Source organism: Shewanella denitrificans OS217 (assembly GCF_000013765.1).
Lineage (GTDB): Bacteria > Pseudomonadota > Gammaproteobacteria > Enterobacterales > Shewanellaceae > Shewanella > Shewanella denitrificans.
Genome location: NC_007954.1, coordinates 2248256 through 2305926, shown reverse-complemented (window position 1 = coordinate 2305926; position 57671 = coordinate 2248256). Strand labels below are relative to the sequence as shown.

General features: G+C 46.5%; 38 protein-coding genes (2 of these 38 running past the window's edge). 36 read left to right on the top strand and 2 right to left on the bottom strand.

Going from position 1 to position 57671, the window contains the following annotated elements; translation table 11 throughout:
* Nucleotides 1–498: the end of a 3-phosphoserine/phosphohydroxythreonine transaminase gene (gene serC, locus SDEN_RS10160; RefSeq protein ID WP_011496386.1), read on the top strand. It extends 594 nt beyond the left edge of the window; only the last 498 of its 1092 coding nucleotides appear in the window; its start codon lies beyond the left edge, outside the window; it ends in the stop codon at nucleotides 496–498.
* A 77-nt stretch (nucleotides 499–575) separates the two neighbouring features.
* Here serC and SDEN_RS10155 read toward each other — a convergent pair whose 3' ends face one another.
* The gene (locus SDEN_RS10155; protein ID WP_011496385.1) at nucleotides 576–1952 is read right to left on the bottom strand and encodes an L-serine ammonia-lyase; all 1377 of its coding nucleotides are present in this window, start codon (nucleotides 1950–1952) and stop codon (nucleotides 576–578) included.
* A gap of 354 nt (nucleotides 1953–2306) precedes the next feature.
* Here SDEN_RS10155 and nagZ point away from each other — a divergent pair, with 354 nt between their 5' ends.
* From nagZ to SDEN_RS09990, 34 genes are all read left to right on the top strand, one after another.
* Entirely contained in the window at nucleotides 2307–3320 is a 1014-nt protein-coding gene (gene nagZ, locus SDEN_RS10150; protein WP_011496384.1) for a beta-N-acetylhexosaminidase, read from the top strand.
* A gap of 146 nt (nucleotides 3321–3466) precedes the next feature.
* The gene (locus tag SDEN_RS10145) at nucleotides 3467–3973 is read left to right on the top strand and encodes a hypothetical protein (protein ID WP_011496383.1); all 507 of its coding nucleotides are present in this window, start codon (nucleotides 3467–3469) and stop codon (nucleotides 3971–3973) included.
* A 242-nt stretch (nucleotides 3974–4215) separates the two neighbouring features.
* A complete protein-coding gene (locus tag SDEN_RS10140) occupies nucleotides 4216–5406 on the top strand; it encodes a thiolase family protein (protein ID WP_011496382.1) in 1191 nt (396 codons plus the stop codon).
* A gap of 209 nt (nucleotides 5407–5615) precedes the next feature.
* Nucleotides 5616–7121 carry a CoA-acylating methylmalonate-semialdehyde dehydrogenase gene (locus SDEN_RS10135; protein WP_011496381.1) on the top strand — a complete coding sequence of 502 codons (1506 nt, stop codon included), beginning with the start codon at nucleotides 5616–5618 and terminating at the stop codon, nucleotides 7119–7121.
* A gap of 127 nt (nucleotides 7122–7248) precedes the next feature.
* Nucleotides 7249–8406, top strand: a complete 1158-nt coding sequence (locus tag SDEN_RS10130; protein ID WP_011496380.1) for an acyl-CoA dehydrogenase family protein — start codon at nucleotides 7249–7251, stop codon at nucleotides 8404–8406.
* A gap of 91 nt (nucleotides 8407–8497) precedes the next feature.
* Nucleotides 8498–9280, top strand: a complete 783-nt coding sequence (locus SDEN_RS10125; RefSeq protein WP_011496379.1) for an enoyl-CoA hydratase — start codon at nucleotides 8498–8500, stop codon at nucleotides 9278–9280.
* On the top strand, nucleotides 9265–10404 hold the full coding sequence (locus tag SDEN_RS10120; protein ID WP_041405759.1) for an enoyl-CoA hydratase/isomerase family protein: 1140 nt from the start codon (nucleotides 9265–9267) through the stop codon (nucleotides 10402–10404). The genes SDEN_RS10125 and SDEN_RS10120 overlap by 16 nt, the downstream gene beginning before the upstream one ends.
* A gap of 76 nt (nucleotides 10405–10480) precedes the next feature.
* Nucleotides 10481–11389, top strand: a complete 909-nt coding sequence (gene mmsB / locus SDEN_RS10115; RefSeq protein ID WP_041406216.1) for a 3-hydroxyisobutyrate dehydrogenase — start codon at nucleotides 10481–10483, stop codon at nucleotides 11387–11389.
* A 42-nt stretch (nucleotides 11390–11431) separates the two neighbouring features.
* Nucleotides 11432–12190, top strand: coding sequence for an SDR family oxidoreductase (locus tag SDEN_RS10110; protein ID WP_011496376.1), 759 nt, complete (start codon nucleotides 11432–11434; stop codon nucleotides 12188–12190).
* Nucleotides 12191–12395: 205 nt separating this feature from the next.
* On the top strand, nucleotides 12396–12587 hold the full coding sequence (locus SDEN_RS10105) for a hypothetical protein (RefSeq protein WP_049763093.1): 192 nt from the start codon (nucleotides 12396–12398) through the stop codon (nucleotides 12585–12587).
* Nucleotides 12588–12845: 258 nt separating this feature from the next.
* Nucleotides 12846–14411 (top strand): NADP-dependent phosphogluconate dehydrogenase, encoded by a 1566-nt coding sequence (gene gndA / locus SDEN_RS10100; protein WP_011496374.1) that lies wholly within the window; start codon nucleotides 12846–12848, stop codon nucleotides 14409–14411.
* 427 nt (nucleotides 14412–14838) lie between these two features.
* Complete coding sequence (locus SDEN_RS10095) at nucleotides 14839–15189, top strand: hypothetical protein (RefSeq protein WP_011496373.1); 351 nt, start codon at nucleotides 14839–14841, stop codon at nucleotides 15187–15189.
* 205 nt (nucleotides 15190–15394) lie between these two features.
* Nucleotides 15395–15703 (top strand): hypothetical protein, encoded by a 309-nt coding sequence (locus SDEN_RS20685; RefSeq protein WP_041405758.1) that lies wholly within the window; start codon nucleotides 15395–15397, stop codon nucleotides 15701–15703.
* A gap of 174 nt (nucleotides 15704–15877) precedes the next feature.
* Complete coding sequence (locus SDEN_RS10085; protein ID WP_011496372.1) at nucleotides 15878–16096, top strand: DUF4287 domain-containing protein; 219 nt, start codon at nucleotides 15878–15880, stop codon at nucleotides 16094–16096.
* Between the two features lie 43 nt (nucleotides 16097–16139).
* Entirely contained in the window at nucleotides 16140–16490 is a 351-nt protein-coding gene (locus SDEN_RS10080) for a VOC family protein (RefSeq protein ID WP_011496371.1), read from the top strand.
* Nucleotides 16491–16649: 159 nt separating this feature from the next.
* A complete protein-coding gene (locus SDEN_RS10075; protein ID WP_041405757.1) occupies nucleotides 16650–17456 on the top strand; it encodes a helix-turn-helix domain-containing protein in 807 nt (268 codons plus the stop codon).
* Nucleotides 17457–17499: 43 nt separating this feature from the next.
* Nucleotides 17500–17820 carry a glyoxalase gene (locus tag SDEN_RS10070; RefSeq protein ID WP_011496369.1) on the top strand — a complete coding sequence of 107 codons (321 nt, stop codon included), beginning with the start codon at nucleotides 17500–17502 and terminating at the stop codon, nucleotides 17818–17820.
* Between the two features lie 202 nt (nucleotides 17821–18022).
* Nucleotides 18023–18145 carry a hypothetical protein gene (locus SDEN_RS20945; RefSeq protein ID WP_269571439.1) on the top strand — a complete coding sequence of 41 codons (123 nt, stop codon included), beginning with the start codon at nucleotides 18023–18025 and terminating at the stop codon, nucleotides 18143–18145.
* A 180-nt stretch (nucleotides 18146–18325) separates the two neighbouring features.
* The gene (locus SDEN_RS10065) at nucleotides 18326–18751 is read left to right on the top strand and encodes a DUF1643 domain-containing protein (protein ID WP_198134588.1); all 426 of its coding nucleotides are present in this window, start codon (nucleotides 18326–18328) and stop codon (nucleotides 18749–18751) included.
* 390 nt (nucleotides 18752–19141) lie between these two features.
* Nucleotides 19142–20029 (top strand): IS982-like element ISSde7 family transposase, encoded by an 888-nt coding sequence (locus tag SDEN_RS10060; RefSeq protein ID WP_011496367.1) that lies wholly within the window; start codon nucleotides 19142–19144, stop codon nucleotides 20027–20029.
* Between the two features lie 519 nt (nucleotides 20030–20548).
* Nucleotides 20549–21694 (top strand): tetratricopeptide repeat protein, encoded by a 1146-nt coding sequence (locus SDEN_RS10055; protein WP_011496366.1) that lies wholly within the window; start codon nucleotides 20549–20551, stop codon nucleotides 21692–21694.
* Between the two features lie 108 nt (nucleotides 21695–21802).
* Complete coding sequence (locus SDEN_RS19810; RefSeq protein WP_011496365.1) at nucleotides 21803–23551, top strand: LamG-like jellyroll fold domain-containing protein; 1749 nt, start codon at nucleotides 21803–21805, stop codon at nucleotides 23549–23551.
* Nucleotides 23551–25029: a LamG-like jellyroll fold domain-containing protein gene (locus SDEN_RS19805; protein ID WP_011496364.1), complete on the top strand. Its 1479-nt coding sequence runs from the start codon at nucleotides 23551–23553 to the stop codon at nucleotides 25027–25029. Before SDEN_RS19810 ends, SDEN_RS19805 begins: the two co-directional genes overlap by 1 nt.
* A complete protein-coding gene (locus SDEN_RS19800) occupies nucleotides 25026–26426 on the top strand; it encodes a LamG-like jellyroll fold domain-containing protein (RefSeq protein ID WP_011496363.1) in 1401 nt (466 codons plus the stop codon). The genes SDEN_RS19805 and SDEN_RS19800 overlap by 4 nt, the downstream gene beginning before the upstream one ends.
* A gap of 84 nt (nucleotides 26427–26510) precedes the next feature.
* Nucleotides 26511–42080: a DUF6861 domain-containing protein gene (locus SDEN_RS10035; RefSeq protein ID WP_011496362.1), complete on the top strand. Its 15570-nt coding sequence runs from the start codon at nucleotides 26511–26513 to the stop codon at nucleotides 42078–42080.
* Nucleotides 42073–42678, top strand: coding sequence for a hypothetical protein (locus tag SDEN_RS10030; protein WP_041405756.1), 606 nt, complete (start codon nucleotides 42073–42075; stop codon nucleotides 42676–42678). The genes SDEN_RS10035 and SDEN_RS10030 overlap by 8 nt, the downstream gene beginning before the upstream one ends.
* Nucleotides 42679–42815: 137 nt before the next feature.
* Entirely contained in the window at nucleotides 42816–43793 is a 978-nt protein-coding gene (locus tag SDEN_RS10025; protein ID WP_011496360.1) for a hypothetical protein, read from the top strand.
* 195 nt (nucleotides 43794–43988) lie between these two features.
* A complete protein-coding gene (locus tag SDEN_RS10020) occupies nucleotides 43989–45344 on the top strand; it encodes a hypothetical protein (protein ID WP_041405755.1) in 1356 nt (451 codons plus the stop codon).
* Nucleotides 45335–46042, top strand: a complete 708-nt coding sequence (locus tag SDEN_RS10015; protein WP_011496358.1) for a hypothetical protein — start codon at nucleotides 45335–45337, stop codon at nucleotides 46040–46042. Before SDEN_RS10020 ends, SDEN_RS10015 begins: the two co-directional genes overlap by 10 nt.
* A gap of 700 nt (nucleotides 46043–46742) precedes the next feature.
* Nucleotides 46743–49604 (top strand): PAS domain S-box protein, encoded by a 2862-nt coding sequence (locus SDEN_RS10010; protein WP_083759649.1) that lies wholly within the window; start codon nucleotides 46743–46745, stop codon nucleotides 49602–49604.
* 59 nt (nucleotides 49605–49663) lie between these two features.
* Nucleotides 49664–50575, top strand: a complete 912-nt coding sequence (locus SDEN_RS10005) for a response regulator (RefSeq protein ID WP_011496356.1) — start codon at nucleotides 49664–49666, stop codon at nucleotides 50573–50575.
* A gap of 2 nt (nucleotides 50576–50577) precedes the next feature.
* The gene (locus tag SDEN_RS10000; protein ID WP_011496355.1) at nucleotides 50578–51402 is read left to right on the top strand and encodes a Crp/Fnr family transcriptional regulator; all 825 of its coding nucleotides are present in this window, start codon (nucleotides 50578–50580) and stop codon (nucleotides 51400–51402) included.
* Nucleotides 51403–51618: 216 nt separating this feature from the next.
* Nucleotides 51619–53067, top strand: coding sequence for an ice-binding family protein (locus tag SDEN_RS09995; RefSeq protein ID WP_011496354.1), 1449 nt, complete (start codon nucleotides 51619–51621; stop codon nucleotides 53065–53067).
* 455 nt (nucleotides 53068–53522) lie between these two features.
* Nucleotides 53523–55310 (top strand): ice-binding family protein, encoded by a 1788-nt coding sequence (locus tag SDEN_RS09990; protein ID WP_011496353.1) that lies wholly within the window; start codon nucleotides 53523–53525, stop codon nucleotides 55308–55310.
* Between the two features lie 195 nt (nucleotides 55311–55505).
* On the opposite strand, the gene pabB is transcribed toward SDEN_RS09990, so the two are convergent.
* Complete coding sequence (pabB, locus tag SDEN_RS09985; protein ID WP_011496352.1) at nucleotides 55506–57035, bottom strand: aminodeoxychorismate synthase component I; 1530 nt, start codon at nucleotides 57033–57035, stop codon at nucleotides 55506–55508.
* 154 nt (nucleotides 57036–57189) lie between these two features.
* Between pabB and SDEN_RS09980 the strand changes: the two genes are divergently transcribed.
* Nucleotides 57190–57671 carry the 5' portion of a fumarate hydratase gene (locus SDEN_RS09980; protein ID WP_011496351.1) on the top strand. 1081 nt of this gene lie beyond the right edge of the window, so the window shows 482 of its 1563 coding nt (coding positions 1–482); it begins with the start codon at nucleotides 57190–57192; the stop codon falls past the right edge of the window.

The following is a 57671-nucleotide window of genomic DNA, read 5'->3' as shown; positions in this document are numbered from 1 at the left end:
AAGAACATTGGCCCTTCGGGGTTATCCATAGTAATCGTTCGTGATGACATGCTAAAGCTTGCGAGCTTGCCGCAATCCTCAGTGATGGACTATCGCATAGCCGCCGAAAATGGATCTATGTTTAACACCCCGCCAACCTTTGCCTGGTACTTGGCCGCAGAAGTGTTTAACTGGCTAAAAGGGCTTGGGGGCGTCGAAGTGATTGCCCAAGTTAATCAGCAAAAAGCTCAGCTGCTATACGCATGTATTGATGATAATTCTTTTTATCGTAATGGGGTCGCTAAGCAGAACCGCTCCCAGATGAACGTTACGTTTCAACTCGCCGATGACTCCCTTGACAGTAGATTCCTAGCAGAAGCTGAACGCGCAGGTCTTGTTGCCCTAAAAGGTCACAGGATAGTGGGCGGCATGCGGGCGAGTCTTTACAACGCCATGCCACTGGAAGGGGTACAAGCCTTAGTCACATTTATGAGTGAGTTTGCCACTAAACACAGTTAATGGCTTCTGGTTGAAATAATAAAAAGAGACCTTTCGGTCTCTTTTTATTTGTCCAGGTATTCAAACCGCTATGAGGGTTAACATTCGACTATGTTTACCGCGAGGCCACCTTTGGCGGTTTCCTTATATTTACTGCGCATGTCTTTACCTGTGTCCATCATGGTTTTGATGACTTTATCTAAAGACACTTTGTGATTTCCGTCACCGCGAAGGGCCATGCGTGAGGCGTTAATGGCCTTAATTGCGCCCATGGCATTACGCTCGATGCAGGGCACTTGCACTAGGCCGCCAACGGGATCGCAAGTTAAGCCTAGGTTATGTTCCATACCAATTTCTGCGGCGTTTTCCACATGCTCAACCGTGCCGCCCATGATTTCAGTCAAGGCGCCGGCCGCCATGGAGCAAGCGACACCCACTTCACCCTGACAACCCACTTCGGCGCCAGAAATCGAGGCATTTTTCTTGTATAAAATGCCAATAGCAGCGGCTGTGAGTAAATAGCGGCTGCACACGTCGATATCCACTTCTTGCACGAACATATCGTAATAGCATAATACTGCGGGGATAATGCCGGCAGCGCCATTGGTGGGTGCAGTGACCACACGATCGCCCGCCGCATTTTGCTCATTCACAGACAGGGCAAACAAGTCGACCCAATCCATGGCCGTTAATGGGTCGATATTATTACGCCCCTCGGCTTTTAGGCGGCGATAAAGGGCTGGGGCGCGGCGGCGAAGTTTAAGGCCGCCGGGTAAAATACCTTCTTTTTGGTAACCCCGTTCAACACAGGCCTTCATGGTTTGCCAAATATGCCATAAGCCATTTTTAACGTCATCTTCCTTGGCGATGCTAAGCTCATTGGCCATCATTAATGATGAAATACTGAGGCCATTGTCAGAACACATATCTAACAGCTGCGCCGCACTATTAAACTCATAGGGGGCACACTCTATAGGCGTGGCGGGGGATGCATTACGCTCTGCGATTTCATCTTCATCTAAGATAAAGCCGCCGCCCACCGAATAGTAAGTGCGCTGATAAATAATTTCACCGCCGGCCAAGGCATATAAGGTCATGGCGTTAGCGTGAGCTGGCAGGCTTTTGCGGCGATGGAAAGTAATCCCATTTTCACGGGTGAACTTAATATATCGGCCGCTGGCCAATTTAAGCAGTTGATCTTCTGAGGCGCGAATTAATATTTCGTCGATGCCATTGGTGTCTACGGTTTCAGGGTTTTCGCCCATCAAGCCTAAAATGACGGCCTTGCCTGTACCATGGCCTTTGCCTGTCTGGCCTAGGGATCCAAAGAGTTCGGCTTGCAGCTCATCGGTTTGTTCCAATAAGCCAAGGCGCTCTATACGCTCAATAAAGAACTTACCCGCTTTCATCGGGCCTACTGTGTGTGAGCTTGAAGGGCCAATGCCTATCTTGAACATGTCAAATACACTGATCATTTTGTCGTCGCCTTGTGCTTAAGTCTTATCATTATAGTCGGTAAATATCATAGCAATATCATCAATATTACTGAGCAACTGCCGTCTGGTTTGTTCGCTATAAAAGGGGTATTCTGTGGCCAATTTACCGAGCTAGTCATAGTCATCTAATCTGCTATCGCGCTAGTATCCCATATTTTTATTTCATCAGTTCATTAGTTTTTCTTATGGATTGAACTTCAGATTAGCTTAATTTACATTAGTGCCATGCAATGGTTATTAATGAACTGTTTTTTAAAGTAAAAGTTCTATTATTTTGCCACTATTTTGTTGAGAAGAATTAGGTCTTTTCAACTGCAAACACTGAGGTTATGAATGAGTTATTTGATGATGGATTTGCAAGGGCTAAGTGTTAGCGAGCATGAGTCAAACTTATTAGCCCACCCGATGGTAGGCGGTATTATTCTGTTTACTCGTAATTTTGCTAATAAAGCGCAGCTTATCGAGTTAGTGCAGCAAGTCCGTGCCATTCGGCCAGAACTGCTTATCGCTGTCGATCATGAAGGCGGCAGGGTGCAGCGTTTTCGAGACGGCTTTAGTGCCATTCCTGCCATGGGGGATATTCTACCCAGCGCTAAAGGCGATATGAGTTTAGCGAAACGCTGGGCTAAAGAAGCAGGTTTCTTAATGGCCATAGAGCTACTGGAATGCGATATCGACTTAAGTTTTGCCCCAGTGTTAGATGTTAACGGCATTAGCCAAGTCATAGGAAAACGCAGCTTCAGTCCAGCCCCTGAGGAAATATCTATATTAGCTAGCGAATTTATTCATGGCATGAATCAAGCGGGTATGGCCGGCGTGGGTAAACATTTTCCAGGTCACGGCAGTGTCGCCGCTGACTCACACATTGCCATGCCAGTAGATAATCGCACTAAGGATGAAATATTTTCACATGATATGCGGCCGTTCTCTCAACTTATTAACGCTGGAATGCTGGCGGGTGTGATGCCCGCCCATGTGGTCTATGCCCAGGTTGACCCTAACCCTGCAGGCTTCTCATCATACTGGTTACAACAGGTGCTTCGCGGCGAGCTTAATTTCAACGGGGTGATTTTCTCCGATGATTTAGGCATGAAAGGTGCCCATTTTGCCGGTGATTATCTGGGCCGCGCTAGCGCTGCATTAAATGCAGGCTGCGACATGATCTTGGTCTGTAACGATCCCGCTGGGGTTGAAGTGCTATTGAATACATTTGTTTGGCCAGAGGACGCCCCTAAGGCCAATGCCAGCAGCCTGTTACTCAATAATTCGCAGCGCCAGTTAGCCATTGCAGATAAGCAGCGTATCGCGTCGGCTAAGGTGATGATGGCCAGCATAGCCCTCGACTGATAACACTCACACTCTTTTTTGCAGTAATTAATTTCCTTGGCTGGTTTTTAATCTATGATTTATCACTCTTAACTACTGTTCTCTAGCAATGAGAAACTGAGTATTAAAAACGCTAAGCAATGAGTGACTAACACAAGGACTTTAACATGGAAAATTTGCTGCCAAAAGATAGGCAAAAAATGAAGTGGGTAACAAGATCAAAGGCAATGCTATCCCGCCTATTAATGCTCAGTTGTTTTTTGAGTATTTCAAGCTTTGCTCATGCTGACACCAGTCAAGCTTCATCAGGCGCTAAGGACATGGCGGGGGCTAAAGGCACCTTTTCATTTAAGCCCAGTGATTGGCAACAAGATAAGAAGACTTGGTGGAAGGACACAGACGGTATTGCGCCAGGTGTGGCTGGGTGTCATTTAGGCACCAATGAACAAGGTGAGCCCAATGGACGTATGTTCGGCGAAGCCTGTCTCGAGAATGGCTTATTAGTGGAGTCCAACCCAGGGGCTGATATCGTTCACGCCCATGGCAATGACACAGGTCATCCAGATACCTTCGATTGTAACGCTTGGTGCGTGGCAGAAGGAAAGCAAGCGGGACAATGCGAAATCGCCCCCGCGCCCCCTTGTGAGCAGTCTGCCATGTGCGTATGTCAATAATGGCAAGCCCATTGAGTAAATATCCCCCTCAATAGTGCCAAAGAAGCGCCCTTAAGTGGCGCTTTTTTATTGGCTTAATCTTTGTGTAAATCTTCAGTGACAATAATTATCTTGAGTTTGCCTAAAGTTTGACTATTTGCACTTGCTTTACGTTAGCGTAAACGTCAGAGTGGTGTTATAGACTAATTTTGAGTCACAGTGTGGATCCCCCAAGGATCTATTCAGCTAAACGCGGAGAAATTATGAGTTCAGTCCAATCAAACCAAGATATCGTTATTGTTGCAGCTAAGCGCACCCCTATGGGCGGCTTTCAAGGCGCCTTAAGCGGCGTGGCATCTCCTGTATTAGCGGCCACTGCCATTAAAGACTTATTGGAACAAACAGGGATTGCCGCCAGTGCTGTTAACGAAGTACTGATGGGCTGTGTGTTGCCAGCTGGCCTTGGCCAAGCGCCTGCGCGTCAAGCAACCTTAGGTGCAGGCTTACCTTTAAGTGTCGGCGCCACCACAGTGAACAAGGTCTGTGGTTCAGGCATGAAAACTGTGATGTTAGCCCACGATTTAATCAAGGCCGGTAGCAGTGAAGTGGTGATTGCAGGTGGCATGGAAAGCATGAGTCAAGCACCATACTTGCTTGATAAAGCCCGCTCTGGCATGCGCATGGGCCACGGCAAAGTCATGGACCACATGTTTTTAGATGGCTTAGAAGATGCCTACACAGGCGGCGCTATGGGCACATTCGCCCAAAAAACCGCCGATGACTTTAACCTGAGCCGTGAGCAAATGGATGGTTTTGCCCTAAGTTCATTAGAAAAAGCCAATGCCGCCATCAATTCAGGTGCCTTTAAAGCGGAAATTACCCCAGTAACCGTGAGCGATCGCCGCGGTGATATCACCATAGATACCGATGAACAGCCAGGTAACGCACGTCCAGAAAAAATCCCGACACTGCGCCCAGCCTTCACCAAAGACGGCACTATTACCGCCGCTAATTCGAGCTCAATTTCAGATGGCGCCGCGGCGTTAATGTTAATGACAAGGGAGAAAGCCAGCAGTTTAGGTCTTGAGGTGATGGCGACCATTAAAGGCCACAGTACTCACGCCCAAGAGCCGTCGTTATTTACCACAGCGCCCGTGGGGGCCATGAACAAGTTGCTGGATAAAGTGAACTGGAACAAGGATGAAGTGGATTTATTTGAAATCAACGAAGCCTTTGCCATGGTGACCATGTTAGCCATTTCTGAACTGGGTTTAGATGCCAACAAGGTTAACGTCAATGGCGGCGCCTGCGCCTTAGGTCACCCTATTGGCTGCTCAGGCTCGCGCCTGTTGGTTACCTTGATTTATGCATTGAAAGCCCGCGGCCTTAAGCGCGGCGTGGCATCATTATGCATAGGTGGCGGTGAAGCCACGGCCATGGCCATTGAAGTTTAATGCTGGGGCAATCTTGCCTCACGCAAAGCAAAACAGGTTAAGCGAAACAGATTAAGCAATACATAGAAAACAAGACAAGTACACGGGTAGGGCGAGTGACAAATGTTTAGCCACTCACAATAAAAAAGTTCACCCGTGCTAACCCTCAATATTCGTCGTGGCGCTATGCCCTGCGAATGAAAGACGCTGACAAGTTCAAGGATATGCACATGACAACAGCACAAATCACACAAGTTAAGCATTACATCAATGGCGAGTTCACCACAGGCTCAGGCACCTCAGTTATCCCTGTGACTAACCCGGCCAACAACTCGGTTATCGCTCATATCAATAGCGCTACCACAGAAGAAGTGGAAATGGCCATTAGCAGCGCCAAAGAAGCCTTTAAAACCTGGAAAGAAGTGCCAGTGTCTGAGCGTGCCCGTGTCATGTTGCGCTACCAGCATTTGTTAAAAGAACACCATGACGAGCTCGCGACCATATTGGCACACGAGACAGGTAAAACCTTCGAAGATGCTAAAGGCGATGTGTGGCGCGGCATAGAAGTGGCGGAGCATGCATGCAATATTGCCTCACTGATGATGGGAGAAACCGTTGAAAACGTGGCGCGCAATATCGATACCTACAGCTACACCCAACCATTAGGTGTGTGCGCCGGTATTACCCCGTTTAACTTCCCAGCCATGATCCCATTATGGATGTTCCCGTTATCAATCGCATGCGGTAACACCTTCATTCTTAAGCCGTCAGAGCAAGATCCCATGACGCCCCAGCGCTTAGTTGAGCTGTTTGTCGAAGCGGGCGCACCTAAGGGCGTGCTACAGCTTATTCACGGTGACAAAACGGCTGTCGATATTCTATTGCGCGACCCTGCAATCAAGGCCATTTCATTCGTGGGCTCAGTAGGCGTGGGTCAATACATTTACAAGACAGGTACAGATAATTTAAAGCGTGTTCAAGCCTTCGCTGGTGCAAAAAACCATTGCGTTATCATGCCAGATGCCAGCAAGCAGCACGTGATCAACAACCTAGTGGGCGCTTCAGTAGGCGCCGCCGGTCAACGCTGTATGGCGATTTCGGTTGCCGTCTTTGTTGGCGCCGCTAAAGAGTGGATCCCAGAACTTAAAGAAGCCATAGCCAAAGTGCGTCCGGGTCTGTGGAACGATGAAAATGCCGCTTACGGCCCTGTAATAAGCCCGGCTGCAAAACAGCGAGTGCTTAACTTGATTGCTCAAGGTAAAGCCGAAGGTGCAGAATGTTTACTCGATGGCAGCGACTTCACCGTTGAAGGCTATGAGTCAGGCAACTGGATTGGCCCAACCATGTTCGATAAAGTCACCACAGACATGAGCATTTACAAGGAAGAGATATTTGGCCCAGTACTGTGCTGTATGGAAGCCGAAAGCTTGGATGACGCCATCGAGTTAGTCAATAACAGCCCTTACGGTAACGGCACCTCAATCTTTACCGCCAGTGGCGGCGCTGCGCGTAAGTATCAGCATGAAATTGAAGTCGGCCAAGTGGGCATAAACGTGCCTATTCCTGTGCCATTACCTTTCTTCTCATTCACAGGTTGGAAGGGCAGTTTCTTCGGCGATCAACATGCCTACGGTAAGCAAGGCGTGCGTTTCTACACTGAAACTAAGACCATCACCTCACGTTGGTTTGAAACCGATGCGGTCACGGGTCCGAACATGAGCATCAACCTTAAGTAATCACAGTGTCATCTTGCGGCCCTAGACTCATTATTGTGTCTAGGGCTTTGCAATTATCTAGGCCTCACTGGCCATCAATGAATACCAAATGACCCAAGAGTCAGGTTATCCATTAAGGAGTCCACCGATGGATTTTAATTTTAATGACGATCAGCGCCAATTTGCCGAACTTGCCAGACAATTTGCCACTGATGAATTAGCCCCGTTTGCAGCAAAATGGGATGAAGAACATCATTTCCCCAAAGATGTTATCCAAAAAGCCGGCGAGTTAGGTTTTTGCTCACTCTATTCCCCAGAATCTGAAGGCGGCATGGGCCTGTCTCGTCTTGATTCATCGATTATATTTGAAGAATTATCAAAAGGTTGCACCGCAACCACCGCCATGCTGACCATACATAATATGGCCACCTGGATGATCACCACTTGGGGCACACCGGCCCTGCGTAAGACGTGGTCTGAAGGCTTAACCACAGGTCAGCTGTTGGCCTCTTATTGCTTAACTGAGCCAGGTGCTGGCAGTGATGCCGCCTCTTTACAAACCAAAGCAGTGCGTGATGGCGAGCATTATGTGCTTAATGGCTCAAAAGTGTTTATCTCAGGCGCTGGCGCCACCGAAATGTTGGTGGTGATGTGCCGTACAGGTGAAGCGGGCGCTAAAGGCATTTCTGCCATTGCAGTGCCTGCCGACCTTGATGGCATCATCTACGGCAAGGCCGAAGATAAAATGGGCTGGAACGCTCAGCCAACTCGTCAAATTACCTTCGATAACGTTCGCGTACCAGTGGATCATTTACTCGGTGAAGAAGGCCAAGGCTTTACCTTCGCCATGAAGGGCTTAGATGGCGGTCGCATCAATATCGCCACTTGCTCGGTTGGCACGGCCCAAGCCGCGCTTGAGCGTGCGACCCAATACATGAATGAGCGTAAACAGTTTGGTAAACCCTTAGCTGCCTTTCAAGCACTGCAATTTAAGCTTGCGGACATGGCAACTGAACTGGTTGCCGCTCGTCAAATGGTGCGCCTTGCGGCCTTTAAATTGGATAACCAAGATCCCGAAGCCACCGCCTATTGCGCCATGGCAAAACGCTTTGCCACCGACATAGGCTTTAGCGTCTGTGACAGTGCGCTGCAAATTCACGGCGGCTACGGATATATTCGTGAGTATCCCCTAGAGCGCCATTTCCGTGATGTGCGGGTGCATCAGATTTTAGAGGGCACCAATGAAATAATGCGTCTAATTATTGCCCGCCGTTTATTAGCTGAAAACGCCAACGCCATACTGTAACCAACGCGATACTGTAAATGACACAGCCATGGGCATTGCGTCTAAAAGATGTAATGCCATGGCGAGATAAGTCACAGCAAAGGATCCCAAGATGACACAGCAGACAAATTTAATTGAGCGTATCGAAGGCCACACGGCCATTTTGACCATGAGTAATCCGCCGGCCAATACGTGGACGGCCCAAAGCCTACAAGCACTGAAAGCCAAAGTGCTGGAGCTGAATGCCAATAGCGAGATCTACGCCTTAGTCTTGACCGGTGAAGGGGAGAAGTTTTTCTCAGCCGGCGCCGATCTAAAGTTATTTGCCGATGGTGACAAAGGCAACGCCGCCACCATGGCGAAACATTTTGGTGAAGCCTTTGAAGCCTTAAGTGCGTTTCGTGGTGTCTCTATTGCCGCTATCAATGGCTATGCCATGGGCGGCGGCTTAGAAGTGGCCTTGGCTTGTGATATCCGTATCGCTGAGACTCAAGCTCAAATGGCACTGCCAGAGGCGACCGTGGGATTATTGCCATGTGCTGGCGGTACGCAAAACCTCACCGCCTTAGTGGGTGAGGGCTGGGCTAAGCGCATGATCTTGTGTGGTGAGCGTATCGATGCCGCAAAAGCGGAGAAAATTGGTCTAGTGGAAGAAGTGGTTGAGCAAGGCCAGAGTCTATCGGCGGCCATCGCCTTAGCGGCCAAAGTTGCCAAACAGAGCCCAAGCAGCGTTGCCGTGTGTAAAACCCTGATTCAAGCGGGCCGCACTATGCCCCGCAGCCACGCGCTGCCACTGGAGCGCGAGCTATTTATCGGTTTGTTTGACACCGAAGATCAAGGGGAAGGCGTTAACGCTTTCTTAGAGAAACGCAGCCCACAATGGAAGAATCGCTAATGACTCAGGATGTGGTATTTCAGATCTTAGGCACTGTCTCGGGTAAATCTATCGGCGTTGTCACTCTAAACGTCGAAAAAGCCCTCAATGCCTTGAATATAGACATGGTGCAAGCCATGAACGCTCAGCTTAAAAAGTGGCAGAGCGATGACAATGTGGCTTGTGTGATGCTTGAAGGCAGTGGCGAAAAAGCTTTCTGCGCGGGCGGTGATGTGCGGGCAATTTATCAGGCTTCCATCGAGAATCCAGGGCAGATGACCACTCAAGCCTGTGAGTTTTTTACTCAGGAATATCAGCTGGACTACCTACTGCACAGTTTCGGTAAGCCAGTGCTAGTCTGGGCCGATGGCATAGTCATGGGCGGCGGTTTAGGCTTGATGGCAGGCGCCAGTCATAGGGTGCTCACAGAGCGTAGCCGTATTGCCATGCCTGAGGTCACCATAGGTTTATATCCCGATGTGGGCGGCAGTTATTTCCTTAATCGTATGCCGGGTAAAATCGGCAAATTCCTTGGGTTAACCGCCTATAACATGAATGCCGCCGATGCACACTTTGTCGGCCTAGGTAACTTTTATGTTAACAGCCAAGACAGCGAGCGTTTGCTTGATGCCATGGCCGAAATCACTTGGTCTGATGATATTAACGCCAATCACCAAGCGCTAACAGCATTATTGAACCGCCTTGAAACTCAAGTTGATGTGCCCCTTGGCCAGAGTCTATTGGCTAAAGAGCAAGGCTTAATCGATGAATTAATGACAGGTACCATCGATGAGGTTCATCGCAAGCTTTGCGGCCTAGATATTAACGACGCTGAGTTTGAATGGTTAGCTCGAGCCCAAAAAACCGCCTTGGCAGGCAGTCCTTTAAGTTGGACCTTGATTGATGAGCAGGCAAAACTGGGCACAGAGATGAGCCTAGTGCAGTGTTTTCAATGGGAGCTTGGAATAAGCGTCAATTGCTGCGCCATCGGTGACTTCTGTGAAGGCGTTAGGGCCTTGTTGATTGATAAAGACAGAAACCCAAAGTGGATGTTTAGCGAGCTTAATCAAGTGGATAGCGCCAAGGTTAAGGCGTTACTCAATTCGCCTTGGCCTGAGAATGAACACCCCTTAAACGGCTTGTAACAGCAGGCGTTTGCTGCTCATGCTTAAGCGTACATTGTTCAAGAATAATTAAAGGATTAACACTATGACTCAAACTATCACTCAGGTTGCATTCATTGGTTTAGGAAACATGGGCGGCCCGATGGCAGCCAATTTAGTCAAAGCGGGCCTTAAGGTGACAGTGTTCGATCTTATGCCCCAAGCCGTCGCCGAACTGGTTAAGCTAGGTGCCAATAGCGCCGCTTCTGCCAATGAGGCGGCAGCTAACGCCGATGTCGTGATAACCATGTTGCCAGCAGGCAAGCATGTGCGAGGCCTATATTTAGGCAATGCACAAGCCGATCAGCAGGGCTTATTGGATGTGGTGGCGAGCCACTGTTTGCTGATTGACTCCTCAACCATAGATGCAGCCAGTGCCCAGCTTGTGGGACAAGCCGCAAAAGCCAAAGGGCTTGAGTTTATCGATGCGCCGGTTTCTGGCGGCACCGCAGGTGCGGCAGCAGGCAGCTTGACCTTTATCTGTGGTGGCAGTGACAAGGCTTATGCCATGGCCCAAGAAGTGCTTGGGATCATGGGCGGCAATATTTTCCACGCAGGTGACGTAGGTGCTGGTCAAATCGCTAAGATTTGTAATAACATGCTGCTGTCAGTGTTAATGGTGGGCACCAGTGAGTCCCTGCAGATGGGTATAGACAATGGTCTTGACCCTAAAGTCTTGTCTGACATCATGAAAGTCAGCAGTGGCGGCAACTGGACCTTAGAGAAATACAACCCATGCCCCAATGTGATGGACAATGTCCCTTCCTCTAAAGCCTATCAAGGCGGCTTTATGGTCGATTTAATGGTGAAAGACTTAGGGTTATCTCAAGAGGCGGCGCTGGCATCAAATTCAAGCACCCCTATGGGAGCATTAGCCCGCAGCTTGTACGTTAACCATGCTCGCCAAGGTCATGGTAAACTGGACTTCTCGAGCATATTTGAACAATTTGCCAATAAAAATAAGTAATACCTTTGGTATTAAATAAGTGCACAGTGAAAGGAACACCCGATGGAATTAAAAGATAAGGTTATCGTCATTACTGGCGGTGCAGGGGGCTTAGGCCTTGCGATGGCGCAAAACTTTGCCGCAGCCGGTGCCAAATTGGCGCTTATCGATATGGATCAAGAAAAACTCGAGCGCGCTTGCGCCGAGCTAGGTGAGCAGACCGAAGTTCAAGGCTATGCCCTGGATATTACTGATGAAGAAGATGTGGTATCTGGCTTTAAGTTTATCGTTGAAGACTTCGGCAAAATAAACGTATTAGTCAACAATGCGGGTATTTTACGTGATGGCCTGATGGTTAAAGCCAAAGAAGGCAAAGTCGTTGAGCGCATGTCGTTGGAGCAGTTCCAATCGGTTATCAACGTTAACCTCACTGGCAGCTTCCTTTGTGGCCGCGAAGCGGCGGCCGCCATGATTGAGACTGCGCAGCAAGGGGTTATCGTTAATATCTCAAGCTTGGCCAAATCTGGCAACATGGGTCAGTCTAACTATGCCGCCTCTAAAGCGGGTGTTGCAGCCATGAGTGTCGGTTGGGCCAAGGAATTAGCCCGCTATAATATCCGCAGCGCCGCCGTTGCACCTGGTGTTATTGCCACAGACATGACCGCCGCCATGAAGCCTGAAGCCTTAGAGCGTTTAGAGAAGTTGGTGCCAGTGGGCCGCTTAGGCCAACCGGAAGAGATTGCCGCTACCGTGCGCTTCATCATAGAAAATGACTATGTGAATGGCCGCGTTTTTGAAATCGATGGTGGTATCCGTCTGTGATCTTGTGTAATGGCTTTTCAGTTACCCAGGGGCTTGCTCACTTGCAGTAACGTCGGGTTACAATAAAGCAGTTATAGGCCGAGCTTAGCTCGGCTTTATTGTGTCTTTAATTTCTGTTGGCTATCGCCAATGTTGAAACCATTGACCTGTTTTTACCTATTAGGATAAGTGTGTGGTTGCATTAGAAACGTTACTCAAGAAAATCATGCTGATCGTGGGCTTGCTCGGGGTTATTATCATCTATGGCGGTTTCTTGTATTTGTTGTTTAGCGGTCGCTCGACGGCAAATTTACCTTGGTACTTGCTGTTATCGCCGTGGATCTGCGTCTATTTCGGCCTAACACTGCCACAGCAGTTGGCTGCCATTGCCTGGTTTAAGGCCAAGCTCAAGCGTTAACCACTAACCACTAACCACTAACAGATAAGGGCGTTCACCGCGCCCCATAGCTTCAAGAACTAAACTTTTGTCAACCAAAGCCCCTCAGTCCAAATATCAAAACAGACATTCTGCTGCTACAAACGTATGCAAGGCGTCTACTTATGTGATCGCGCCCGTTAACTTGATATCATGTGCAGCCATCTAATACCATTAATGTAAACCGCCTTCTTGCGGCTCTTTTTACAGTGACTTAGGTTACTCATGGGATCCTTTTCAATGACTCATCCTTCACCCATTTCTGATATTGCAATGATAGGCCTTGGCGTTATGGGCAAAAATCTGGCGCTCAATATTGCCGATCACGGCTATCATGTGGCGGTTTTTGATGTAGATAAACTCAAAGTCAACGCCGTCATTAACCAAGAAGCCGAGGAGCGCGCCACAATCACTGGCGGCGATAAGACGGCAGCGCGGATGACCGCCTGTGACAGCCTTAAAATGGTACTCGAGAAGCTTGCCAAACCCAGAGCCTTAGTCTTGTCTGTCCCCGCTGGCGCCCCAGTTGATGGCGTGTGTCAGTCGTTAATTGAAGCTGGCATAGAAGCCGACGATATCGTTATCGATACTGGTAACAGCTTGTGGACAGATACAGTCGCCCGCGAAGCGCAATACCAAGGTCAATTTATCTTCTTTAGCTCGGCGGTGTCAGGCGGTGAAGTCGGCGCCCGTTTTGGCCCATCCTTGATGCCAAGTGGTGATCCTGCGGCTTGGCAGCATGTGGCGCCAATCTGGGAGGCCATTGCTGCCAAGGTGGATGCTAACACAGGCCTGCCCATCGAGCGTTTCGAAGCAGGCAATCCCGTACTTGAAGGCGAGCCTTGTACCGCCTACATAGGCCCAGCAGGCGCCGGACATTACGTTAAAATGGTCCATAACGGCATCGAATACGCCGACATGCAGCTTATTTGTGAAGCTTATCAACTTCTTAAAGATGGCTTAGGCTTTAGCGCATTGCAAATTAGTGAAGTGTTTAGCACTTGGGATAAGGGCAGCCTTAACAGTTACTTGATGAATATCAGCGCTAAGGTGCTGCAACAGGCCGACCCTTTAAGCGATAAACCCTTGGTTGAAATGATATTAGATAAGGCCGGCCAAAAGGGCACGGGTCTGTGGACAGCGGTCAGCTCCTTACAAATTGGCTGCCCGGCGCCCACCATAGCCGAAGCCGTGTATGCCCGCGCCGTGAGCACCCAAAAGCCGCTTCGCCAAGCATTATCCACCAAGCTTGCTGGCCCCACATTAGCGAGTAATCCTGATCCAAGTCCACAGCTAAGCGAGCAAGACAGGCAGGCTTTCATTGATGCACTAGAAGATGCACTCTATTGCGCCAAGGTTTGCTGCTATGCCCAAGGCTTCCAACTGATGGCCATGGCGGGGGCCGAGCAACACTGGCAACTCAACTTTGCCGAAATAGCAAAAATTTGGCGGGCAGGCTGCATCATACGCGCCACCTTCTTGCAATCCATCACCCAGGCTTATGTTGAAAACCCTGAGCTTACGCATTTACTGCTGGCTGACAGTTTCAATCAAAGCTTATCGGCAAGACAGATGCAGTGGCGCCGTACCGTTTGTGCCGCTGTGATGCAAGGCACACCCGCGCCATGCATCACCTCGGCGCTAGCCTATTACGACAGCTATCGCTGTGAAACCTTGCCGGCCAACTTACTCCAAGGGCAACGGGACTTCTTTGGCGCCCATACCTTTGAGCGCACGGACAAACCCGCAGGGGAGAAGTATCACTTTAATTGGAGTGATAAAAAACCAAGCCTGACTAAGGTGTAATTCTTTGGAGCAGAGCGAACTAGCATGACGTTAACATGATGCCGCATTACATACGTGCTCAAGTGCACAAGTGGCTAGGTACTAATAGACTAAGTGACTAAGTGACTAAGTGACTAAGCGTAAGTTCATCGTGTCAGTGGATTTAGGTACATAGTAAATAACTGCCATGCTGTTTCATCGTGAAATAGTGTGGCATTTTTATTGTATTCAGGTTAAATGGATTGATTTTAACCGCATCCATTCCAACCTAGCGTATTAAACCCTATCTAATGGTTTGCTTGTGAAATCCGCAATAAATTACTGCTTTACTTCAAACACTTAGGAATTGTAGTATTAGACTAATCAATCACTTACATGACGGGCTTTATCAGGAACGCCGTTTAATAAGACGTTAAAAATTTTAAAGTGAAAAAGGAGAAAACAACACATGATTAAAAAAATATTGGGTAAGTTATCTGTCGTGGTATGTTTATCATTGTACATTTCGCATGCATATGCAGGGCCAGGATATATACATGTTTCAGATATGAGTCAAGTGCATTACCAGTTAGTTGGTGATGGGAACGTCTATTTTAGAAATCTAAATACTTTTAACAATACTGCTACGGGCTGTTGCTATGCATTTATATTAGACACCACTACGCCTTATGGGAAATCTGCTTGGTCTGTAATTCTAATGAAAATGGCAACAAAAGCACCATTATCTTTATATGTATCGGATTACAATCCACCTACATCTGGAAATCCAGCAACAATTGATCATTTGGGTAATTGGTAATTTATAATCGGGTAGCCGGAGGTATCTAACCTCCAGCCCCCACACCACGCTGCATGCGGCTCCGCACAGGGCGGTTCATTTACTCTCTTTAATGAATGACCTAACCTAATCTTTCTGGTTAGCTTCTAGTTTCGAGAGTGAACTGCGATCCATCCATCACTTAGTGAATACCATTCTGCTTTTTATTCGAGCTTGGCATTACTCAATGTTAGCTTTATCTCTGGTCATCACTGAAGAAAGAGCCGAGCTTCGCCATGGGCCTTCGCGAGCAGACCCTGACAACTCACCTCTAGCCTACGTCTCATATGATGTTCTCGGCTTTGGCATCCTGCGTAGCCCTACCTCCACCATCCTTGGTGTCGTTGTTCATCAGCTCGCATTCTTCATCAGTAAACAGGCTAGCGGCTTGACCACCAAGGATGGTGAGAATGCAGATATTGCAGGAGCAATATATCTGCCCTTCAGACCAATCCTCACGGTAAGCCCTTGCCATTCGCTAGTCGTTAACGTTTAATAACAGTGTGTTATTTAAGCGGTGCTCTTCCTACAGAGCTTATGTATAATGGAAAGTCACCTCATTAGTTCATGCCCATGCTGAGCGCACACAAGTTGCTTACACAGAAATGTTACTCGCTTCGCTCCCAAAACGCTGATGAGCAAGGCGTTAGGCAGAAAAGGAGTTCGCGTCATGACCGAAGATGCAAAAATAAAAGGGCCAGCCTCGTACTTCCCATCAATTGAGAAAAAGTATGGGCACCCAATAACTCACTGGTTAAATTTGCTAGCCGCAGTAAACGGCAAGAAGCATATGGAAATGGTGGCTTGGCTCAAAACTGAGCATGGTATGGGCCATGGTCACGCGAACGCTCTCGTTGCGTATTACTTAGTTTCCGCTAAAAATCCCTAACAAATCGCCAAACATAAAAAGCACTCTGCAAAGGACTGATTCTATGAAGGTAATAAGGATTGTTTCAAATGTAGCGGCAGCAGATACAAATGAGGCCAATAAATTTTATGAACTTATCTTCAATCTCAAACTCATCATGGACCACGGCTGGATAAAAACTTTTACTTCTGGCGAAAAAATGGAGGTGCAGATTAGTGTAGCTTCAGAAGGTGGGTCGGGAACACCAGTTCCGGATTTATCTATAGAGGTTGATGATCTTGATACTGTGCTTAACAGAGTAATGACTAAAAACATTAAAATAGAGTACGGGCCAGTATCAGAACCTTGGGGTGTTCGTAGGTTTTATGTTCGTGATCCATTTGGAAAACTAATAAATGTGCTTCAGCATGTATAGCTCAACAATCACGCTATAACATATAAGGATAGGTCGCGCGTAGCCCCGTCCAACAAGTCATTAATCAAAATCAATTTAAAACGAGTAATTCTACAGACTCGTTAGATTTCTCGAGGGCTAGCAGTCAGGAAAGCTTATGTTTTGTATATCAGTACTACAATGTTGTTAGACTATAACCCGACTCAAGGAAAAGTCGCTGATGGCCGTGCCTATAAAACGCGGCAGCCATTGCCGCCGTTAAATCGTTGGGTGCAATCGTATTGGCAGCTCACTGTCTCCAAAGGCCAGTTTCAATACCATAGTGTGCCGGATAACTGCGTTGATTGGATCATCAATCTAGGTTGTTTCGACGACAACTTTTTTATTCCACCATTTCTCTCGTCTACTTTATTCCATATTGATGGCCCAGCGTCTTTTTTTGGCATTCGTTTTCGAATTCTAGGACATAAAGGCTTGATCTCTCTGCCTTTAGGGGAGTGGGGTGAGGCTGGAAGTGTAAAGGCGGAAGACTTACTACCTGCGGATATCGTTTACACAGTATTTGAAGCCATTGATAACGCAAAGAGCTTTGACAAGCGCTGCTATAGCTTGTCGGCAGTCATACTATCTGCCATAACGTTTGCCGACGTTGACCCTCGCCTAGCTCGTTACATTCGATACTGTTACGAAAATGTCAGCTCTAATCTTGACCTGTCAGATAGCCAGAGCTCTAAATTTGGTGTGTCTGCACGTCAGCTTAGACGGTTGGCCAAACAGCACGTTGGCTTGCTTCCCAAAGATTTTGGCAAGGTGCTAAGATTTCAGAGTGCTCTCAAAGCGATGAATGCACCGCAAAACAACAAGACCTACCTAGATTATTACTACGATCAGCCCCATTTTGTGCGTGAATTTAAACGTTTGTCTGGAGTTACGCCGACACAGTTCAGGAAAATGTCCGTTTTATACAATCATTACTCTTCTGAGTGAAGAATAATGTTAATTGCCTAATCAACGTTAAGAGGTTAATAAGATGATTGAAATAGACGCTATGTTCCCTGTGATGGTATCGGCAAATTTAGAAGCAGTGAAAGCATTTTATGAATCCGTGTTTGGTTTTAATGCCGTATTTTACGACGCTGACTTTTACTTGCATTTAGTGTCATCCAGTTCAGGTGTCCAGCTTGGCTTCTTAATGCCAGAGCATGCAAGCCAACCAGACTTTCTCCGAGCATTAATGTCTCCCGATGGCTATGTGATATCACTGGAAGTTAAAGATGCTGCTCACGCTTATGCTGAAGCACAAAAAATGAATTTGACAATGGCTATGGAGCTCAAAGAAGAAGTTTGGTGACAGGTACATTTTATGCTACAAGACCCAGCAGGTTTTCGAATCGACGTGGTCCAACACTTAGACGTTTCAGGTAACTAGTCAGAGCAAAATATAATCGGGTAGCCGGAGGTATCTAACCTCCAGCCCCCACACCATCCTGCATGCGAGTCCTTGCCAACACAGGAGTCACATATGCTAGCCTACGCCTCAGCCAGCATTGTTAATGAGTAAACCGGCTAGCGGCTTGACCACCAAGGATGGTGAGAATGCAGATATTGCAGGAGCAATATATCTGCCCTTCAGACCAATCCTCACGGATAAGCCCTTGCCATTCGCCAGTAGTTAACGTTTAATAACAGTGTGTTATTGAAGCGGTGATCTTCATACAGAGCTTATGTATAATTGAAAGTCACCTCATTAGTTCATAACTATGCTGGGCGTACACAAACACAGGCTCGCGACTCGTAAACTCGCGCGTGCTGTAAGCGTTATGTGCCTAAATGAGATCGAGTGTATGGAGCATAGAGTGATTAGCTACAAAAACATCGTAGATACAAACGCAATTACCATGGATTGTGATAGTAGTGGAGACACTACTTATAGATATTCCCTGACAGTTCCTTTTAATCGTAAAGGCGAAAAATCAGCATTGGTAGTTATGATGAATCCATCAAAAGCTACTGATAAGGTTTCAGATAATACGATTAACAATGTACTTACTCGAATTCATAACGAGTGCCCTGAAGTATCAAAAGTAACGATTACTAATCTTTACCCCCTTTATGAAACCTATTCAGATAAGTTAGAAAATCATAAGGTTCAAAGCCAGACCAACTTTGACAAAATGCGATTGCTCATGGAACAGAATGACTTTGTTTTATTAGGATGGGGAAAACCATCGAATAAAAGCAATAAAGCATTACAAAAATTAAATACCATGAGCATGCCCTAAAAGTTGTTGAAATGGTCCAATCTTTGGAACTTCCTGCTTTCGTAGTTGGTGATCTACGAAGTAACTTATATCCAAGACATTTAGGCCGTTTAAGTTTTGACCTAAAAATGTCCATAATAGACTTAAGTGAACTCATCATAAAAATTAACTATCAAATCAGCGCCTAATTACTAAAAGGCACTTAACGAATAAGGATAGGCCGCGCGTAGCCGCGTCCTACTTATGTTCTAGAATGAGTCAAGTGTGCTCTTGTTTACGAGAGTAGCCCGAGACCTACCTTTAATAGTGATCTTTATTAACTAACCTCAACTCGGGATAAAAAACTGAACTAATCGCCCTCTTTGTGATCAGATCTTTCGACCAAGAAGGAACCAATCACGCAGAGGGCTTATGGATAATTTAGTGGATGTATTTTGTGATGTCGATGATTTTTGTGCTGTATTTATGCCGCAATGGAAAAAACAATGCGTAACAGATGGCACGCGTAAGCGCCAACGTTCAAGCAGAATGAGCATGAGCGAAATAATGACGATTATCATACTCTTCCATACATCTCATCATCGTGACTTCAAAAATTACTACACTGGATATCTTGCTCGTTTTTTCAAATCTGATTTCCCCCACTTACTCAGCTATACCCGTTTTCTTGAGCTTATGCCGACAGCTGTCGTGCCACTATGCAGCTATTTCTCCAGCATCAGAAGTCTACCTACGGGGATTGAATTCGTCGATTCGACCAGTGTAAAGGTTTGCCACAATTTGCGAATTCCACGACATAAAACGTTATCTGGCCTTGCTCGTCGCGGAAAAGGGACCATGGGGTGGTTCTATGGTTTCAAGCTTCATCTCATCGTTAACCATAAAGGGGGGATTGTTGCCGCCAAAATTACTCCAGCCAATACCCATGACACTAAGCCTGTTTCAGGCATGGTGGTGAATGCTATGGACAAGCTGTATGCGGATAAAGGCTATATCAGTAAAGCGTTGGCAAGCGAGCTACTTGAGCAAGGCGTAACACTAGTAAACAATGTTCGCAAGAACATGAAAAAGAAGGTTTTATCACTGTGGGATAGGGCAATGCTTTCACGAAGATTTATTATAGAAACGATCAATGATCAGCTTAAGAATATCTCACAAATCGAGCATTCGAGGCATAGAAGTGTGCATGGTTTTATGCTGAATATGATTGGCGGTTTAATTGCCTATCAACTCAAAGAGAGTAAGCCACAACTTAATATCACAGATGTCGATTTCAGTGCGATTTCTGTTATGGCTTAAACCGATCTCAGGTTAACTAAATAGCAGATCGAAGATACGATCTGTGTGGTGTGATGTTACATCGTCCACTTTTCGGTAATCAGGAGGGTGTTCATAATTCAGCAGATCCCCTTAGCGCCTTTGGCAATTATTTATACCATTTGATTTAAATTTATTAATTTCAGTGCTTTAATGAAACTCTCATCAGTATAAGCTAAGCCATTATCCTTATTGTCATGTTCAAGGTTAGGTTGCGGGTATTAAGTTTACCGTTCGTTTTACTACGTCCATGAAACGCATGGCATGTTGGCAACAAGGGCAGCAGCGGGTCCTGTTATCTCAGTTATTGGTGATGGATTTATCTTGTCTATGATCCTGAGTTGGGGGCTAAACAAACTTACATATGTTTGATGCCAGAAGGGCTGCACATAAATTGAAAGCAATCAGTACAATATGCATGTTAATTTTATGTTGCTTTATGTTGATTAATGCTTTTGGATATAGTACTTTCTCATCATAAATTTTTACGATTTGGTCTATATGGATATTTCAAGGAAGATTGAGCGACTTGAGCTTTTTCTAGAGCAGGATAAAGATAATTTGAATTTAATGTTAGATTTAATTTATCTTTCATTAGATGCAGGTTCTATTGATATAGCAGAAAATTACCTATACAGGGCCCAACAACAGCACCCAGAATCCTCTCAATTAATTTACTTATCGGGTTTAATTAGCTGTCAACGGAAAAACTTTGAACAAGGATTAATTACATTCAATTCTTTGCTAAGTGCGGGTGTTCGTTCTGCTAGTATTTTATATCAAGCTGCATATTGTAATATTCAATTAGGTAACCCAGAGACGGCATTAGAGCGACTTATTCACGCAAGTGAGCTATCACCAGAAACAGAAATATTGTACCTATTAGCCCGTACTCAATATCAACTTAAAAATTTTGAACTTGCAGTTTCTACATTAACTGCTCTCGCTGATAGCGATGCTAAGTATGCCCCCGCCCATAGTTTACTTTCTCAGATATATATGGATATAGAGCAGTGGGCAGATGCACAAGCGTCAGCGGCTAAAGCGTTAGCGTTAGATCCTAACAATGTGACTGCCAATATAACGATTGGGTTCATAACGTTAAATTCAAATCAATATGATCAGGCTGCTCGTCACTTTTCTCAAGCCTTGAATGTCAATGATGAGAGTTGCCGCACCCATTTGGGGCTAGCCATTATTGATGTTTTCCAACAAAGGTATGTGGAAGCCGAGCAGCATTTGCTTAAAGCTTTGAGTCTGCAAAATGATTTATTACCAGGGATTAACTTACTCGGCTGGCTCTATTTATTAACAGACAGGTTTGCCTTGGCAAGAGACGTTTTTGATAGGGGTGTAGAAGTCGACCGTAGTTATGCTGAAATGTATGGTGGTATTGCTATTGTCGATATATTAGAAAAAGATGAAACAGCGGCGCGAAAAAATGTCGCCATTGCACTGCGTTTAGACAAAATGAGCTATGCAGGCAATTTTGCAAAAATTTTACTTTTACAAAATGCTCAGCGCTTATCTCAAGCCGAAAAAGTGTGGAAAAATTTGATCTCATCACCAATAGATGACACGGGTAAGACCTTAGAGCAAGCCGTGATTGAACAAATCAGGGCATATTTAAAAGTCACCCTTCATTAAAAGCATCTTTAAATTTAATTACATTGACAAGAATTCTTCTTTCTGAGGAATGGGCAGCTTTTATGTAAAAGCTGGTGTTTAAATCAGGGTTAAAGGAAAAACTCTCTAATGAAAAATAAAATAGCACTCGCTATGGGATTAATAGTTGTGGGTATAAGCCCACCTCTATTTGCTGATAGCATGAAAACTAGCTATTCGTTTAATCAAGCTAACGGTTATCCGGGTAATGGTGAGCAAAATAGCAATGGTAATAAAGGTTACTTCCCATTATCGGGTAATGGTCAGTTTATTACAGCAGGCCGTTCAGGGCTAGCGTTAGCCCAGGATGTGATGGTTGTTGGCGGATTAGCCCCCTTTAATAAAGATACACCGTTAACGGTTTCTTTATGGATAAAGCCTACTCAAGATGCCGCTGGTGGCACCATTTTATCCAGAAAACACAGCGAAAATGGCCAAGGCTTTAGCGTCGCATTTGATTTTGATATGAATCTGGAATTCACACTCGTCGATGAATTTGGCGGCTCAATTTCAGTGGCCACCTTAACCCCAGTGAATGTCGATCAAATGTGGCATCATGTTGCCGTTTCTTATAAGGGTGATGCGAATGCATCGAATATGGCCCTATATATCGATGGTCAAGTGACTGAATTAAAGCTGTCTTCAAATAGTTTGACCGGCCAAGTTGAGACCTACCATCCCTTAGTCATAGGTGGCAGCTCGTCATATACCCAAGCACTCGCTGCAGAAATCGATGAAGTGTATTTAGTGCCTCAGAACTTTAATGCTGAGCAAGTGACGTGTCTTTATCAATTGAAAACGGATTGTGCTTACAGGCCAACCACAGGCAAAGAGGGCCCTCGAGGCCCCATAGGTGAGCTTGGGGAGCAGGGTGATAGAGGTGCAACCGGAGTGAGCGGCCTAGCGGGCGATGTGGGCCTCAAGGGTAACGCGGGTTTACCAGGGCCAGTAGGCCCACAAGGTCCTAAAGGGCCTCAAGGTTTCACGGGACCTACTGGTTTAGCCGGAATAGATGGCTCAGATGGTATTGATGGCTCCGATGGCACCAATGGTGCACCTGGTGCTCAAGGTGCTGTGGGTGATAGCGGCATTCAAGGGCCACAAGGTTCAAAGGGATTGCAAGGAAACGTTGGGCCTAAAGGAGCTAGCGGAGATCGTGGTGCGCAAGGTGCCATGGGTAACCAAGGCGTTGCGGGCATCAAAGGCTCTCAAGGTGCGCAAGGACCCACCGGTTATACCGGTGGTGCGGGTGCGGCAGGACCTATTGGCAATAAAGGGCCAACAGGACCTACTGGCAATGGAGGCTTGCAAGGTATTCCTGGAGGGCCGGGAGATAATGGACCAAAGGGTTACACAGGCCCCGCAGGAGATAATATAGCAGGCTATCAGGGTGATAAAGGGGCAACTGGGCCTGAAGGACCACGTGGCAGGCAACCGAGTGAAAGTGAGTGTAGCGGTAGATTTATGATGGGTTCTCCAGAACCTTTACTTAAGTCTATGGCTTCTTTGACACCTAATTTAGCTATGACTGTTAAAGGAGAGGCGTTGTTAGAGGTCCAGCCTGAGTTAGATGGTGTCATTGATGCTGGGTTTATTTTATCAAAAGCTATGTATACCAGCGAGACAGGCCTAGTACATATTAATCTTAATGTGCTTGCCGTTGAGAATAAGCAGGAGGCCGACGGTTTCTTCTCGGCGTTAGATGCAAGCGATCAAGCTGTGCACGATTTTATTGTAGATATATATACACAGAAAAACTTAGATAATCGTTATGCCGCCGAGATTAACACCATATTAGCAATGCCTTCTCCGCTTAAAATTGAAAAAAGGGCTCAATAATGAAAAGGATTTTTCACTCTCTAACCACAGTCGCCCTCTTGGGCTTAAGTTCAGCATCGGCCGTCGCATCAAACTGGGATGCCCATTGGTCCTTTGCCGGCCATGGTAATGACAACTTTAATGGTGCCCATCACGGTGCCTTCCCGCTAAGCGGCACTGGTAGTTTCGAATTCGGCAAGCTTAATCAGGCCCTTTATTATGACATTCTTAAAGTGGACTCCTTGAGCATTCAAAAAGCGGCTGAGCCTTTCTCTTTGTCCTTCTGGGCCTTGAGAGAAACCCGTGATTATGCCGAGACCTTATTCTCTAAACAGCAGTCGCCATTCAGCGCCGGTATGTCGGTCAGCCTCGATGGTGCCAATGCCATAGTGGTGGATATTCGTAATGGTCAAGGCGGCAGTATCAAGATAAAGAGTCAGCAAGTCTGGACCGATATGAATGATTGGCATCATTTAGTCGTGACCTACAATGGCTCAATTCAGGCAGGTGGCATTAGTTTGTACCTTGATAATCAACGGCTTGATGTCGATGTTATCAGTGACAACTTAACCGGAGACATAGGGGCAAGTGACCCTGTCGTTATCGGTGCTGACAGCGAAACTAGCTACGCCACCTTCAACGGTGCCATCGATGAAGTCTATTTAGGCAGCCGCGCCTTTAATAGCAGTGATATCGAGTGTCTGTATGCGCTGAGAGACAACTGTGTCGATCCCATTAGTGACGAGCCTCCAGTGATTGCCCCTCAAGGGCCACGGGGCTTTGAAGGCCCCGCTGGGCCACAGGGTCTACGGGGGGCAACAGGCTCGCAAGGTGTTAAGGGAGCGAAAGGCCCAATTGGCGACCCAGGCGTCAAAGGCCCGCAAGGCTCGCAAGGCAGCAAAGGCGATCTGGGCTTGAAGGGCCTAACAGGCATCACAGGTAATCCAGGTATTGATGGCCGTAATGGCCGTGATGGTAAAGATGGCAACGCGGGCTTAATGGGCTTACAAGGCCCAGATGGCCTGCAAGGCCCTAAAGGAGTCCGGGGGGATACTGGCCCGATGGGACCACAGGGCGATCCTGGACCTCAAGGCTTAAAAGGGCCGACCGGCGCCAAGGGCGTCACGGGCGCCACTGGTGATGCTGGCCCACAAGGCTACGCTGGTGCAGCAGGTGTGGTCGGTGCAGATGGTACTCAAGGCGCTAAAGGCGATAAAGGACTAACTGGAGCAACCGGACCTACTGGACAGAAGGGGGCAACAGGACAAAAGGGCGGACCAGGTGATAGAGGGCCTCATGGCGTAGTTATTAAGGGGCCGAAAGGCGCCGAAGGTGATCCAGGAGCAAGAGGGCCGCAAGGATATTCTCGATATTACCAAGAAGGTTTTTCAAATTTTAGCACGGAATTAGCAGAGTCCTCAACGAAGGAACTGAGTCCGGTTGAGCTATATAAGGCGATGAAAGCAGAGCAAACTATCCAGGACGGAGCAATAAAATGAAGCTTAAAACACTACTAATAGCCCCTGCATTGTGCATGATGGTGACAAGCGCCATCGCCAGTGAATTTGGCGCCTATTACTCCTTCGAAGGCCAAGGCAATGGCTTTAAAGATATTTCAAGCAATGATAATAATGGCTACTTTCTAAACTCAGCCGAAGGCACTTATACCATGAGTGGCCGTAATGGCCTGGCATTAGAGAAGGATGTATTGGTTGTGGGCACCATGCCATCCCATAAGAAAGACATGCCGATTACCGTGTCCGCCTGGGTTCGTACCTCAGAACTTCAAGGGGTACACCCGTTAGTGTCCAAGCTAGATGCCATCGGCAACCAGGGCTTTAGCATCACGGTTTCCCCCCAAGGATTAACCTTCAGCTTAATGGATCAGGCATTGGCGGGGATCACGGTATCCACCTCAGGGCTACCGTCATTAACAAGCTGGACCCATGTGGCAGTGACCTACAGTGGCAGTGGCAAGGCCTCTGGCGTTAAAGTCTATGTGAACGGTTTGGAGCAAACCACAACCACGCTTGCTGATAATTTGGCCTTGCAAACCAATACCTTTGCCCCGCTTTATATTGGCGGCTCTATCAGAGAGCCGGCACCGTTTCCCGGTGCAATCGATGAAGTGTTAATTGCCCCTACGGCTTATTCAATTGGTCAAATTGGCTGTTTGGCCACTTTTGGCAGTGATTGTGCTTCGGCCATCGGCCTAGGCCCTCGTGGTGAGCAAGGGGCACAGGGACCTAAAGGGCCTGCGGGCATTATGGGAGAAGCGGGTCCTCGCGGCTTACAAGGCGCAACGGGAGATCAAGGCGCCATGGGGCCAGCTGGAGAAGCTGGCCCTCAAGGGCCCCGTGGGGATATTGGCCCGATAGGCAACCAAGGTGTCAAAGGCGCCAATGGTGCCAATGGCAGCGATGGTGTTAATGGCCTAGCCGGTGCTACTGGGGCGAAAGGCCCTCAAGGCCGCGTGGGCGCGACTGGCCCACAGGGTGACATAGGCGCAACCGGCCCTAGTGGTCCTAAAGGGGTGACAGGCCTAAGAGGGGAGCAAGGTGATACTGGTCCTCGAGGGGATGCTGGTGCTCAAGGCCCAGTCGGTGCACGAGGCAGCACGGGTGCTACCGGTGCGAATGGCCGCAGAGGCATAGATGGGGTTATAGGCGATCAAGGCAATCCTGGCGCGCAAGGTAGTCCAGGGTCAAAAGGCGATAACTCGACTGTAAGAGGTGATACTGGAGCTAAGGGCTTAGCGGCGACGGAGTTTTATTCTAGCGCAGATCTGCATAGCTTGCGAACTCAACTGAAAGGTGATACTGGGGCTGTAGGACCGACAGGCCCGCAAGGCTTTGTGGGGCGATGCATCTGCTCAGGCCGTCGCTGCAATCTTTAAGCAATACATTGATACCAGTAAACTAGCAATACGACAGGGCACTCCTTGAGTGCCCTTTTCCTACAAGGATTTAGGGGTTATACCATGTCATCACTTATAACATCAGCAGAACTTGGCTTCTTCGGTGCGCACAACGCCAATCAAAACGTATTGGGCGGCACAGCATTAGGTCAACGTTTAAATCATGCGGCGATTAATTTAGCCACAGGAAATCTGAGTGTGCAGCGTCAAGATCAGCTTGCTATGGCCAGGGGTGAGAATAATCAACTTGTCCAGACCTATAACAGCCTAGGTCAAGATGCTGATGGTGATAATTGGTGGTTGGGCAGCATGGCTCGCCTGACTTCAATACCCTTAGAGCATAAAGCGGGTAGCCTGATTGTCAGGCGCAACGGGGATGGCAGCCAGACAGAATACCTCTTTGATACCAACCGTGACTTATATGTTGCGACCGATGGCGAGGGCAGTCACGATACCTTAACGTTTGATGTCGCGCAGAATGTGTGGATTAGACAAACCGCGGCTAACAGCCAAGAAATATACAATGTTCAAGGGCGATTAACCCGTAAGCAAGATGCCCATGGGCAAAGCATTCATTTTACTTACAGTGCCGATAAATTGGTACAAATCACCGACGCTTCAGGTCAAGTGACCAATATCGATTATATTGCCCATTCAAAAGGCGCGAGGATCAGTGCCATTCGCACCACAGTGGCTGGCGCAGAGCGTACCGATGCTAGGTTTGAATATGACAGCTTAGGCCGCTTAACCCGAGTACAATATGACTTAACCCCTGAAGATAATAATATCGCAGATAATCAGGTGTTTAGCACGCGTTATACCTATGATGCTGACAGCCATCGCCTGGCGAGCATCACCAACAGCGACGGCAGCAGCTCTCGCTTTAGTTACAAGCAGCACACAGGACGCGGTAGCAGCTTTATTGCCCAAGGGGCATGGGTCTTAGCATCGATGACAGATGGCGAAGGTCGTACGGTGACCTTTGATTATGACGCGATTACTCGCAGCACAGATGTGACAGATGAACACGGGCAGGTAACCAGCTATCGCTATGATGATAAAGGCCAGTTATTGTCAATTGCAACTCCCCCTATCGATGGCACACGTCTACTGACATTTTTTAGCTATGATGCCGATGGCAATCTAATCAGTAAGAAAGACAGTGCAAATAAAGTCAGCCATTATCAATATGACAGTCGAGGTAATTTACTCACCAGTATTGATGCCAAAGGTCGAAGAATAGACCGACGCTATAATAGTGATGACCAGCTTATTGCTGAAATTCGTTATCGAGATATCGATCCTGATGGGATTGGTGCTGCGATGCCGACCGAGGCGTTAGTGACGCGGTATATTTATGATGATAACAAGGATCTTCGTTTTGTCGTCAATGCCGATGGTTCAGTAAGCCAACATATTTACAATAGCTTAGGGCAAAAAAGTGATGCCTATACCTACCTTCAGGACAGCTATAACGTCATCAATATAGATAAAAATACTGATCTTAGTTTTAGTGAATTAACGGCGTGGGCAGCCACAAAAGACAGCAATAATACCCAGCACACCCGCTTTGAATATGATTTCCGTGGCCAATTGAGCCACATGTACCAGTACGATGGTGAGCTGGTTAAAAGTGCTAGCCACTATGTTTATGATTATGCCGGACGGTTATTGTCCCAAACTGACGCTACAGGGGCCAGCAGTAACTTTGTGTATGATGGTATGGGGCGGCGTATTAGCAGTCAAAATAGTGTCGGGGAAATCACCCTGATCAGTTATGATGACGCTGCCCAACAAGTTCATACTTTATATGCAAGTGGTAAGCTCAGCACTTCTGTCTATAACCGCGCAGGCGATCTGATTGAACAGTACGACACCTTAAATAATGCCAAGCAAAATCGCCAAGGTTATGTGTATGACGACTTGGGCCGTTTACGCATCTCGGAATCTGCAAATGGGGCGCGTAATTATTATTTCTATGACGCGAATAATCGTAAAACAGGCCAAATTAATGAATTTGGTCAACTTTCAACCTGGACTTACAATAAACAAGGCGCAGTAGTGCGTTTGAGCCGCCATAGTCAGACGGTTGATCCGAGAAAGTTATCCTCAGGCCAAGGCCAGCTTAATGAAGCACTGTGGAACTTAGCGTCTTTTACGCAGCAAGCCTCAGGTAATGGGGATAGCACTGAATACCGCATTTATGATGATTCAGGTTTACTGAGGTTTTTATTAAATTCAACCGGCACCGTCACAGAGCACACCTATGATGGCTTAGGGGTATTGACCCACAAGGCCGTTTATGAAAAACAGCTGCAAATGGCTAATATTCCAGGTGATATTACCGAAAATAAATTAATCGCCTTGTTGTACGATCTCAAAGTGGCCAGCATTAATAACGATGTGATTACCACAGGTCGCGATCCAATCCAGCCATACCAGTACGTCAACCATGCTCAACTGCAAGATAGATTCTTAGACACACAAATTTTAGGGATCAGTAAAACAGGGGGATTTGAAGCCCGTAACCCAAATCAACCTTATGGCTACGTTAATGGCGCAGATCATCCGCTGTATGTGGTAAAAGATTCGGAGTCAGCGGTAGAGCAAACCCAGCTTGCCGATGGACGCCAAGCATTAAGCTGGACACCTAATAGCTTAGCGTGGCCTAAAGTCGAAATCGGCTATCGCATTCTGCACAATAATGATCAATTTGAGTATTTACCCACAAGCTTCAGTAATGGGCAATACTCGGTTGAATTGCCGCCGTTAGCCCGTGATGAATATGAAATTACGATTTTATATAAAGATGCGTATAACCAAGTTCGTAGTCAATCTGGTGGCGCTTTCACGCAGCTACGCCAAGGGGATCCTGAGCAGAAAACGATTCAAGTGAAAAACTTTGAGTCGCACTGGACGGTCAGCGCAGGCAGCGGCAGTAGCTTGAGTGGCGTTATCCCCGCTCACCTGTTCGCTAACCTAGAAAAGGTCACGGCAAAAGTTTACCTCACCGATTCAGACGTGGTGCGCACGGATTTAAATAATTTAGACTTCATCACCCAAAGTGACACCTTAGCTTCGGCATACCCAGCCTATCAAGGACAGGTAAACTTAAGCTTAGGCGACGCGTTATTATCGGGTCGCTATCAAATTCATTTAACCTTAGAAAACAAAGATGGTTCAACCTCGTCTCTGGATCCTTTCCTCTATGAAATCGGTAGCCAGAGCACAGGTTTACTCAGTCAAACCTTGACTTGGCCGCTGGAAACATTTGAATCATCTAATTCGGTTCACAGTGCACGCTATCGTAGTGGCTACCGTAATACGGCGTGGACATCGATACCTGTGTCAGTGGTGGATGGCCAATATCAGATTAAATTTGATGAATTACAGGCAGGACAATATTACGAAGTCGAATTGGTACATCAGCAGGGCGCGCTGAATTATTACGGCGTGGTTGAAAATCGACTGAGCAGTACTTTCCTGTTTCAAGCCAATGACGTTGACAGTTTAGTTGATGCTCGGATGCAAAAAGACAGTCTTTCAGATCAGCGTGTCGATGGCAGTGCCATTACAGGGGTGTATACGCCAGCTGAAGCGGCAAACATAGACTATGTGCTGGCCGATGTGTTTGATAAGGCGAGCGGTAAGCTGATTACCAGTGCGTATACTTATATGAGTAGCCAAAGTGGGGGGGCTGGCAACATCAACCTCAGTACTGAAAAGCCATTAGAAAATGGCCAGTATCGCATTGAGCTTCGTGCTTACCATAGAGGCAGTAGCAGCCAAAGTTCAACAAAACTGTTTGACTATGAAATTGGCCAGCAGCAAGAAACCACACGTCCCAGTATTGTCAGCATTACGCTGGACGATTTGCCGGATAATGCTGAGCCTTTCTACTTTTTCCCGCAGCTCAATGGCGCGCGTTATGAAAAAGGGACGGTAAACGAAAATAACGAGTTAGTGGTATCGGTGAATGACTTATTTGTTTATGACACTCGTCAGGTGCCTGATGGCCTGTTTGATATGTTTATTCAATATCGAGATAAACAGACTGGTGAGATGATCGATCGTTATTTCACCCAAGTAAAAATCAACTATGAATCCCATGATTCAATCGTGTCCGACTTCGATAATCCGTTAGTGGCGCCAAAAGGCAAGCATGAGCAATTTTATCATGACTCACAAGGACGATTAGTTGGCAGCATCGCCGCCGATGGTGCCTTGAGCGAATATAAGTATGATAAAGCGGGTCAATTAGTCGAACACATTCAATATGCCGAACTGAGTGTGTATGGCAGTAGCCAAAGCTTTGAAGCTTGGGATGCCATCTTAGCCCGTCAAACCCGTTCTAATGCGGATCAAACGACTCGGTTTATTTATGACAAAATCGGCCGAAAAGTCGCTGAAATTGATGCCGAAGGCTACCTGACATCATTCAAGCACGATGCTGTGGGTCGAGTCATCACACAGCAGCGTTTTGCTGCTCAAATTAGTGATACCACTCAAGACTTGACGAGTTTACTGGCCCTGATGCAGGGAATATCGTCACAAGTGACGCATTATACTTATGATGCATTGGGACGAATTACTCAGGAACAAGCGCATACGGGTGTCACCACCACGAACACCTATGATAGCAATGGTGCACTCACCTCACAGCTCAAATATGACAGCCGTAATAACGACTATCAACAAGGGTTGGCGCGTCGATTCGATGCATTAGGCCGCGTCACTGCTCAATTGGATGCCATCGCCACAGAAAAATTGCGCACTAGCAGCAATGCCAGCCAGCAAGAAGCGGTGTGGCAGCAGCATGCCACATTCTTCAGTTATGATAATGCGGGCCGTGTGATCCACAGTTATCAAAATCATGCCCAAGTTAAAAATAGCCAAACAGGTCAAGTGAGCAGTAGTAAAATCGATAATTGGTTTTATTACAATGGCGCCGGCCAGTTAATCTATACCGTCGATGATCAAGGCGTGGTTGCAGAGAAAGGCTACGATGCATTTGGTCGTCCAAATCAAGTGAGACGATATTTTCAAGCGATTAATACCCAGGGCTTAACTGGTGGCACCCAACTGACCCAGGTGAGTCAGCGTTTAGTTTTATCTGGCTCAGACTTGGTGTCTTCATCGAGTTATGACACTCAAGACCGCCTCAGCACCACTACGGATATACGCGGTTTAACAAGTCGCATCAGCTATGATGTCTATGGCCGCGTCGCGAGTCGTTTCAGCCCAGACAGCACCGTGAGTAGTGTCGGGGTTCAAGTTAATTATCAGTATGATGCCGCAGGTCGGTTAACTCAATCGACTGAGCAAGCCAATGGGTTATCCAAAACGGTCGAGCATACTTATGATGCCTTTGGCCGCCAAATAGCAAGCAGAATGTCTACCGGTGGTGTGGTGACTCGACGCTTTGACAAGTTGGGCCGTGAAATCCAGCAAACGAATGCGGCAGCCCACAGTCAGCAAGTGACTTACGATGCCTTTAGTCGTGCAGTGAGTGTGCAGGATGCCCTAGGGCGTGTGACGCAATATATTCATGACGATGCCAACAATAGTGTCACCATTATTTATCCTGGCAACATCCAAGTGCAGCGTAAGCATGACGGTTTTGGCAATCAGCTAAGCGTGACTGACGCCAAAAATAACCTTAGCCTTTATAGTTACGATGAATTAGGTCGCACCCTATCGAGCATACATAAAGATGCCGCAGGCGTGGTACTGAGCCAAACGAGCAGTAAATTTAACTCTCAAGGGCTGATTGCCGAGCAAACAGAAGCCAACGGCAGTGTGAATCGATATTATTATGATGCGAGTAATAATAGTGTCGAGCAGGTTCTCGATGTTAATGGCGTGGGATTACGTACTCTCTATGCTTATGATGCCTTAGGTCGGCAAATAGAAGTGACCCAAGCCGATGGCGTAAAAACGCGTTTCAGTTACGACACTTTGGGTCAGATGGTTGAACAAGTTATCAATGCCACTGGCACTCCTCAGGTAATAACACGATACAGTTATGATGCCAGAGGTAATCAAGTTAGCCAGACAAACACGGGGCAATATGCCGGGCAACAGCAAGAAACACACTTTAACTATGATAGCCATAACCGTCTAATTGAGAAAATTGAAGATCCGTTAAACCTTAATCGACATACCCGCTATAGCTACAATGCCAATGGCAAAATGGTGCACAGTTTCACCGATGGCGGTATGGCAACCTATCAAGTTTATGATGAGCTAGGGTTAAACCAACTGTTGTTCAGCATTGATCAGTCGGGCAAGGTCACAGAGTATAAGTATGATGCGACAGGGCAAAAGATAGCGACCCTGACCTATGCTAAGGAGATTAGCACCACCGGATTAGCGGCAGCGATATCTAGCGTGTCTAGCCCGCGTACCGAAGTGCAGCAACGACTGCATGACAGGGGGCTGTTTGATAGCCGTCCCGGTGCCCCACAAGGTCAACTGACTGAATTAAACGATCATGATTTAAGCCTGTTTGATAATAAAGGCCATCAAGTTTTTAGTATCAATGCTAACGGCTATTTAACTCAATATTATTACGACGCGAATGGAAATAATATTGGTCAAAAGCAATATAAAGAGAGCATTACGGCGCTGTTAGCCCTAAGCGGCAGTTCAACGGTGACCTTGGCTGATGTGCAGAACTTATTGGCATCCCAGACTGCAGAGTCGCCATTAGCTTATTATAGCGAGCGGCACATATTTGATGGATTAAACCGTCTGCAATACAGCGTAGATAGCCGTGGTTATGCGACCTATTATGAATATAATCCAGCAAGTCAGTTAATTCGTACCACACGTTATAGTTCACCGACGAATATTAACTCAAGCGATCTCTCTCAGGTATTGAAGGCTGCCGATCTTAATTTAAGTCCAAGCCAAGCCGATACCCTGACACAAACCTTGTATGATGGTCTCGGGCGTCAGCAACTCACGATTAACAGTGAGGGATTTGTGACTGAGTACGTCTATGATACTCAACATAGAATCACTCAAACTCTTCAGTATAAACAATCTGTTACAGTGCAAAATTACCAAACAGTGGCGAGTGTTCGCAGCCAGCTTAATCCCGCCTCTGCGGTGGTCACTAAAGCGTGGTACGATAATTTAGGCAATGCGTTATTTAGCATCGATGCGCTCGGTTATTTAACGGCACTCACTTATGATGATCTTGGCCGTGTGACGCGAACAGAGCGCACCAGTGTGCCGGTTTCGCTGGCAGTCAATGCCGATGAAGCGGCGGTGCGCTTAGCGTTTATCCGGGTGCCCGGTCCAACTAAGCGTTTTAATCAAATTGAAAACTTAACCTATGACAGCTTAAATAGGCTCATCAGCAGCAATAATGGCCGCGGTCAGACGCAAAACTTTGCCTATGACATCAATGGCAATAAACTTTATGCCGAAGATGTGCGCGGGTTACGTACTTATTTCAGCTACGACATTAATGGCAGAATAAGCCGTAAACTGGTGCCAATCAGTGACACGCAAGGCAAGGTGATTGATTACCAATATAATGCCAAAGGCATGTTGGTTAATGAGACTCATTATTCCACTGCGGTTAATCGTTTTGATCCCCAGGGTGCCCATCTGAATGCCCAGCAAGTCACGGTTATCAGCAATAGCAGTACGGGAGGCGATAGCCACCTACGTTATGATTATGATGCTGAAGATAGACTGGTGCGTAAAACCCAAGTGGTGCCTTATTTGGATGGTGTCACCGCTCAAACACACTTAGTCACTGAATTTAGCTATAACCATTTAGACCAAATTACTGAACAAGTCAGTCATAGTGGGACCGCACAAGAGCGGCGAACTCAGTTTGTCTATGATGGTGAAGGTCAGCTGGTTCGAGAGAGTAAAGCCGCGGGTACCTTGGCGCAAAGTATCACGGAATATCGCTATGATGCCTTTGGCAATCAAACCCATATCATTAGTGCAAATGGCGTGGCACTGGCCGAGTCTGACAGTCAATGGGCCCTGGAAGCCCGTCAGCGCTTAGGTTGGGTCGTTAACGGTGCACAAGGTGTTAGGGCTAAGTTTGCTAATGAATTAACCTCGGCGCAAAAAGAGCAGGCTAGACTCGAATATGCCGAAATCACGACCTATGATGAAATTGGCAGAGTGCTCACAGTTACCGATGCCAATGGTGCTAAAGTTATCACACAATACAATGCCTTAGGTGGCATAACCCGTCATGTTAATCCTGCGGGTCAGCAGAGCATTATGATCTATGATGATGCCAATCGTGTGCACTTTGCTATCGATGCCTTAGGTGTGGTCAGCGAGTATGAATATACGGCTAGGGGAGATATTGAGATCCAGCGCCGCTATCAAGTGGCGTTAACTGGCGGCTATAGTGCGCAATCGAGTATTGCTGATATCGCGGCATTGGTTGCCCAGCGTCCAGGCCAAAGTGGGCGCACCACAAGCTACGTCTACGATAATCTCGGTCAAGTGATCCAAGAGATTGATCCTATGGGGCAGAGTCAGTTCTATGAGTATGATGCTGCCGGCAATGTGAGCGCTCACATTGACAAGAATGGCAATAGAACCGAGAAGCGCTATGATGCGCTGAATCGCTTAATTGAGCTTAAAAGCCCTCAAGTCACTATCGTGACCAACGCCGCAACGAGAGAAACCATCAGCGGCTCAATCCTTACCCGTTACGAATATAATGTGCTAGGTCAAAGGGTAAGTGAAACCAAAGCGGTTGGCACAGCACAAGAGAGCACCACACGTTATGAATTTGATGCCTTAGGGCGTGAAGTTAAGGTTATTTATCCTTCTCGTTTGGTGGCCAATGGCAACAATGGGGCGAAAACCCGCGTTTACCCGACAGAAACGCGTCAATATGATTTGCAAGGAAACTTGCTGCGCAGCAGTGATAACTTGGGCCGTACCCAAGTCAAAATATATGACCAAGCAAACCGGTTAACGCATTGGGTGGATGGCAGCAATGTCCTTCGCACCTTCGATTATAATAGTGCCGGTTCAAAGGTCGCTGAGCGGATTTATCATGATAAAGTCACCAATGTAAACAACGAGAGTGTCATTCGCCATATGGCCAACACTGGCGCTTACCAAGAGTCTCGCTACCAGTATGATGATGCTGGGAGATTGGTGGGTGAGTCCAAAAGTGATGCGCTCTATTATGAGGTGGCCTCAGGCTTTAGTCAGAGCAATGCCTCGACACGTATTGTCTACAACTTAGCCGGCAAGGAAGCCATTAGCATAGATGCTCGAGGTGTTTCTCAATATACCTATTACGATGCCAATGGGCTTGCTGTGCTCACCATTAATGGTGATGGTTATGTCTCAACCCGAGAATACGATGCCAATGGTAACAACATAAAGGAAGTCGTCTACAGTAAAGCATTAACCGCAGGACAAATTGCCAGCTTAACGGCCAATACGCCAGTCAGCAGTATTTTACCTCTGTTATTACAGACAAATGATAACCGCACCACAGTCTTCAGCTATGACGCCTTGAATCGAGTGGTTGAGCAACAGGTTAAAAATGTGCGCTATAGCACGCCTTCAGGCAGCAATGTGACCAATGGGATGGCAGATGTCACCAGCCGTTATCAATATGATGCCAATGGTAATGTCACCGTGACTGAAGTGGGGGGCATTAAGAATAGCCTTTGGGTCGGAGAAAAAACCCAAGTTAGCTTCCAGTATGACGCCTTAAATCGTCAAATAAAGTCCACCGATTCTAGCTATACCGATTTTAGTAACCAACAGGTGACACCGACGCGTTTCATGGCATTCGATGCCATGGGCAACCAGGTCTTAGATGTGCAAGACAACAGTTATGGCGCGGTCGGCACTATGGATGATGCCGATAAAATTACCACCCGTTATTACGATGACTCAGGCCGCTTAGTGCGCCTCACGGCTCCGGGTGATATCGACATCATCTACATACATGATCAATATGGAAATGTGATCGTTAAGCGAGAGAAACAAACCTATTTAGCCTATCAAAATGCCTCACTGGGTGCGCATAGCCAGACGCGCTGGTTGGTTGAGCGCTATAGCTATGACGATGCTAATCGTCAGGTGTGGCATCAAGACGCCAATGATGTGACCCATAGCACCCGCTATAACACGCTAGGCCAAGTGGTCGCCAAGGGGACCATGGGCAATGAGCACACCTTCTATGAATATGATGCCAATGCCCGCCTTACCTTCAGTAATGATCAAGGTAAGCACCGTCGCTTCTTTTATGATGAAAATGGCAATGCCACCTTAGTGGTCACCTCCACAGGGACACGTTTGGATGATAAATCCATGGCGTGGATGTTGGCGGCCAATAAACAAGATCACAATTTCCACTTCACCGTTAACCGTTTCGATGCCCGTAACAACGCCATCGAGAGTATCGATCCTGAGTTGGCCTACCTGCGTGCTCAAGCCAATGCGGCCCCTGCCACCGGCAATGTACCCAGCAGTAACTTCTCCCGTGGGGCAGCGCAAGTTGCCATGGGGGGCAATATCGATGTGAAATTCCATTTGATGGCCTCGGGTTCAGACCGCAAACCTGAGCAATTCTTAAAGCAATATGGCATGAGCTTCACTTTCGATGGCATGGATGATTACTCAGGCAAGCTAAGACTAGAGTGGGATACCGGGTTTGCCGGCTATGGCTCTCAAGGGGTAAGTGAAGTCGATATCAGCAAGAATTCATATTACTTCCAAGGTATTAATAGCCCTAAGAGCTATATCTCAGGCAAAGATGAATTCAACCGCTACGGTGTCAAAGCCCACGGTAGAACCACCACAAGCAATATCAAGGAACGTGGGTTTGTCTATAGTGTTAAAACCTTCAAGCAAGATGCTCAAGGTAATTGGGTGTTTTATAAAAACCTCACCGGTAGCTATGGTTGGGAAGGTGAAGCCCCTGAGGTTAATCAGTATACCGCCCGCTCTAACCCCAAGGACAGCCACAGCGTGCCGGCACTGGTGAGCTTCTCAGATCAACCCGCAGAAGCGACGCGATTAAGCTTTTATTATCGCCCAAAAGACAGTACCGGGGCTTTCAGTAAGCTGATCGCTAATTACGGGGGTAATGGCCGTTTTGCTGTGGATGTCAGCAGTTTAGGTCAAGGTGAGTTCGAGTACTACTACCAGTCGAACGACTCCATCGGTAAGGTTATCAATGGCGCCAAGGGGATGATGACCTTAGGGGCGCAGACGCAAATCAGCCACACGAATACGGTTAAACCCGATTTATCATTGCAAAGTTTGCAAGTGTTATCTGAGCAGGGATTAAACGATCTTAAGCGTTACGCGAGCAGTAAATCCCAAAGCTATAATGCCTTTGGTCAAATCTCCAGCATCACAGATGGCCGTGGCTACACCACACACTACCTCTATGACAATCGAGGCCAGTTGGTCCAGCGGACTGACCCTACCACCTCGGTGACCGCTGAGAACGGCATTACCAGCAGGTTGAGTGTCAGCACCCGTTATGCCTATGATATTCAAGGTAACCAAGTGAGTGAAATTGATGCCAATGGTCAGCGTCAAGTTCGCCAATACCAAGCGGGTAAGTTGGTTTCACAGTCATTTGCCGATAACACCAGCCAAAGCTATAGCTACGACATCTACGGGCAGATGCGCAGTGAAAGGACCAAAGACAACCGCTTTGTGAGCTACAGCTACGATGGCACCGGGCAAATTATTCAAGTCGATCGTGCGGGTCGTAACGATGATATTTATGTCTATAACCAGCAAGGGCAACAATTAAAGCATGAAACCGGCTTTAATAACGTGGCCACCGGCAACGCCAATGTCAGTTATTTTGAATATGACCGTCAAGGACGGTTAATTCGAGGGATAGATCCCGCCGGTTATGAAACCCAATATAACTACAGCTTCCAAGGAGACATAGGCACCTATGGTGGCTGGGTTAAACAAACCGTCCATGCCACTGGGGATATTTCATTAGAGCATAATGACTACTTAGGCCGCATGGTGTGGAAACAGGACATGGGCGGCACCACATCCTATTTCTACTATGGCTCAGCCACAGGTCAGCTTGATTTACAGGTCAGCAGTCGCGGTCAAGATATCCGCTATAGCTATTATGAAAATGGCTTGCGCAAACAAATTGACGATATCGGTGCCAATAACTTTGCCACCTTTAACTATGATGCCAATGGCAACACCATAGGCGAAGAGTATTTCTATCTTGATGCCGGTGGCTCAGCCGTCTACAGCCAGCAAACCGTGGCGAGCTTTGATGAACTTAATCGCCTCAGCCGAGTGACCGATAGCGGCCTTGATATTCGCTATGATTATGATGCCGTCGGTAATCGCCGCCGCATTCGCAGTGATTATACCCAAATTAATAATATCAGTGCCGACGTCGATCATTGGTATACCTATGATGCGGTCAACCGTGTGGTTATCTCTAAGGGGGATTTGGAAAATGGCCAAGTGGTCCGTGGTGATGGTGTCAAAATCAGTTACGACAGTGGCGGTCGCCGTAAAACCGTTGAAAATGGCGCTGGCTCAGTAGAAACCTATACCTATAACGCATTTGGCTGGTTGGTGAAGGTCGATATTGACGGCGATCAGCGAGTGGTGCGGACCTATTATGATGGTGGTTACCTGAAGTCGGTACAAGAATATCGCCCAGCCGCCGCCCCGGTGCTGCGCTGGCGCAGTTACAATAGCGAGCGCGGCCGCATGGAGGAATACGGTGAGCCGTATTTATATTATCCAGGGGATAACCGTGGTCAGTTGGCCTCAGACACCAGCTACACCTATAACGCTGCAGGGCAGAAGATCAGTGAGAATGTGAGCCGTTATGATAAAAATGGCACCAACACAGAAAAATCTAACTCGACCTTCAGTACTGATAAGCTGGGCAATCAACTTTACAGCAGTGTCAGTACGTCTTCATGGAGTGACAATAAGTGGCACACCACAGGGCAAACGACCCGTTACGGCTATGAAAAGTGGGACACGTACAAGCAAGTCAAAATTGAGGTTGCCGGTCAAACTGGCGGCGAACTCAGATACGACTGGGGCAATGGCTTGTCTAAGTTGCAATATGACGTCAATGGCAACTTAGTCACGGCAACAGACACTTATGCGGGTCGATTACTTAAGTATGTCAACAGTTTCGATGGCAAGGTCTTAGTCCGTAACGAAGAAACCCCAAGGTACACTAAGCAACATAATTACTTTTACTTCAATGGTATAGGTATCGGTGACATAGGTGATGATGGCCCAAGCTATCGTGACTATGCCACGGTATTGGCCGATGCCCAGCGGAAAAAGTCCACCAGTAATGAGCAAGAATACCGTCCGGTGATCGCCGCCGATTTCGATGCGAACTATGTGCCCGTGGGCCGCCAAAGTGGCGTGAGCAGTGGCAGTTATACGGTACAAGCTGGCGACTCCTTGATGGGCATCGCCGCGCAATTATGGGGCGACAAGTCGCTGTGGTATTTGCTGGCAGACGCCAATGGTTTACGTGGCACCGAGCGCCTTGCGCCAGGCACCACATTGACACTGCCTAATGTGACCAGCACCAATTTACACCATAGCGCTGAAACCTTCAGGCCTTACAACCCGGGCGCGGCCATGGGCGATGTCAACCCGACATTACCTGAAATCCCGCCACCGCCCATTCCGCCACAAAAAGGCGGCTGTGGTGGCATCGCCATGATAGTCATGGTAGTGGTGGCCGTGGTCGCCACCGTCTTTACCGCCGGCGCCGCAGCAGCTTTAATGGCCCCAGCACTGACTACGGCAGCAGGGGGCATGATGGCAGCTGGAGCTGCAATCATGACGGGCGGAGGCATTGCCGCTGGTTTCGGTGCCGCCACGATTGCCGCCGCAGCGTTTGTGGGCGGGTTTGTGGGCAGCGCCGCCAGCCAACTGGTGGGCAAGGCCATGGGGGTGGTCGACAGCTTCTCACTGAAGAAAGCCTTAGTGGGCGGGGTCACCTCAATGGCAACCGCAGGCATTGCCACAGGCCTAAGGGAAGTTGCAGGATTAACGACGGTAACCAATGGCACGGAAAAACTATCCCGCGCCGGTCAGATTTGGCAAGCGGGGCTCAGTGTCCCCGCGAATGTGGGAATCAATCAACTCGCCGGCATCGATACTTCATTCAGCTGGGGTAATGTGGCTGTGTCTGTATTATCCACCGCCGCGATGACCACAGATACGATGGCAAGTTTGATGGGCAGCCTTAAATTGGGCGGCAGTGATACGGCTAGCTTCGATTGGAAAAATACCGTGAGGGATACGGCGACTGGCATTGTAGGTGCTGGCGCCAGTTATGCCCTAGGCAAGGCGATACTCAAAGGCGCCGATAGGCCCTCATGGAACTTCAAGCAAGTGGCCATGAATGCCTTTGGTAATTCCGTCGGCTCTGAAATCAACCGTAGCCAAGCAAAAGCAGGCATAAATCGAGTCGAGATGGAGAAAAATACTGCCAAGTTAGCGCAAGAAGTGAGCCGGAAAATTGAAGCTAGGGTGAATGCCCAGCTTGCGGCCTCTCAGGCTGCCGCTGAAAATCGCATGACGAAACAGTTAGCGACTGACACAGCTGGTAAACTTGCCGCACAAAATCAAGCTATCGAAGCCAGTAACGAGGCCGACTTTGAACGCATGCAAAATGGACGTCAAAGTATTGCAGAAAAAGCCAATGTCACGAGTGCTGAATTAAAAGCCGATTTAGCAGCATTAACTGAGCGTCATGAAGCGCAGATGTTTAAGGTGAATGAGACTCTGGCGAATGCCAAGATGTTACTTGGTGAAGGCACGGAAATTTCTCTGACAGATGCCCCTGTCCCTAACGATGTCGTACCTAGAGGGCCAGGACCTTGGGCTGACGGTTATGTTTTCCCTACGACGACAACTACGCCCCCACCTGCTTCAGCTTTGGGAGGCCCAGGGCCATGGGCTGAGGGTTATGTTTTCCCTAAAGAAAGTAAGTTCATAAATAATCTATCTTTAGCCTCAGATTGGACTAGTTCAATTGCACAGGCAGGTAAAATAGCTAGTGAATTTGGTACTCGTAGTAAAATAATTAACATGCTTAGTTCTAGCAAGGGGATTCCTGTTAACGCGTTGCGTATTGATTATGTGAAAAATGTAGCAGTGCCATTGAGTAAAGCAGCGAATACATATGCGCCGATTACTAGCGCAAAATCTTTTGAACTATTGGCTAAACTGAATGGAACCGCTGTTTATTCAAGTGTCAGTGCAGTATCGAAATACGCACCTGGGGTATATGCTGCATCTCAGCTGGGATCTGAAGTATATTACGCTGTAGAGAATGATTTAAGTTTAGATGCCGCATCTAGAAATGTAGGATCTAGGGCTTTAGGTACAGCGGTAGAGTTAGGCGGTGGTGTAGCTTCATTTAAAGTTGGGGCGATGGCAGGTGCTTCTATAGGAGCTGGCATAGGCGCTTTCTTTGGTGGAGTTGGCGCTGCACCAGGAGCGCTAGTCGGTGGGGCAGTAGGTGGTGTAGTGGGGACTCTAACATATACATTTAGCGGTTTAGGTACGAAGGTAAATAATGCGGTAACAAACACAACAAGAGAAGTTATTGGATGGTTTAATGAGTGATTTTACGTTTGCAATGCAAGACTCCGCAGATGAAGTTCGAAGCCGTGTACATGTACACGGCGGAGAAGTTTGGTTTAGTTTTTTAAATCCAATGAGTCGTACTTGTCTTCTGGTGAATTATGAGCATGTAAGTTTCTTTAAAAAAGGTGTTCTTACTAGTCTGCTACCTTCGTTGTTTTTAGCTGCTATTGGTACATTTTACTCTTTAAAAAATGGTGCAAGTAAAGAGATAGAATTACTTGTGTCGATACCAATATTAATTTCATATGTTGTTATTATTTTCATTTACATTCGAACAGTATTAAAGTCTGAGAGAATACAGCTTGATTATAATCCCTTCATTGAAATAGCTAAAAATTTGGCATTAAGGATGACTATTCGTAATCTAATAAAGTCGTTTATTCTAATGGGTGGCTTTGTATTAGCTATTTTTATTGGTGCATTAGTAATCTATGCGAAAGGGTTTTATATAATAGCGACTATAATTTTTACAGTTGTTGGATTAAGCTTGAGCCCTATATTATTGGTGTTTATTGCTTTAGTTAAATGGACTGGACTGAGGCAAGGAAAAGAAAAGAAAAGGAGCCATCTAGGTTAGGAATGAATGTGCAAATAAAGATAGTGGCCACCCAGCATAAATAGCAAATAATAATAAAGGGCCATCCATGTTACTGGAGAGTCTCCAGATTTTAAACTAAGCTTAAAATCTGAACAGACATTGACGAAGGTGAGCATATGCCACGCCCTAGAAGAAGTCAGGTGAGTGTGGAAGACACTCCTATGTACCATTGTTGTAGTCGCGTTATTCGCCGTGCTTTTCTCTGCGGCGATGATATGTTTTCTGGTAAAAACTACGACCACAGACGTGCTTGGGTAGAAGCTCAACTGCTTAAATTAGCGGAGGTTTTCGCGATTGATGTAGCAGCTTTTGCAGTGATGAGTAATCATTTGCATGTTGTGCTCAGTATCGACATCTATCAAGCTAACAGCTGGTCTGATGTTGAGGTAATAAGCCATTGGCATCAATTGTTTAAGGGTACTGATACAACCAAAAAGTTTGCTCAGGGTGAAACGCTTGAAGATTATGAACAGTTGCAGCTTAGTCACACAGTTGCTTTATATCGCAGCCGATTAAGCGATATTTCTTGGTTCATGCGCTGTTTAAACGAGCCAATAGCAAGACAAGCAAATCAAGAAGATAACTGCACTGGTCGTTTCTGGGAGGGGCGTTTTAAGTCGCAAGCTTTGCTTGATGAGGCTGCTGTACTCGCTTGCATGGCTTATGTCGACCTCAATCCCATCAGAGCCAAGATGGCAGATACCCCAGAGTACTCAGACCATACCAGTATTCAACTGCGAATAAAGGCTGCCTTGAAAGGAGAGCAACCTAATAACTTGCTACCGTTCATTGGCAATGAGCGTAAAAACCAACCCAAAGGTATTGCATTTGCATTGAAAGATTATCTTGAACTGGTTGACGATACTGGACGTATTATTCGCAACGACAAGCGAGGTGCAATCAGCACAAATAGCGCTAAGTTACTCACTCGATTGAATATCCCTCAAGAAAATTGGCTCAAACTTACCACAGAATTTGGTAAGTTATTTCATGGCCCCGTGGGCACACTTCAAGAGCTGACGCGCTATTGCGAGCATCTAGAAAAACGTCGCCGACACTTCGCCAGCTGTTGCCAGCACCTAAAAGCAGGCTGACTTCAAGCCTATTTCATAGGCTTTACCCTTCAAAATGGCCAACCAGAGAATGGCTTGGGTTACTCTTGCTAAAAATCACCGTTTTTCAGTCAAGTAACCCTTTTAAGCACATCCTTATTCATTTGTTCCCAACCATATTAGCCTTTTCGCTGTTCAGTGACTTACCGTGACTTGAGCGTAAACCCAAAGTGCATTATGTTGTTGTTTTATCATGGCTGGCCTGATTTATTGGGCCTGATTTATTGTGTGGCTGGCCTGATTTATTGTGAGCAAGTGGCCATGAATGCCTTTGGTAATTCCGTCGGCTCTGAAATCAACCGTAGCCAAGCAAAAGCAGGCATAAATCGAGTCGAGATGGAGAAAAATACTGCCAAGTTAGCGCAAGAGGTGAGCCGGAAAATTGAAGCTAGGGTGAATGCCCAGCTTGCGGCCTCTCAGGCTGCCGCTGAAAATCGCATGACGAAACAGTTAGCGACTGACACCGCTGGTAAACTTGCCGCACAAAATCAAGCTATCGAATCCAGTAACGAGGCCGACGTTGAACGCATGCAAAATGGACGTCAAAGTATTGCAGAAAAAGCCAATGTCACGAGTGCTGAATTAAAAGCCGATTTAGCAGCATTAACTGAGCGTCATGAAGCGCAGATGTTTAAGGTTAAAGAGACTCTGGCGAATGCCAAGATGTTACTTGGTGAAGGCACGGAAATTTCTCTGACAGATGTGCCAGTCCCTAACGATGTCGTACCTAGAGGGCCAGGACCTTGGGTTGACGGTTATGTTTTCCCAGATGGAGGGGAGAATAAAACAACAGACGTAACTTCAACAGCTTCACAACAAAATTGGTTGGAAAAAATAAATCAAAGTTGGGTTGATTTAGAAAACATATCCCCATATGTTAATGAGGCTATAGGTAGACAGTCAACTCCAGGCGCTATTTTTAATGTTGTCACTGGTTTACAAGAAGCTGTTTCAGCATATAGTGGTCAATCTGTTGTTAGCTCAAAGGGGAAATTTGGTGTTTTTGGTTATAATCAAAGTAATGTTTCATATGCGTTAAAAAAACCAGCAGGAACAGGTTTTGTGTATGGGACTATAGACCCTACAGCAGGTAAAAATGGTAAACCGGTAGTGAGTATGGGTTATGCCGCGAATAATTCTCAGGGTAAGCATCAGATGTGGAAGGCTGCTAATGTATTAACTCATGCACCATCCAATCTTGCTAGGGCTGCAGCTTCTGGTGGCCTTTGGGGGGCGCCATTGGCTGTCGTAGGAACAACTTTCCAGTATGCTATTGATGACAATAAACATTTTGCAAGCACTGAATTTGCAAAAGATGCAGGGCTTGATGTGATAAAAGGTGTTAGTTCTGGAGTTGTAGCGTCTTCAGCAGGGATACTAACAACAATCGCGGTAAGTGCAGCAGTCGGAGCCGCAGGGGGGACTGTTATTCCTGTTGTTGGTAATGTTATTGGGTTTCTGGTGGGTACTGCTGCGGGCATTTATGCTGCTTATCATGTTGAAGATGTATATAAAGAGGCTGGATGGCGTTAATTAATTCAGAGGTGAAAAAAGGTGTTTATCTTTCATCTGGTGTGTCAGTAATGGCTTTGTTTTTTGTGGGGATAGTAATGATCTACCCCCCATTACTTGATAATGTAGAACCATTACTGTTTTGTTTTTTAAAAACTTGGTGGCTCTTAGTTGCGCTAGGTGGTTTGTGTTTTATTTTTAATAACCGCTTAAATGTTGGATATTTGATTTGGACGAATATTATTACACTGTTTGCGTTGTCGTATAATGTATTGATGATAAACATTGTTGTCTCTTTCTACGGGATTGCAGAGTGGGCATATAGTATTTCAATGTTAGCATTAGTTTTTTTCTCTATATATCAACTGGTTATTCGATTTAAATCGGGTGGTTATATTGAATCGACTAAGAAACAGCGAGTGATACCAGGTACATTCTATTTTCATCCTGATAAACATGTCTCATTGTCATTAAATGGTGGGCGTTTTGACTCATTTTATGATTGGGCTGGCAAAGCTACAGCTGGATTGGTTGGTTTAAGTGGCGGTCTGGGGGCTGTAATTCAAGGCACTCCGATGCTAGGAGGTTTTTATGTAATCGCTTTATCTATATTCTCTTTATTATTTTCTTGGTTTTTGTTTAAAGTGTTTTTACCAGATTTAATTTTTTGTATTTTTGCAGGCTTGGATGGAATAAATAAGGATAGCCACAATAAATAGCATGATTTATTCCTTGTACTCTACTTAACTCAAAAAAGTTGTCGATGTTGGGAGTGTCGTGGTCAGTTAAATATGGCCACGCCCTCGAAGAAGTCAGGTGAGTGTTGTAATTTTTATTTAACATCAGACCATACTGTTGACGCAAATTCAGTCATGTCTTGAGTGACTTGAATTGTCGATATCCTTACCACTTAAGTTGTCTGTTACATAAGCTCACTATACCGAAAGGCGTCGTTGGCCTAGTGTTGTCATGCACGGCTTTTTCAGTATCAGACTAAAGATTGTATGTCGTCACCATATTCGTCATTAAGTACATAAGGGGGAAACACCAATATCTTGCACCTTAATCAGGGAATTGATATTTAGGTTAGAGTCCGAATATAGACTATGATGAAGGCACGCCATCATCTAGGCCGCAGACCCTTTGCTCATCTCCAACTTGGATTATTGCTAGCGAATTTTCTACTTTTTAAAATTAGACTTTGTGCTATCCCGCCAGACTTTATAGGGGTAGGTCAAGGGGCGTTTCTCAGCAAAGATTAAAAATTAGCGCTCATAGATAAGGGTTTATATCAGAAAATTCAAAACGATAAAGTCGGCTTCAGCCATACAAGACGGCGGAACTCACTCCCTAGTACCTGATCAGGTCACCGATCAGACATTCCAAAATGCTATCTATAATAGCCGCAGTTTTATTAGCATGACGACAGACCTTCACGGCATCATCCAACTGTTTAACATGGGAGCTCAACAAATGTTGGGGTATTGCAGTGATGAAGTCTGCAATAGGCTGTCCATGGCCGTCATAACCTTAAATGAAGAATTGGTCGCCCGCGCTGCAGCGCTGAGTACAGAATTTGGCGACAATATTGCGCCAGGTTTCGAGGCTTTAGTGTTCAAAGCCAAACATGATCTCGATGACATTAATCCACTGACCTTAATTCGTAAAAATGGCAGCCGCTTCTCGGCTATGGTATCAGTCACCAGCTTGCGTGATGCAACCGCTGCAGTCATTGGTTATTTGTTGATAGGCACAGATAACAGTGCTCGCAAGGAAGCCGATGACAAATTATGGCAGGCGTCCCAATATGCTCGAAGTTTGCTGGAAGCGAGCCTAGATCCGCTGGTCACAATTAACCTTAGTGGCAAGATAACTGACGTCAATGAGGCCTCCATTAAGGCAACTGGGCTGGACAGAGAAGCGTTAATAGGCACGGATTTCTCACATTATTTCACCGACCCCCATGAAGCCAATAAAGGCTATCGAGAAGCCTTTTCCAATGGTTCAGTGACAGATTATCCGCTGACAATACGCCACCGAAACGGTCGCCTTATCGATGTGCTTTATAACGCTTCGGTTTATCGAGATCACAAAGGGCAAGTGTTGGGATTATTTGCCGCAGCGCGGGATATTACCGCACGAAAGCGTGCAGATGAGGCGCTGCTCAAAGCAGGGGCGTTGCAAAATGCCATTTTTAACAGTGCTAATTTCTCCAGTATCGCCACGGATGCGAAGGGGGTCATTCAAATTTTTAACGTCGGCGCCGAACGCATGCTAGGTTATGCGGCTATTGACGTGATAAATAAATTAACCCCAGCGGATATTTCTGAACCCCAAGAAATCGTGATACGCGCTAGAGCCTTGAGTCATGAACTTGATACCCCAATTACACCGGGGTTTGATGCGTTAGTGTTTAAGGCGCGTCGAGGCATTGAAGACATTTATGAACTCACCTATATCCGTAAAGATGGCAGCCGTTTTCCGGCAATAGTGTCAGTCACCGCACTTCGCGATGCCCATAATAATATTATCGGTTATCTCTTAATAGGCACAGACAACACCGCCCGCAAGCGTGCTGAAGAGGCGCTACTTAAAGCGGGCGCCTTGCAGCGAGCCATTTTTAATAGTGCCAATTTCTCCAGTATCGCCACGGATGCCAAAGGCGTTATCCAAATATTTAACGTAGGGGCGGAGCGCATGCTAGGTTATACCGCCGCCGAAGTGATGGATAAAATCACCCCCGCCGATATATCAGACCCCAAGGAAATGGTGCTGCGAGCTGCACAGCTCAGTAAAGAGCTTGAAACCTCTATAGCACCTGGATTTGAAGCCTTGGTATTTAAAGCCAGCCGCGGCATCGAGGATATTTATCAACTGACCTATATTCGTAAAGACGGCAGCCGCTTTCCAGCTGTGGTCTCAGTGACCGCCTTGCGTGATGCTTACAATGTGATTATCGGTTTCTTACTCATAGGGACTGACAATACTGCGCGGATCCAAGTTGAGGAAGAAAGAGAGCAACTCACAGCGACCTTACAGGACAAAAATGCTGAGCTTGAATCCTCAAAGGCTATCGCGGAGAAGGCTAACCGAGCAAAATCGGAGTTTCTATCCAGCATGAGTCATGAGTTGCGCACGCCCCTTAATGCCATTTTAGGTTTTGCTCAGTTATTGGAAAAAGGTCAACCTACGCTGACCCATACCCAAGAAGTTAGAATTCAACAGATCATCAAGGCAGGATGGTATCTGCTATCGCTTATCAATGAAATCCTCGATCTAGCGGTAATCGAATCGGGCCGGTTGTCATTATCACGAGAGTCGGTTTTATTAATCGATGTCATCAATGAAAGTAAAGCTATGGTAGAGCCACAAGCACTCAAGCGTGAAATTAGGCTTAACTTTCTGCCTTTTTCCCATGCTTTGCATGCCAATGCCGATCACACCCGTTTGAAACAGGTGTTGATCAACTTGCTGACCAATGCCATTAAATATAATCGACAACACGGCACTATAACTGTGGAATGCACTGAGGTAAAAGCGATAGATAAACTGCAGGATCGCATTAGGATAACCATAAAAGATAACGGTTATGGTTTGTCAGAAGCCAATATAAGTCAACTTTTTCAACCATTTAATAGATTGGGGCAAGAAAGTGGCAGCCAAGAAGGCACTGGCATAGGTCTGGTTGTCACCAAGCAATTAGTTGAACTCATGGGCGGGACTATCGGCGTAAAGAGTCAGGTTGGGGTTGGTAGCGAATTCTGGATAGAACTGGCGCGGGATCTCACCCCTAATTTAGTCAACAACAGCAATGTACCTGCTGAATTGATGCCACAGATATCTGCAGAGGAAAGTAAATTTAGCTTACTCTATGTTGAAGATAACCCAGCCAATTTACTGCTAGTCCAGCAAATAATCTGTGATTTACCTAATGTGACTATGTTAAGTGCCAGAGAAGGCCATCAAGGCATCGCACTGGCACGGGTTAAGCAGCCAGATGTCATTTTGATGGATATCAACTTACCAGGGATCAGTGGTATTGAAGCTCTGGTTATCCTTAAAAATGATCCACTGACGGCTCATATTCCCGTGTTAGCCATCAGTGCTAATGCTATGCCCCGGGATATTGAGAAAGGATTAGCCTGCGGTTTCCTACGATATCTGACTAAACCCATCCGAATTTCTGAGTTTATCGAAGCGCTGAATTTTGCCCGGGCAAACTCGACGTTCACCAATGGCAATAATGAACCCGCAGATAATGATATTACCCTTAGCGAATAACTTTGGGTCATTTCATTTCGAGTCCTATGACTATTCCAACAAGGTATGATTTATGATTTATGATTTCTGAACAAGATATTCATCAGGCTCACATTCTGATTGTCGACGATCAGCAGGCTAACGTATTGTTATTGCAAGATATGCTTACGGAAACCGGTTATACGCGTATAGATTCAACGATGGACCCATTGACTGTGGTTGACTTGCATCGTAGCAATGACTACGACTTGATTTTACTCGATTTACAAATGCCTCTGATGGATGGTTTTGAGGTAATGAAGCAGCTGAAGCAACTGGCCATTAATGATTATTTGCCAATATTGGTTATTACCGCCCAACCGGATCATAAATTACGGGCATTGACAGCAGGAGCTAAAGATTTTATTGCCAAACCCTTTGATATTATTGAAGTCAATACTCGAATTCGCAATATGCTTGAAGTTCGTCTCTTGTATAAAAAACTCGAGAACTACAATCAGCAATTGGAACAAACTGTGCAGGAGCGAACCCTTGAATTAAAAGACAGTGAGGCGCGCTACCGGAGCCTGATTGAGCTAGCTTCAGATTGGTATTGGGAGCAAGATGAGCAGGGAACTTTTACACGTTTCTTAGGCCCGGTTCAGCAGATATTAGGGTTTGACTCCGAGGCTTTCCCCGACGGAAACCCTGTAGGTTATGAAGAGGCTGCAGAGTGTACGGGGTCTTTAACGAGTATGGAGCCCTCAACGGCTAAAGCTAAAGGTAAATCCAGCGGTTGGAATGAAGCGCAGCGCACAGAATTACAAACCATGATTGTCGCCCGCAAGCCCTTCCTCGATTACCTTTTAAGCCGTGTGAATGTCGATGGTACACAGCAACAATATCTGGTCAGTGGCGAGCCTATGTTTAATCAGTCGGCGCGTTTTATCGGCTACCGTGGTTTTGGGGTCGAGCTTACCACAGCCGCTGTTTTTCATAACGTGAGTCGCTAATTATGACGCTAATGAAACCAGCTGATGTGAGTCAGCGTCAATCGACCAGTGTATTGCACAGCTCATCGCACAGCCCATCGCAAAATCATTTGCTGGCGGCTCTGCCGCAGGTGGAGCTTGAGTCATTCAGTGACCATTTAGAATTAGTGCCTATGCCACTTGGAGAGTTTCTCTATGAACCAGGCTCTGGATTAGAGTACGTCTATTTCCCGACAACTTGCATTGTTTCACTGCATTATGTGCTTTCATCTGGCGCCACGGCCGAAACGGCTGGGGTCGGCAATGAAGGTGTCGTGGGTGTGTCTCTATTTATGGGGGGCAATACCACGGCAAGTTCAGCTGTGGTGCAGACTGCGGGTTATGGCTATCGCTTGAATAAGAAAATTTTGATGCGAGAGTTTGATCGTTCAGGTTTATTGCAGCGGGTGTTGCTGCGTTATACCCAAGCTTTAATGACCCAAATGTCACAGACAGCTGTGTGTAATCGTCATCATTCTTTAGAGCAGCAATTTTGCCGTTGGTTGTTATTGACCTTAGATCGCATGCCCACCAATGAGTTAGTCATGACCCATGAATTAGTGGCCAGCATGTTGGGAGTCTACCGCGAAGGCATAAGTCTTGCTGCTGGTAAATTGCAACAAGCAGGGGTTATTAGCTATAGGCGAGGACACATTAGTGTATTGGATCGGGCTAAACTTGAACTGAAGAGCTGCGAATGTTACCAAGTCGTCAAAACTGAGTTAGATAGATTATTGTCTGATGGTTTATTAGCAGATGCAAAATTTATCAAGACTAAGACCGATACCCAAACGAGCAAAACCCAGTAGCTGAATGCAATCTTCATCCGTGGCTCGGCTTTCCCACTAATAGTCCCATTCTTCAGGGACTTTTTTTTGCTCGCTTTCCCCAGATAAAAATTTTCCTTATGTATGCCGGCATACAGTGAAGCTGAATAGAGCCCTGTATAACTAGGCTGTCGATAAGGATCCAGTTAAACAGATATTCGTTTTTATCGGCATTCAATTACCAAAAGGATAAACCCAATGAAAGTGAACCACAGAATAGACAGCCGTAGCCTATGGATGACAAGCATACTGCTGACGACGCTTATGGCGGGTTGTAATAGTGATAATAACGAGCCAGCACAAAGCACACCTATCATCATTTCAAGCAATATTGCCGATCTGACCCTTGATGTGGCAACTAACTCACAAATTAGTGTCACGTTCAGTGAAGCCATGGATACGGCCACAATAAACGAAGTGAACTTTTCCGTAGCGACAGGCAATGAAGCGCCAATAATGGCAACTGTCAGCTTAGATAACGCCAGTAATACCGCAATTTTGACTCCTAGCAATGATTTTACTGCCACCACCCTATATACAGCTAAGATTAGCCGAGAGGTTAAAAGTGCCTTAGGGATCCCATTGGCGAATGAGCAAGTCTGGTCATTCACGACTGCAGCAGCGCCGGATACCACTGCGCCCTCCGTAAAGGCGACCTACCCGCTAAATACAGAGGTCAATTTTGCTATTAACCGCAGTATTACAGCTGAAATGAGTGAGTTTTTAGCACCAAACAGCGTGAACACTAGCAATTTTACCTTGTCGAATGGCATTACCTTAGTCACAGGCACCATCAACTACAGCAACACCACAGTGACTTTCCTACCTGACACTGACTTGGAAACCAATACCATTTATACCGCAACACTCACGACTGGAATAACTGATTTGGCAATCCCAGCGAATGCCTTAGCTGAAAGCTATGTGTGGAGTTTCACCACAGGTCTTGACGCTGCCGCGGGCCCCTATTTTGTTAACCTAAGATCTGCTGGCAACATGGCAATCCTTTCTAAGTCCGGTATCACTAATGTGCCGACATCCAATATCACAGGAAACATTGGGGCAAGTCCTATTACAGCCGCCTCCATGGACACGGTTTTTTGCAGTGATATTACGGGCATTGTTTACGGCGCAGATGCGGCGTATACCGGCAGTGGCGATAGCAGTTGTTTTGCAGGAACCGCACCTGATAACACCTTAGTAGCTAACGCAGTACTGGATATGGGCACTGCTTATGCCGATGCAGCAGGCAGAACGACCCCTGATTTTACAGAACTTTATGCAGGTGATCTCAGTAGTCAGACCTTATCCGCTGGTTTGTATAAATGGGGGACTGATGTATTAGTATCGACAGATGTCACTCTTAACGGCGGAGCCAATGATGTGTGGATATTCCAAGTAGCCGGCGATGTGCTAATGGCCGATGGCAGCAGCATTTATTTAACCGGCGGCGCACAAGCTAAGAATGTCTTCTGGCAAGTTGGCGGCGGCACAGGTGCGGTAATAGGCACCACGGCACAATTTGAAGGCATTGTTCTGGCTAAAAAGGGCATTACTGTCAATACGGGGGCAAGTGTCAACGGAAGGCTATTAGCCCAAACCGCAGTGACCTTAGATCAAAATACGATTACTCAACCCACCCAGTAATCCAAACCAATGTAAGCAAGAACAAGTGTTCAATTTTTTAAGGAAAAGTCCCGCTGGGACTTTTCCTTTTTTACATTATTCATGTTATTTAATCAGAATTGCCACTAACCATTTAATCGCCAATATGCCTCGGTTCGAGCGTTGTTTGCTCAAGGGAGAAACATGTTCGTTAATTGAAAAAAGTAGGGGCTATGTATGCCAGCATACAGTACAGCATGTTAATAAAGTGTATAAATAGCATTGATATTAAACAGTCTTAACACATTGAAAAAAAATGGGTTCAGCACGCCAATTAACTCATGGTGACTAACAATGAGTTTCTCGATTTAGCATTACAGCTTCAGATATTGAAAGTGAAACACATTTCCTAAGTGTTGTTTAGTTTGCCAGCAAGCGAAACGTTTTTTCAGTGGCGATCAATATCGTGAACGTAAAACACCTACAGGAACAAATTAATGAACACTACCCATACAAAAATCAGTCGCAGTTTATGGCTGACGACGCTATTGATGAGCACCTTATTATTCGGTTGTCGCAACAATGATGATACACCACCGGCACCTGAGCCACTCCCGCCTGTGGTGACTATTCCAACGGTAACGTCAGTTACCCCTGTGGATATGGCAACACAAGTACTAATAAATACTAGTGTCAGCGCAAATTTCAGTGAAGCCATGGATGCAGCAACTATCAATCTGCAGAGTGTTCAGTTGACGCTGGGTGCACAGCCGGTGGCAGGAGCTGTGAGTTTAGATGCATCAAGCAAGACAGCAGTCTTCACACCGTTGACCTCACTAGCCTCAAGTACGGCCTACACAATGACAATTACCAGTGCCGCAAAAAGTGCAGCGGGTCAGGCTCTAGCTGCCGATGTTGTTTGGAGTTTTACCAGCGGAAAAAGCACGCCAACAATCACACTGACCAATCCGCTAGACGCAGCAACTGAGGTCGCCATTAACCATAACCTCGTTGCCACGTTCAGCGAGCCAATGGATGTGCTAACCATAGATACCACAAGCTTTACACTCTCAGCCCCAAACGCAGTGCCTGTGATTGGTAGCGTCAGTTTGGATACCGATAGTAATAGCGCTATTTTTATACCAAACAGTGACTTTAACCCCTCTACGGTTTATACCGCCAGCATCACTACCGCGGCGATGAGTGCTGAAGGTATGCCATTATCCAATGATTATATCTGGCGCTTTACCACGGCAGTGATGACTGATGTTGTTGCCCCGACAGTGATTGAGACTGACCCACTGAATACCGCCATTGATTTTCCACTAAATCGCAATATAGTGGCCAAATTTAGTGAAGCAATAGCGCCAGCAAGCATTAACAATACGAGTTTCACCGTCACAGACGGCGTTAATCTAGTAGCGGGTAAATTAAGCTATGCGGGCACCTCAATTACCTTTAATCCCACTGAAGATTTAGCAGCGAGTACACTTTATACCGCTAAGTTAACGACAGCGATAACCGATCTCGCAACACCTGCAAACCCATTAGCCAGTGATTACGTTTGGAGTTTTACCACCAGCGCAGTTGCTGCAAAAGGTCCAGCCGCTGTTGATTTAAGAACTGCAGTTAACTTTGTTATTTTAACGAAAACGGGCACCACCAACGTACCCACCTCTGCAATCACAGGCAACATGGGGGCAAGTCCAATTACCGCTGCTGCCATGGATAATGTGTTCTGTCATGAAATAACCGGTATTATTTATGGTTCGAACGCCGCGTACACGGGCAGTGGGGATGTGAGCTGCTTTAAAGGCGCTGCACCAGATAATACCTTAGTCGCTAATGCTGTATTGGATATGGGCACTGCCTATAACGACGCCGCAGGCAGAACCTTACCTGATTTTACCGAACTGCATGCAGGTGATATCAGTGGCAGAACCTTAACGCCTGGTTTATATAAGTGGAGCACAGGTGTGTTGATTTCAACCGATGTCACCTTAACTGGCGCGGCCAATGATGTATGGATATTCCAAATATCTGGCGACATTACCCAAGCACCGGCCTCTAGGGTGATACTCGAAGGTGGTGCACAAGCCAAGAACATCTTCTGGCAAGTTGAAGGTGGTACTGGCGTAACAATAGGTACTACAGCCCATTTTGAAGGTGTAGTTTTGGCAGAAAAAGTAATCATAGTGAATACAGGTGCGTCAGTGATTGGACGCTTGTTAGCCCACACGGCAGTGACTTTAGATCAAAACACGGTTACTCAACCTGCACCGTAAAACGTGATGACGACACCTGTTGTTACAAATAGAGTGTAAGCGTACTCAAAAACGTCTCAGTACAATGCCAGTCAGTTAAATTGACTGGCATTGTTTTATCCATTTATTTGTAAGCTTGTTGTATTGCAGGCTCGAAGAATATAACACTTTTGATACGCAATATCTCATGTTAGGTATTTCGATGGCAGATGAGAATTACAGACTACTTAAAATGGGTAATATTTTACTCACCTTATCGAAACTTTCTTGGTATTCCGCTTCGACGTTGGAATCGGCGACGATACCGCCTCCCGCCCAGCAATAGATTTGAGGGTTATCCCTACCAGTGTTATCGACTCTCTCAGCCACTAAAGTGCGTATTGTGATGCTGGTGTCCATCTTGCCATCTTGACTGATGTAACCAATACTGCCGCAATAAAGGCTGCGTCTTGAGGGCTCAAGCTCTTCGATAATTTCCATTGCGCGAATTTTAGGCGCCCCTGTAATAGACCCACCAGGGAAGGCGGCTTGCAAGAGATCTGTCGCTGTGTAATTGGGTTTGAGTGTCGCTGTGACTGTACTGACTAAATGATGCACGGCCGGGAAGCTTTCTATGGCAAAGAGTGATGGCACAGCCACAGACCCAGCTTTTGCGACCTTGCCAATGTCGTTTCTAAGCAAATCCACTATCATGACGTTCTCAGCTCTGTCTTTTTCAGAGGCTTGCAGCCGAAACGCATTTAGCTTGTCTTCTTCTAAGGTTTTCCCTCTTGGCAGTGTGCCCTTAATGGGTTTGGTGCTTATGCTGTTGCCTTCAAGCTTAATAAAACGCTCAGGTGAAATGGACAGTAGGCTGTGATTTTCTAGGCGGATAAAGGCTGAGAAAGGCGCGCAATTAGCCTTTGATAATGCTTGATAGGCCTGCCATTCATCACCCTGATAGCCGGCACTAAAACGCTGAGTCAGGTTTATCTGATAGCAATCACCGCTGAGTAGATACTGCTGCACCCGATTGAACTTTTGATTATATTGCGCTTGACTGAGCTGACACTGCCAATCAGAGGTGAGTTTGAATGGCAGAGGAGCATTACTAAGCAATGCGTCTTGTAACGCGCCATGTAACGAACCTGGCTGACTAGTGGTTTTCGTTATTTTTAGATGAATATTTTCAATTGCTGCATCTAACGCTGCAGAACCTAAATAATGCGTGGCATACCAAGACTTTTCTTGGTGGGAATAAATCAAACAAAAGTCATAAAATCCGATATTAATTTCACTTAAGTGAATATCATTCATGGCAATGTCGGGTAAAGTTTCCAGCTGACGGCCTAAATCATAGCTAAAACTGCCAACGGCGCCGCCACTGAAGGGCAGGGTTGAATCGAAGCGATGTGGATAGAGTCTCTCGTTAAGGCTATTAAGAAAGCTAAGAGGGTTACTTTCGTTTGTCTCATTGTTGAATGCTTGCTTAATACGCTTGTCAAGTACGCAAAAATGGGATTGTGTGCCTTGGGTCACTAAGGTTGCTATGGGGTCAAACACTATTATGTCGAACTTGGCATCTAAGTGATTACTGCCTGCTTGTGTATCGGCAAGAGGTAAGCCAGTGCTTTTAGGTTCAGCTTGTGATGAAACACCCGAGTCGAGCAGAATAGCCCATGGTTGGTGTGAGACATGGCTAAACAAGGCGTGTGTGGTGATCTGCCAGTTTAATTTCTTTACCGCTAACTGAATATTGCCCCGCATTTGCCTGAATTTACCCTATCTAAAAATGTGATGTAGCCCCAAAAGAGCGGAAAGAGTATCATAATGAACTTGAAAGGATTAATACCAATTTTATTAAACTACTCTATAAGAATAATAAACTGTTCGGCCACTATGGCTGCTGGAGCGCCCCATTATGTCAGATTTAACTCATTCTTCTTCGGTTGTGATCAAACAAGCGGATTTCATCGAAAGCATAGAAGATGCCTTGCAATATATCTCTTACTATCACCCAAAAGATTTCGTTGATGCAATGAACTTGGCCTTTGAACGTGAAGAGAGCGCAGCGGCGAAAGATGCTATCGCACAAATCTTGATAAATTCCCGCATGTCAGCAGAAGGCAAACGTCCTCTTTGCCAAGACACAGGTATTGTGACCACCTTCGTTAAAGTGGGTATGGCAGTTCAGTGGGATAAAACCGACATGACCATTCAAGAAATGGTTGATGAAGGCGTTCGCCGAGCTTATTTAAACCCAGATAATCCACTACGAGCGTCAATCGTTGCCGATCCTGCAGGCACGCGCAAGAACACCCGAGATAACACACCGTCTGTGGTGCATATCGATATGGTGCCCGGCAATCATGTGGAAGTGCAAATAGCAGCTAAAGGTGGCGG

Bases quoted from the DNA above. Each gene is read 5' to 3' on its own strand.
- SDEN_RS20945 (WP_269571439.1), top strand. From the start codon at position 18,023: ATGAGTAAACCGGCTAGCGGCTTGACCACCAAGGATGGTGAGAATGCA.
- SDEN_RS10005 (WP_011496356.1), top strand. From the start codon at position 49,664: ATGATTTCTGAACAAGATATTCATCAGGCTCACATTCTGATTGTCGAC.
- gndA (WP_011496374.1), top strand. From the start codon at position 12,846: ATGACTCATCCTTCACCCATTTCTGATATTGCAATGATAGGCCTTGGC.
- SDEN_RS10030 (WP_041405756.1), top strand. From the start codon at position 42,073: ATGAGTGATTTTACGTTTGCAATGCAAGACTCCGCAGATGAAGTTCGA.
- SDEN_RS09995 (WP_011496354.1), top strand. From the start codon at position 51,619: ATGAAAGTGAACCACAGAATAGACAGCCGTAGCCTATGGATGACAAGC.
- SDEN_RS10095 (WP_011496373.1), top strand. From the start codon at position 14,839: ATGATTAAAAAAATATTGGGTAAGTTATCTGTCGTGGTATGTTTATCA.
- SDEN_RS10075 (WP_041405757.1), top strand. From the start codon at position 16,650: ATGTTGTTAGACTATAACCCGACTCAAGGAAAAGTCGCTGATGGCCGT.
- SDEN_RS10155 (WP_011496385.1), bottom strand. From the start codon at position 1,952: ATGATCAGTGTATTTGACATGTTCAAGATAGGCATTGGCCCTTCAAGC.
- SDEN_RS10080 (WP_011496371.1), top strand. From the start codon at position 16,140: ATGAAGGTAATAAGGATTGTTTCAAATGTAGCGGCAGCAGATACAAAT.
- SDEN_RS10125 (WP_011496379.1), top strand. From the start codon at position 8,498: ATGACACAGCAGACAAATTTAATTGAGCGTATCGAAGGCCACACGGCC.
- SDEN_RS10105 (WP_049763093.1), top strand. From the start codon at position 12,396: ATGCTGATCGTGGGCTTGCTCGGGGTTATTATCATCTATGGCGGTTTC.
- SDEN_RS10055 (WP_011496366.1), top strand. From the start codon at position 20,549: ATGGATATTTCAAGGAAGATTGAGCGACTTGAGCTTTTTCTAGAGCAG.
- SDEN_RS10120 (WP_041405759.1), top strand. From the start codon at position 9,265: ATGGAAGAATCGCTAATGACTCAGGATGTGGTATTTCAGATCTTAGGC.
- SDEN_RS09990 (WP_011496353.1), top strand. From the start codon at position 53,523: ATGAACACTACCCATACAAAAATCAGTCGCAGTTTATGGCTGACGACG.
- SDEN_RS10140 (WP_011496382.1), top strand. From the start codon at position 4,216: ATGAGTTCAGTCCAATCAAACCAAGATATCGTTATTGTTGCAGCTAAG.
- SDEN_RS10130 (WP_011496380.1), top strand. From the start codon at position 7,249: ATGGATTTTAATTTTAATGACGATCAGCGCCAATTTGCCGAACTTGCC.
- SDEN_RS20685 (WP_041405758.1), top strand. From the start codon at position 15,395: ATGTTAGCTTTATCTCTGGTCATCACTGAAGAAAGAGCCGAGCTTCGC.
- nagZ (WP_011496384.1), top strand. From the start codon at position 2,307: ATGAGTTATTTGATGATGGATTTGCAAGGGCTAAGTGTTAGCGAGCAT.
- SDEN_RS10015 (WP_011496358.1), top strand. From the start codon at position 45,335: ATGGCGTTAATTAATTCAGAGGTGAAAAAAGGTGTTTATCTTTCATCT.
- pabB (WP_011496352.1), bottom strand. From the start codon at position 57,035: ATGCGGGGCAATATTCAGTTAGCGGTAAAGAAATTAAACTGGCAGATC.
- SDEN_RS10110 (WP_011496376.1), top strand. From the start codon at position 11,432: ATGGAATTAAAAGATAAGGTTATCGTCATTACTGGCGGTGCAGGGGGC.
- SDEN_RS10060 (WP_011496367.1), top strand. From the start codon at position 19,142: ATGGATAATTTAGTGGATGTATTTTGTGATGTCGATGATTTTTGTGCT.
- SDEN_RS19810 (WP_011496365.1), top strand. From the start codon at position 21,803: ATGAAAAATAAAATAGCACTCGCTATGGGATTAATAGTTGTGGGTATA.
- SDEN_RS10135 (WP_011496381.1), top strand. From the start codon at position 5,616: ATGACAACAGCACAAATCACACAAGTTAAGCATTACATCAATGGCGAG.
- SDEN_RS10085 (WP_011496372.1), top strand. From the start codon at position 15,878: ATGACCGAAGATGCAAAAATAAAAGGGCCAGCCTCGTACTTCCCATCA.
- SDEN_RS19805 (WP_011496364.1), top strand. From the start codon at position 23,551: ATGAAAAGGATTTTTCACTCTCTAACCACAGTCGCCCTCTTGGGCTTA.
- SDEN_RS10020 (WP_041405755.1), top strand. From the start codon at position 43,989: ATGTTGTTGTTTTATCATGGCTGGCCTGATTTATTGGGCCTGATTTAT.
- SDEN_RS10035 (WP_011496362.1), top strand. From the start codon at position 26,511: ATGTCATCACTTATAACATCAGCAGAACTTGGCTTCTTCGGTGCGCAC.
- SDEN_RS10070 (WP_011496369.1), top strand. From the start codon at position 17,500: ATGATTGAAATAGACGCTATGTTCCCTGTGATGGTATCGGCAAATTTA.
- SDEN_RS10010 (WP_083759649.1), top strand. From the start codon at position 46,743: ATGACGACAGACCTTCACGGCATCATCCAACTGTTTAACATGGGAGCT.
- SDEN_RS10000 (WP_011496355.1), top strand. From the start codon at position 50,578: ATGACGCTAATGAAACCAGCTGATGTGAGTCAGCGTCAATCGACCAGT.
- SDEN_RS19800 (WP_011496363.1), top strand. From the start codon at position 25,026: ATGAAGCTTAAAACACTACTAATAGCCCCTGCATTGTGCATGATGGTG.
- SDEN_RS10025 (WP_011496360.1), top strand. From the start codon at position 42,816: ATGCCACGCCCTAGAAGAAGTCAGGTGAGTGTGGAAGACACTCCTATG.
- SDEN_RS10145 (WP_011496383.1), top strand. From the start codon at position 3,467: ATGGAAAATTTGCTGCCAAAAGATAGGCAAAAAATGAAGTGGGTAACA.